A 57671-nucleotide genomic window follows, 5' to 3' on the forward strand; every position below is an offset into this window, starting at 1 on the left:
GTATGGCGTCCTGTTCATGCTAAGCCACTGGATCAATTGGAGACTGTTCGGGTATTTATGGCCACTGCTTCTCATTGGGATTGGCGTGGGCCTGTATGGATACTACGCATACGATCCATACCATCCGAGAGGCGCATGGCAAGGCGCGCTGTTGTTCGGTGGGGTCGGTGTATCCATGCTGATCTTGATGCTCGTATTTGCAATTGGTACGTATATGATTGCCGTTGCACTCATACTTGCCGGAGCAGGGCTTGCATTTGGCGGACTCAGAAATCGATTCCGTTAATGGAAGCACTAGCTGGCGAACATGTAAGCGTAAAGTTCTGAAGTGTCCGTGCTAACATGCTTCAGAATGACCTATCGTAGGAATAGATGCCGCCCTCTATGGCGGCTTTATTCGTGGTTAGCTTGATTTGGATTTTTGGTATGATTCCACACCCAGAAAGGAAAGATTTTACGATGCAAGACAGAAGCTTACTTCGCAATATCGCAATTATCGCACACGTTGACCACGGGAAAACGACTTTGGTTGACAAACTGCTTCAACAATCCGGTACATTCCGTGAGCATGAAGCTATTCAAGAACGCGCAATGGACTCCAATGATTTGGAGCGTGAACGCGGAATTACGATCCTGGCTAAAAATACAGCCATCACGTACAAAGATAATCTGATTAACATTGTAGATACACCAGGCCACGCTGACTTCGGCGGCGAGGTAGAACGCATAATGAAAATGGTTGACGGCGTATTGCTCGTCGTGGATGCATTTGAAGGCTGCATGCCGCAAACGAAGTTCGTACTTCGCAAAGCGCTTGAGAGCCAATTGACGCCAATTGTTGTTGTAAACAAAATTGACCGTCCAAATGCTCGTCCAGAAGAGGTCATCGACGAAGTGCTTGAGCTGTTCATCGAGCTTGATGCGAATGATGAGCAATTGGACTTCCCAGTTGTATATGCATCTGCGCTTAACGGTACATCGAGCATGGAATCCGATCCTGCGAAGCAGGAAGAGAACATGCAGGCGTTGTATGAGACGATCATCTCCCACATCCCTGCACCAACTGAAAATCCAGAAGAGCCATTGCAATTCCTCGTTACTTTGCTCGATTACAACGAGTACATGGGACGTATTGCGATTGGTCGTGTGAACCGTGGTACGATCCGTCAAGGTCAATCTGTAGCGGTTATTAACCGTGAAGGGAAGACGAAGCAGGCACGCATCGAGAAGCTGTTCGGTTTCCAAGGGTTGAAGCGTGTTGAGCAAGAAGAAGCTGGAGCGGGCGATATCATTGCCATTGCCGGCATTAAGGATATTAACATTGGTGAGACGATTGCAGATCCGGCGAATCCAGAAGCACTTCCGGTTCTTCATATTGATGAGCCTACTCTGCAAATGACGTTCCTCGTGAACAACAGCCCATTTGCAGGGCGTGAAGGTAAATGGGTTACATCGCGTAAGTTGCGCGAGCGCTTAATGAAGGAACTGGAAACAGACGTCAGCCTTCGTGTTGAAGAAACAGAGAGCCCGGATGCATTTATCGTATCAGGTCGTGGTGAATTGCATTTGAGTATTTTGATTGAGAACATGCGCCGTGAAGGATACGAGCTGCAAGTTTCGAAACCAGAAGTTATCATCAAAGTTGTGGATGGTAAGAAGACGGAGCCGATTGAGCGCTTGCTTATCGACATTCCAGAAGAAGCTACAGGTCCGGTAATGGAAAGCTTGGGAACGAGAAAAGCAGAAATGGTCAACATGATTAACCATGGCAATGGCCAAGTGCGTTTGGAGTTCTTGATCCCTGCACGTGGTCTTATCGGATACAGCACGTACTTCTTGACGCTGACACGCGGATACGGCATCATGAACCACGCGTTTGACAGCTATGGCCCATATGCTGGCGGTCAAGTTGGCGGACGTCACCAAGGCGTTCTCGTATCGACAGAAACAGGAAATTCAACACTGTACGGCATTATGTCCGTTGAAGATCGCGGTACGTTGTTCGTAAACCCAGGTACTGAAATTTATGAAGGTATGATCGTTGGTGAGCACAACCGCGACAACGATATCGTCGTAAATATTTGTAAAGAGAAGGCGTTGACGAACGTTCGCTCCGCAACCAAAGACGATACTGTCAAGATGAAAACTCCTGTTCTATTCTCTTTGGAACAAGCTTTAGAGTATTTGAATGATGATGAATATTGCGAGATTACACCGTCTTCTGTACGGTTGCGCAAAAAAATACTGAACAAAAGCGAGCGTGAACGCGCAGAAAAGACGCGCAAAGTATCCGAATCCCATGTATAATGGGATTTGGACAACTTTGGCAAAGGAGTGAGCGTCTACGATGCAGGAATGGTTGGCTTCCCATCCCTTTGTAAGTTATGCGCTTATTTATCTGTTAATCGTGTATGTGTTCAATAAAGTCTTCCGTGTGCAGAAACTCCCGATATTGAAGGAGGTACTGATCTATTTGCTGATGGGATTGGGCGCGTTTGTTCTGCTCATCTTCCAAATAGACAAGCTGCCAATCATTCAATGTTTGTTTGTCGCGGTCGCTTTGATGTTCATGGTACGCATTCGCTATTTTATGGAAGCTCGCCGCAAGAAGGCGACAGATTCAAAGAACTAATGGATTGTGCGTCATCGTTATCACCATCACCGACACGCAAAGGGGAGAGAAGGCCGGATGATGAAGCTGCAAGTTGCACTATTCAATTGGCTGCAAATTCATATTGTGTCTGAGCAGCGCCCGGATGATGGGGCAGCGAAGGAGACGGTACAATTTTTTGAGACAATCTTGAAGGAGGATCATCAACTGACCTCCTTCGAGGCTTGCTTGGATGGATCGGATGAGCGATATGTCATTACGTATTGGCGGGAAGAAGAAATGAGTACAGAAGTATTCGACCGCGAAGATGCAGAGCGATTATGGCAGGACATCGAAGCGAATCCGAAATACAATGAGTAAGTGAGGTAAGATATGAATTCATCGACACCATTGCCACCTAGAACGAAGCAGAAACGGCGGAAGTCGCCTGAGAGGAAGCCCTCCGAAGGGAAGTCTTCCACGAAGAAGCGAGGGATGCCGAAATGGTTGAAGGTGACCCTTATCACCGCGCTTATCGCAGCTGTTGTCGTTATATTCATTGTCGGATATTTTGCTTGGTATGCGAACAACAAGTTGAACGATATTTCTACAGTTGCTAAACAGGGCGGCGGCAGTTCAACGGTGCAAGATACGCTTTCACCGAACAAGGAGCCTTTTTCCTTCATCTTGCTCGGTATCGACTATCGGCCAGAGCTGCCTGGACGTCGTACTGATGTTGTCATGGTCGGCGCTATGCATCCGGAAACACAGGAAGCGGTGCTTGTTTCTTTGCCGCGTGATACGTATTTCGAACTGCCCGGCTATCATCCGGATAAGCTAAATCATTATTATCCGAAGTTCTTCACACTTAAGGAGCAAGGCAAGCTGGACAGCGCTACTCCAGAAGATGAGATGAAACTGATGCTTGGCAAGTATATGGGCATGCCGATCGACTATGCCGCAGTGATTAACTTCCAAGGCTTCTCTGATGTCGTGGATGCAGTCGGCGGCGTCAACGTGAACGTGGATCAGAATATGTGCTATAACGATAATGCGGATGGAACCCATATCAAGCTGAAGACAGGCCAGCAGACGCTCGACGGCAAGAACGCCCTTGACTTCGTTCGCTACCGCAAATCGAACTGCCGTCCAATGACGAAGGGCACGACAGATGCGGATCGCAACGTCCGCCAGAATGCAGTGCTGAAGGAAATCGTCGGCAACATGCAATCGCTTGGCGGTATAACAAAGGTAACAGGCGTTATTGATGCGATGGCTGATAACTTTAAAATTGATATGACACCGGACCAAATTCGCAGTTCCATTTCTACGTACTTAGGAATTAACCGCGATAACATTCACTACATTTCAGTAGATGGGAATTGGGTTAGCCCGTACATCTATCCGGACACGGTGAAGTTGGAAGAGGGCAAGCAGGCGATTAAGGATGTACTTGCCGGCAAATCATTGAAATCAACCTTATCCGGAGAAGGCGGAGCGGACTCGCAGCATGCGAATACAACCCAACCTGGCTCCTAAGTGGATAAGGGTATGCAATTTTTGAAGCATCATTAATATAATAGAGTAAAGCTGCAATTATGATGTGGAGGAGGTCTGAGTGATGTCCGAAGCTTTGATGATGGGTAATCCCTTATTGCAACATAAGATGTCCCAAGGGTCTCATCTGTTATCCGATCAAACAGGCATCGGGACGGCCTATTGCCCATCTGCAGCTGTTATGCTGGATCATGAATATGACGATGTCTTCATGCGAAAAGCCTAGTGGAACCCCACTAGGCTTTTCGTGCGTCAATATGCTTGTCCGGTCTTCACGCGGCCGTGCGGCAATCATGCAGCTACATCTGTTTTTTCAGTTTAGGCTGGTCTGTATTGCGGGATGGATCAGTATGTTGGACGTCGCTTGGCATCTGCGGCACGATGCGGCCCATAATATCTGCAAGTTCTTCTGTAAAGCCTGAAATAGGGTGGCCTTGCCGAATATCAACCGCCATCTCATGAAGACGCTGATTCAAATCGATATCTGCGGTAACAAGTGCATGGGCGCCATATTTGTCTTTGCTGAGAACCTCTGCAACGGAATATTTGACAGTTCCGACTCGAGAGCGTTCTAGGCTCGCATCGACGTCAATCCCGACAATTGCGGTATTGCCGAATACGACACAGTTAACGTTGCGAACCCCCGGCACCTTCCTAGCCAGCGCAGTTAAGTGTTCGCGAACGGCTTCCCGATCGTGAATGACCGGTTTTCCATTATTCGTCGATCTCGCCTTAACTTGATTGGAGGAGTTATTCGTAGCAGCGTGCTTATTCGCGTTGCCGCATCCGGCGATGAGTCCGATGACAAGCATGGCAATTAGCAACATACGCATGAATTCATCGTTCCTTTCTTTGTTCGTTGGTCAAATAAGTAGTGCGGCATGTGTACTGACTATAGTGTGAGCGGTGCCTGCATTTTTTATGTAACACCGAGCGCGGCTGTCCGCTGGTGTTGCAAGTACGGGCATGCGAACTGAAAGGGAGATCCTATGAGTAAAATTTTTGTACTGGATACGAATGTGTTGCTGCATGATCCGAACGCATTATTTGCATTTGGCGACAATGAAGTGATTATCCCGGCAGTTGTACTGGAAGAGATTGATTCGAAGAAACGAAATGCAGATGAAATCGGGCGCAATGCCCGTACTGTTTCCCGCTTGCTAGACGGGCTTCGCGATGTAGGCCATCTTCATTCGGGGGTTAAACTGCACAACGGTGGAACGTTGAAGGTGGAGTTGAATCATCGCAGCTTTGTCAAAGTACAGGAGATGTTCGGGGAAGTATCGAATGACAATCGGATCTTGGCCGTGGCATTGAATTATCATTTAGAGCAGGAGGAACGGCAATCCGAGCCAGCAACTGTCATTCTAGTAAGCAAGGACGTGCTTGTACGAATCAAGGCAGATGTATTGGGATTGCATACAGAGGACTATATGTCAGATCGTACCGTACAATCTGGCGATGAGTTGTATAATGGCTGCGTCACCTTATTCGTTCATCCTGGGGTGATCGATGAATTTTATTCCTTCCGGCATCTCCCCATCCGCAGCTTAAATGTCAATATGTCATTTCACCCGCATGAATTCGTCATCTTGAAAGATAACATGGGGACGAGTAAGTCTGCTTTGCTCAAGGTAAGCGCAGACGCCAAGAAGCTTGAGCCGCTATTTCTCAGTAATGATCCCGTGTGGGGCATTACTGCACGGAACGCTCAGCAGCGTATGGCGCTTGAGCTGCTGCTCAATGACGATATTCCCCTTGTCACTATGGCAGGGAAGGCAGGTACAGGCAAGACGTTGTTGGCGCTTGCAGCTGGCCTCATGAAGGTGGAAGATGAGCGCAAGTATAAGAAGCTTCTCATTGCAAGGCCAGTAGTGCCAATGGGGAAGGATATCGGGTACTTGCCAGGGGAGAAGGAAGAGAAGCTTCGGCCTTGGATGCAGCCGATTTATGATAATTTAGAATTTCTGTTCGACACGAAAAAAGCTGGGGACATTGAGAAAATATTGCTGGGTATGGGCAATATTCAAGTTGAGGCGCTCACTTATATTCGTGGCCGTTCCATACCAGGACAGTTCATCATCATTGATGAGGCTCAGAATTTGTCCAAACATGAAGTGAAGACAATCGTATCCCGAGTCGGGGAAGGAAGTAAAATTGTCCTCATGGGAGATCCAGCGCAGATTGATCATCCTTATCTGGATTCAGCAAGCAATGGTCTCACCTATCTGGTGGAACGGTTTAAGACAGAAAGTGTAAGCGGCCATGTCACCCTTGAGAAGGGAGAACGCTCCCGACTCGCTCAGCTTGCAGCTGATCTCCTATAGAGTCATTAGTGAGCGACAGCCCTCAGAGCCTCTGGATAGTCCCAGGGGCTTATTTTTTTGCTCTAATGACGCATTCAGATAGGGACAGCTAGTGCGTTCGGTGCTACAATAAGGATGTGGAAAAGTCAAAAATGGTAACGTGGGAGGAGAATGAGTGCCGAACTTAAAAAAGCTGCTAGTTGCGGTTATTATGATTTTCGTTTCGTTACTCTTGCTGTCCCAATTTCATATAGATGATCAATTATTCGTACCATCACAGCCCTCAACGAATGAGGTAGCCAATCGCCCGCCTAAGGCGAAGAAGAGTCCAGAAACGTGGAAGCAGCTAAGAGTGCAGGTGAACCTGTCACCTATATCATTTATCCAACTCAATCAAGCCAATCAGTCTTTTATTGACGAAACGGGCATCTATGTAGAGCTTGTCAATACGACAGATAAATTGACTGATGCTGATTGGTTCAATCAGCTGGTTCAGGAATATAGTGCGGACATTATGCTGTCAGACAGTGTTTCCGTAATGGGCTTTGCCAAAAAGGGGTGGCTGCTGCCGATTGAGCAGTCATCGAATGCTGGCTTCTCCTCTCCGGCATGGCTAATGAATCAACTGAAATGGAATGGGTATACGTGGGGAGTACCTGCTCAGATTGATCCTTATGTGCTGGTATGGAACAAGGAATTAATGGCCGGCAGAACCAAAGAATCCTTGCCTTCTAATTGGGAGGAGTGGAAGAGGTTCCTTGACCCTAGCAGTCAGGAGGAGGCTTCTGCTCTGCTTGAGCGTGGTACAGCTGCTGTAGAATTGCGTGCTATGCCTCAAACCTGGTTTGCCTGGCATGATGGAGATAAGGAAGCCTTCTTATCGTTAATTCGGCGGTTGGGCTTGCTATGGCCGGAAGTGAATCAAGCGCCATTGATGCGTGCCGATTGGTATGCGAAGGGAGTTTCCGACAATGCGCAAGGATCCGGTCTTAAGTGGAACCAACAGTTAGCCCAGCTGGAGTCTTATCGAGCTCATTTTATACCTTGGGGAGAGAAAGCGAGCAAATCAGATACGTGGGATTTGCTGCGTGCCGGTCGAGTAGCCTTTGGGATCGTTCCCTATTCGGAAGCAGTGGCCGAGGTTAGTGAACCGCTAGCGATTGAAGCGCCAGCCGATGTACATCTTCCTGCTGGGCAGTGGGCAACAAGCAGAAGCTATATGATTGCTTCCAGTTCACAGCATGAAGCGGAGGCAAGGCAATGGATTGATTATATGACGAGTCTTGCGGTTCAGCGAGAATGGTACGATACATTGTCTGTGCTGCCTGCTCACGAACAAGCATACATAGATCGCTGGAGAGATATCCGTCGCTGGCTGCCAGATATGTTCCTGCCTCAAGCCAATCAAGGAGCGGCGTTATTTCATGCAATGGAACCGATTTATGGATGGATTGGGACAGCTGAGCTTTGGCTGAAGGGGGCTGCAACAACAGAGCAGCTCCAGAAGGAATGGAATCATTCAAGCACGATCAGCAGATAGCGGGATTGAGTATCCATCCATGGTACAATGCACTGGATACGGCCATCTGCTGATTCTCTGAACGAGGAGAAGCCCTAGCCTTACCGCTTTACCAGCTGAGCGCCAGCTTGACGGTAAGGCTTTTGTCTTCAATTGTCACTTCTTTGGCTTCAATAAAAGATACGAGCTGCTTCGGGTAGAAGCCAAGATCGAATTTTTGCTCCAACTCTGTACGCGTCGACTCGGGCAGTTCAAGCCCATTGAACAACATTCGATCAACATGGAACAAGATTCGATTCTCAGGTTCCGATTCTATCGTATAATGCCCTTCGATACGTACGCTCATGCCAGAGCGCGAGCCTTCAGCGGCGATCATGCCTTCCTTGAATTGGAATGCAAAGGTTTCGAACATGGGATCCTGCTCACGGAGAAACTGATTGAGTTGTTCTTCCTTGACTGTGATCGTATAATTAGTACCCTCGATGCTAAGGCTTCCACTATTTTTGACAAAATCGGGGAGCTTGTTCATCGCATTCGCCAATGCTCGGAAATAATGACGAACTTCATAAAGTCCAACGTTCTGCCAGTAAGTTGTAAACTCTTGTATAAGTGCATTCATCGCTTTAGGATCACTGCTGGCCGATATGTCAGCGTCCAGCTTCTGCTGCAGCCGCTTGAGCCGATCGCGCTGATCAATCAGCTGAGTGCGTACCGTTGAAAGCTCCCTTTCCAGACGCATATGCTGATCTCTTGTCTGACGCAAGGCTTGCGTTTGTTCCTTATAGTCATTCATAATGTCCTGATCAGACTGGAAGAGGATCTGGAAATATTCGAATAACTGAAACATATCTTGCAGCTGATCCGCAGAGAGAACAGCCTGGAGCATCATGTCTCGTTCTCCAATATAATAAGCGCGAAGCACACGACCGGCTTGTTCTCGCTTATGTTCCAAGGCGGCTTCGCGGGTCTGAAGCTCAGCTTCCGTTCGTGAACGTTCTTTGGCTGTCGATGCTTCTTGAACGGAGATACGATCGATCTCCTTATCCAGTTCTGTGATAGAGAGACTCTGTTGAAGCAGCTGCAGCTCTTCAGCGGTAGGCTGAATGCTCCATTGTACAGGCGAAGCTGGCTCCGCACCTGTCGCACACGGAACGATCGCGATGAGCTGCATCGATAGTAGAAGTCCGATAAGCGAGCGCCATGCGCGTGTCGTTATGGTCATGAGGCGACCTCCTTAAATAGTTGCACAACATTATCGTATGTTCAGATCGGGTTGGACATGACCTGAACCCGTGGTTGTGTACATAGAGTTGTATACATGGATGATACTTGCATGACTTAGTAAGATACTTCTATTGAACCTGCATAGATAGAAAGGAAGGACTGTATGTCTCATTATCAGCCGAATCCCGTCCTCATTCAATACTTAATTAACCAAATTGAACAATCCGATAGCAGCTGCATCCCTTTCTCGCAGTTTATGGGCACCTGTCTGTATCACGCAACAGACGGATACTATATGTCAGAACGACCAAAGATCGGGCGTAACGGCGATTTCTATACAAGCTCGAATATCGGCTCAATCATGGCTGAGATGCTTGCTGTCTATGTAGAACGACGCACAAGGGAGCGTGGCTGGGATGCTGATTCCATCACGCTGGTAGAATGGGGAGCTGGTACAGGACGACTCGCACTGCAGATGAGCCAGCGGCTTAAGTATGATCGCTTCGAAGGCTATAAGCATGTCATTGTGGAAAGAAGCCCGCATCATCAGAGACTAGTATCCGAATTGCTCGGAGGAGAGCGGGTTCCAATGACATGGTGGGATGAACAGGTGTTTGAACAAGAGGCTCCTACACGGCGCCTGTTCGTTGTAGCCAATGAACTGCTTGATGCATTCCCAGTCGAGCGCATCCGGCATCATGATGGCCGGTATGAACAGTGCTATGTGAAGTGGGATGAGGAGAAGGAGCAATTCATGCCGCTATGGCTGCCCGCAACGGAAGATATTCTCCTATGGCTAGAGGAACATGAAATTCAACTTGTGGATCAGCAAATTTTCGATGCGGGGATTGCGATGACGGCTTGGATGACCTCAATTTTAAGTCAGGTGGGGGAAGCAGAGTTCATATTTATTGATTATGGGGATGGAACGAATGAGCTGACAGCAGCACATCGGATGGAGGGGACACTGATGTGTTACCATCGTCATCAGGCTCATGACAACCCTTGGATTCATATTGGCGAGCAAGATATCACGTCGATGGTGGATTTCGATATTTGCCAGCGTGTTGCGAAGCAAGTGAATGCTGCGATCATCGGTTATATGACACAAAAGTCATTTTTACTCGAACAGGGGTTGCTAAATGAATTGCAGCAGCATACCAACCCAGATCCGTTCAGTGCGGAAGCGCGTCGCAATCGTGCCATTCGACAATTGCTGCTGAGTGATCAGATGAGTGAACGGTTTCATGTACTCCTGCTGTCTTGCGGTTCGGAACCGGAAATTGGAATATTATAAGATTCAACACAAAAGAAGCGCCATGAGATCGCCGATCTCTTGACGCTTCTTTCTGTATCTATTCATTATTTCATTCATTATCCGTCCGCAACAAGTCAACAGACAGTGATGCTGCTTAGTAAGGGTTTTTCATAACGAAGACGCTCCAGTACGAAAAGCCGCTGAAGCATACGACCATGTACGCCCAAAACAGCATTGTATATGTACGTTCGGACAATTTCAAGTAACCCAGCAACACAAAAAAAGCAGTCTGCATGAAGAACAGGAGCGCCATCTCAATCATGTCTCCTGCGAACGCCATCAGACCGATTACTAATGTCCAGAAGCCGAGTACGCGATACATCCGTGCCACGATTCATCCCCCTCTCGTTACGTTCAACCCAACATTTACTATTGACATTATAGCGTTCTAGCCATCTGGTGTAAACTGCCAATCTTGATGGATTAACGAACTTTTTTGGAATCTCCCCTTCATTGTGATCTATTGTATGGACAGGCATACGTATGATTCATAGAAAAAATGGATATACATTTTAGTATCCGATAGATTCTATGAACTCTACCATGGGCATAGAGATGGAATAAGCGGTTGATTACCGACTGATCATCCTTCGTCACTTGCTTCAATGCATATGGCGTGGGTGCTGTATACAACCGAATTGAATGAGTGTCGTTAGGAGGGTATCGCATGACAGCAATTAGACAAGATGCGTGGACAGCGGACGATGATTTGATTTTGGCAGAAGTGACGTTAAGACATATTCGAGAAGGAAGTACTCAGCTAGCTGCTTTTGAAGAAGTAGGGGAAAAGATTGGCCGCACCTCTGCGGCTTGCGGATTCCGCTGGAATAGCTGTGTCCGTAAAAAATATGAAGCTGCAATTCAGCTTGCAAAAGCACAGCGTCAAAAGCGAAACTATATGAAAAAGCAGCCTATTGGTGCACAGGTGGCCTCTATTGCATTGGCGGACAGTGAAGAAGTCGGCCTTAAGCCAGAGCTCATTACCGAAGAATCACTTTCTATGGATATGGTGATCCGCTTCTTGCGTCAATGGCGCAACAGTTATCAAGAGCTGTCGCGTCAATTGAAGCATACGGAGAAAGAACTGCATGAGAAGGAAGAGCAGTATCATCGTCTGCGTGAAGAGAATGAGTATCTCTCCAAACAGGTGAATGCCGTTCAAACGGATTACCGTACGGTAAATGATGATTATAAGGCGCTCATTCAAATTATGGATCGTGCTCGCAGATTAGCGATTTTAAGTGAAGAAGAGGACGACTCCAAAACTCGCTTTCGGATGGACGCCAATGGCAACCTAGAGCGAATTGAATAGTTCCATCCGCTTACAGAAAGCGTGAAGGGAGAGCATTGCTCACTCTTTGCGCTTTTTTGTGTTTTTGCATTCGGTTTGATATAACAAATAGGATACTTGTACACAAGGGAAGGTGCCTGATATGGTTATCGATATTATTGGCGGGGGGTCATTGGGGCTGCTTCATGCGGCGATGCTGATGAGAACACGCAATTCAATAGATAGCAGCAATACGAAGGTGAGGATGTGGACGCGGACTCCGGAGCAGGCGGAGCTTATTCGTAGTCATGGGATTCATCTCGAGGATCTGGATGGGAGGCAGGCCCATATCTATCCAGTACATGCCTATCCGTTGGCAGAAGCAGGAGAAGTACTTGAACGGACAGGTATGAGAGCGAGCAGCATATGGTTGTTCGTGAAGCAGACACATATTGATTCTGAGCTTCTTAGTCAGTTAGAGAAGTTTCCTAGAGAGCAGACAGCTTCATTGGTGTGCTATCAGAATGGGGTTGGTCATATGGAAGCACTTAGTGCGATATGGCCGCACGAGCAATTAATATGGGCGGTTACAACGGAAGCGGCTAAACGAGTAAATTGCAATGAGGTTGTACATACGGGGCACGGGCATACGTCAATTGGCATCTGGGAGCCTGCTGGAAGCCGAACAGAACAGAAGGAATTAGTCAATCCTTTATGTTTGTCAACAAAGAAGTTGCTAGAAAATGCAGGATTTCAAACGTTTTTGTCGAACAACATCGAAGGTATGGTTTATCAGAAATTGCTTGTCAATGTCATTATTAATCCATTAACGGCTGTGCTGCGCATCAAGAACGGTCAACTGCTGCTGCAAGAGGACAGGCTGTCTTTAATGAAGGAATTGTTCGGCGAGGCTGCTGCGGTATACCGAGCGGCTCATATTTCTATCGATGAAGAGAAGGATTGGGAGCGGGTTGTTCAGGTGTGCCGGATGACTTCGTCCAATTCGTCGTCCATGCTTCAAGATGTAGAAGCGGGAAGAAGGACAGAAATAGAGGCTATAACGGGGGCACTTATCCGAATGGCTGATCGATATGAGGTTGCAGTACCGCTTCATCGTATGATGTACCGTCTTATTCTAGCAAGTTGCGAATAACATTTCCCGTGCTGATCCCTTGTTGAGAGGAGTGAGTCTACCCGAATATGTTTCAACTGATGTTTGACGGATTCGTTCTGCTTTCTTTACTGCCCTTCTTCCCATTTCTTATTACTTGGCTAATTGGTAGGGGGCTGCTTAAACCGAAGAAGAGGGCAATTAAGCTGGCAATGGATATAACGACGGTGTTTCTCATTGCCTCGGTAGGCGGTTTATATAATACGTTGTTTGACTCTAAGGCAGGATTTTATTGGATACTGTTCTTTCTGTTAATCGCAGCAGGGTTAATCGGTGGGTTGCAACAGCAGAAGTATGGCAGGTGGGAACCGAGAAAATTGATTCGTGTCATTTGGCGAATAACTTTCTTCTTGCTTGGCGTACTGTACGTTTTCTTGCTATTGATTGGAATAATTATTTATTCGGCAAGCATGTAGGATAAGCTATACTCATAAAGGTAGATTATTGATAGGACTCATGCGTCAATATCAATGGATGATGGCAGCTAGTTGTTGAATTGTGCATGAAGGAATGGAATACATAATCTTTGTTTTGACGGTCAGAAGCCGCATTGTGTACAATCGAGACGAGGCAAAAAGGGAGGCGGCTATCTTTGAAATGGCCAATATTATCTATTCCGGTTCAGCAACCGCTGACCATACAGTACATGGAACGCGAACCATCTGTTGTCGAGACGTTCTACGAATATCATCCGGACTTGGATTGGGAGAAGAGAGCAGATTGGGTGGAGCGTTCGGGACAGCTAAGAGTGAATCGCACACGCTTGGCCGATGTGCTTACCCGCTATAATGAGCGGTTCAATAACAGCCAAGCTGTACGAGATTCCATAGAACGACTGAAGGATGAGCGGTCGTTAGTCGTTGTAGGGGGACAGCAGGGCGGCTTGTTTACGGGTCCGCTGCTTGTTCTGTATAAAGCAATTTCCATTATTCGAATGGCGCAAGAAGCAGAAGTCAAATTAGCAAGACCAGTGGTTCCTGTCTTCTGGATTGCGGGAGAGGATCATGATTTTGATGAGGTTGATCATACGTATGTGGTAACCTCCGATCCTGCTGTACAGCGTATACGAATGGAGAAGCCAGGTGATCGACGTGCCCCTGTGAGCCATGTGAAGCTGGATGCTGCTGCATGGGAATCGGTTCTTACAGAGCTAGAGAGATCTTTGCCAAAGACGGAGTTTACACCAGGGCTGCTCGAGCACCTGCGCGAATCAGTGGCTACTTGTGCCACGCTGTCAGATTCCTTCGCAGCGACTATGGGCCGACTATTTGGTGAATATGGACTCGTGCTCATCGATTCGGCAGATGACGGACTGCGCGAGCTTGAAGCGCCTATGTTCGAGACGATTCTCCAGCACAATGACCGACTGGAGAAGGCTTACGACACCAGTGAGCAGCAGCTTGCTTCTTATGGCTATAGCCCTCAGGCGGTACGTTCCGAACACAGCGCGAATGTGTTCCTCGTGCGTGACGGGGAGCGACACTTGCTGCATAAGGAGAACGGGCAATTCGTCAATCATCGCCAAGGAATATCATGCACGATGGAGCAGATGTTGGACATCGCACGGAATTCACCGCAGGAGCTGAGCAATAATGTATTGACGAGACCGCTTATGCAGGACTATTTATTCCCAGTACTGGCTACCGTGCTTGGACCAGGAGAAATTGCTTACTGGGCGCAGACGAAGCAGGCATTCAGAGAGCTGGGCATGAGAATGCCAATCATATGGCCACGCATGGGATTTACTTGTATTGAGGGGACACTAAATAAGCTTCTGGATAAGTATGAGTTGTCGGTTGAAGATGTTGTGTATCATTACGAAGCAAGAAGAGCTTCGTGGCTGCAAGCGCAGGATGCACTTCACTTGGATGAACGCTTCGAGACGCTGCGTGCAGAAGTGGATACTAGATATACGGAGCTGCTGGAGGATCTTGTCGCATCGCTTCCTGCACTTGGGAAACTTGGTGCTACGAATCATAATAAAGTACTTGAACAGATTGATTTCCTTCATCACCGTGCTAAGGACGCGATGGCGAAGCAGCATGAATCAGGTTTGCGGCAGTGGGAACGGCTGCATGTCTCCCTTCATCCGCTTGGCAAACCACAGGAACGTGTATTGAATATGCTAGGTTATGCCTGCCGTTACGGTGAGAATTGGTTTGCGATGTTGATGGAGGCTCCTGTCGTATGGAGAGGGGAACATCGCATCGCCCTGTTGTCATAAGCTATGTTAAGAGCATGAGCTGGAAAGACCCGATTTCCTGAAATCAAGACGGATCATGAAATGGCTTCTTAATCCAAAATGGGAGAGGATGAACTGTCCATGAGTAATACACCAACTCGTAATACAAATGCGGCAAACAAGAGCATCATCCGAGATATTGCATTGGCACCAGAAGGTCATTTGAAAATTGAATGGGTTCAAGCGCATATGCCTGTGCTTAACCGCATTCGGGAACAATTTGAGGCGGAGCAGCCGTTCAAAGGACTCAAAGTAGCAATATCGCTTCATTTGGAGGCGAAGACCGCTTATTTGGCGAAGGTCGTTCAAGCTGGCGGCGCAGATGTAACGATAACAGGAAGCAATCCGTTGTCGACGCAGGATGATGTATGCGCTGCGCTAGTTGAAGACGGCATTACTGTATACGCCAAGTACAACCCAGATCCGGAAGAATATAAGCAGTTGCTTATTCACACATTGGAGACGAAGCCTGATTTGATTATCGACGATGGCGGAGATTTGGTCTCGATTCTGCACGCTGAGCGCCCTGACTTGCGTGATCAAGTGAGAGGCGGCGCGGAAGAAACGACTACAGGCATTCTCCGCTTGAAGGCGATGGAGAAGGATGGCATGCTTCAATTCCCGATGGTTGCCGTTAATGATGCGTATTGCAAGTATTTGTTCGACAACCGTTATGGTACTGGTCAGTCGGTATGGGATGGCATTAATCGTACAACGAATCTGGTTGTAGCCGGCAAGACGGTGGTCGTGGTCGGGTACGGATGGTGCGGCAAGGGTGTTGCCATGCGTGCCAAAGGTCTCGGCGCGAATGTCGTTGTTACCGAGGTGGACGCGATCAAAGGCGTAGAAGCCTACATGGATGGATTTACAGTGCTGCCGATGATCGAAGCCGCTCGTGTAGGAGATATCTTTGTGACCGTCACAGGCAACCGTGATTGCATCCGTGGTGAGCATTATGACGTGATGAAGGACGGTGCCATCTTGTCCAATGCTGGACATTTCGATGTTGAAGTGAATAAGCCTGAGCTTGAGGCTCGTTCCACATCTGTACGTACGGTACGCAAGAACATTGAAGAATACAAGCTGCAAGATGGCCGCAGCATCTACTTGCTGGCTGAAGGCCGTCTAGTCAATCTGGCTGCAGGTGATGGCCATCCAGCTGAAATTATGGATATGACATTTGCGCTTCAAGCAATGTCCTTGAAATATGTAAATGATCAATATCAATCCATTGGGAAAAAAGTTGTCAATGTGCCGTATGAGCTTGACGAGCAAGTTGCACGCTACAAGCTGGAGTCGCTCGGAATCTCCGTAGACACGCTTAGCAGCGAGCAAAAGTCTTACTTGGAGAGCTGGCAAGAGCACTGATGGAATGAAGCGATGAAGCCTGTATCAGACAAGAAGGAAGAACCGCCATTAGCGATATGCTAGTGGCGGTTTTATTTTGGGTATGAAGCTTACCTATGCAACATATTTCTTGGCAATTCGTCTATTGATTGAGTATGGAGAACAAAGCCATTACATCCAAGATATCCATGCCAAGATGATAGAGGGGGCATACGGGATGAAAAAGAGAAATTGGGGATGGCAAACAGTCGTGCTGGCGTCGCTTCTGCTGTTGCTGCTTCTTGGTGGCTGTAGTTCGGCATCAGACAGTCAAGGGTTAAAAATGGCGGGGAATACAGCGCCAGAAGCGGCTCAGATGGAAGCGACTAGTAATGATGCTGCTGTAAGCAGAGAGGAACCATTACAGGTGGGTGCGGGGCAGCAAGTGCAGGTAAAGACCGATCGCAAGCTCATTTATGAAGCGCAGCTTCGCATGGAAGTTGCCGACTACGGGGCTGTGAAAGAGAAGCTGAATCGATTCATTGCGCAATCACAAGGCTATGTGCTGCAATTTTCGGATCAGGAGACAGACAGCGAGCGAGGCGGATCCTATGTCATTAAGATTCCTGCTGTTGGATTTCAATCGTTCATTGATGAGCTAGGCAAGTGGGAGTCGATCTCCTATACTCGTCAATATTCGGCTAATGATGTGACCGAGGAGTATGTTGATTTACAGGCGCGGCTTAAGGCGCGCCGCACAGTAGAGTCAAGACTGCTGTCCTTCATGGAGAAGGCCACGAAATCGGAAGATTTATTAAACTTCTCGAATGAGCTGGGGAATGTACAATCGGAAATTGAACAAATTGTGGGGAAAATGAGGTATTATGATAACAATGTAGCGATGTCCACGATTACATTGGATATGGTTCAACGGCTTAAAGCGAAGCGTGGTCAAGCACTTGAGGATGCATTTGGAACTCAAGTGGCGGATACCCTAGTAGGCAGTTGGGACGCTCTTGTAAAATGTGTGAAGTCTATTGTTCTCGTGCTTGTTGCGCTGCTTCCTTTTCTTTGTGCGCTGCTCATTATCGGAACTCCGATCTGGCTTATCACCAGAAAGAAGAGAGGAAGGAATGGAAACTTGAGCGGGAATACCGGGGAGAATGTGTTGGGATCAATAACACCAGCAGATGCTGAGGCGGCAGAGGCAGCATTAGAAGACGCAAGTAAAGACAAGGCTGCCGATTCTTCTGAAGTGCAGAGTGACACAGGCAACTCGGCTGTAGACAATGGCGAAGATAGAAGGTAAGAGCATGATTAGGCATGCTGATGTCCTGTCTTTGTATGTGTTAATGGAAACATATCCAAAATTTATATAGGCCTAATTCGCAATAAAATCCTGCTTTCTAGCAGGATTTTTTTCTTTTATGGCGAAGTACATTCGTTGTGGAGGAAAGTGGGGCACTGTGGTGGATTTAGGGGGAGGAGTGGTGGCTGATGTTCATGGGCGAGTATCAACATAGCATCGATGACAAAGGCCGTCTCATCATACCTGCTAAGCTGCGTGACTCTTTAGGAACTACATTTATACTGACTCGAGGGTTGGATCAGTGTCTCTTCGTCTACCCTATGAATGAATGGGAAGCACTTGAGCAGAAGTTAAAGGCACTTCCCTTAATGAAGGCTGATGCTAGAGCCTTTACCCGCTTCTTCTTTTCCGGGGCAAGTGAATGTGAATGGGACAAGCAAGGTAGGGTTACAATCCCTTCCCATTTGCGAGGCTATGCACATTTGGAAAAAGAATGCATGGTTATCGGTGTCCAGAATCGGGTAGAGATTTGGAGCAAGGATGCTTGGGAACAATATGTAGAGCAGTCGGAATCCGCATTTAACGAGATTGCGGAGACGTTGGTTGATTTTAATTTTTAGGTGAACATCAGGACTATCATAACGCATCGCAGCTAGATGGGAACCGAAATTGGGAGGTATTGCGTTGTTTCATCATATTACCGTGTTGAAAGAAGAATCGGTAGAAGGCTTGCGAATACGTCCTGACGGCATTTATGTCGACTGTACGCTAGGAGGAGCTGGACACAGCGAGCGAATTGTTTCTCAGCTGTCATCTGCCGGAAGACTAATTGCGCTGGATCAGGACGATTGGGCGTTGGATAATGCGAAGGTTCGTCTTGCGTCTTATTTGGATCGGGTAACGCTTGTCAAAACCAACTTCCGCCATTTGGAGGAAGCATTGATTCAAGCGGGTGTGCCGCAGGTGGATGGAGTTCCACAAGTGGATGGGATCCTATTCGATCTTGGCGTATCATCGCCTCAGCTTGATGAAGGAGAGCGTGGATTCAGCTATAACCATGACGCGCCGCTGGATATGCGTATGGATCAGAATGGCGAATTGACAGCTTACGATATTGTCAATGGCTGGTCAGAAGCCGATATCGCGAAAATTTTATATCAATATGGGGAAGAGAAATTCTCGAAACGGATTGCCAGAGAGATTGGGGCAGCTCGCGCTAAGCAGCCCATTCAGACAACCGGAGAACTCGCAGAGCTGGTGAAGGCAGGTATTCCTGCTGCTGCAAGACGAACAGGCGGACATCCTGCGAAGCGAAGCTTTCAGGCGCTCCGAATTGCTGTTAATGACGAGCTTGGCGCTTTTGAAGATGCCTTACATCAAGCGGTACGCTGCTTGAAGCCGGAAGGAAGAGTGGCCGTAATTACGTTCCACTCGCTGGAGGATCGGATCTGTAAGCATATTATGAATGAGTATGTTGGAAGATGCACCTGTCCACCGGGTTTGCCAATGTGTGCATGTGGCCACAAAAGTGTGTTGTCGTTAGTGAATCGCAAACCAATTGCCCCGAATGATAACGAGTTGGCAGACAACCCGCGGTCGCGTTCGGCTAAGTTGAGAGTTGCTCAAAAATTGGGATGAGGGGGAGCAGATAAATGGCCTATGTGCGCGGCAACCTGGCGATGCGTCCAGAGAGACAGACACAACAGAAGCCTCGATATCGTCAAACGAAGAAGAAGGTAACCCGGAAATCTACTCTACCTACTCGAGAGAAGCTGCTTTATTTGGGCACAATCGGTTTCTGCGCGGGCGTAGCTCTGTTCATCATTAGTGGGTATGCCAATATTTACAACATGAATCTGAAGGTTCAAGAAACGAAGCGGGCAACGGTTGCACTGACGAATGAAGTGTCGGAGCTAACGGTGGAGAAGGAGAAGCTGTCCGATTGGAATCGGATTGAACGCGAAGCAAGAAAGAATGGTTTGCGCTTCCCTGAGACATTATCTGAAATTGAAGTATACAAACAACAAGTAGGAAACGATTAAACGAGGGATGAAGATGGTCAAACGAATTAAGTTGCGCACGTTGACGATCGGGGGCTTATTCACCCTCTTTTTTATTGTCATTATTGGGAGACTGTTTTGGTATCAAGTTATTAATCAGCCATTTTGGATGGCGGAAGCCAAGCAGTCTTGGGCTGTGAAGAAGGAGATTGCCCCAGTTCGAGGCACGATATATGACATGAATGGTGAAGTGCTTGCTATGGATGCACCTGCATACACAGTAGCGGTCGGCCCTAAGATCATTCAGGAACTGCGCACCTCGAAGAAGTTAGTTGAGAAGAATATTGATGTAGAGCGGCTTATCGTAGAAAAACTGAGCGTCATACTGAAGAAACCTGAGAACGAATTGTATGAGCTCGTCCGCAAGAAGAAAGACAAGGATGAGTTCTATGCGCAGGTAGAAGTTCGCAGTGAAGGCTGGAAGGTGAACGATGAGACTGCACAGAAGCTGAGAGACTTCACAGAAGAGTTGAAGAAGACGACAGAATTGAGAGATGTCGGACTCTACCTCTTGCCTGAGGTGAAGCGCTTCTACGCGAAAGAATCATTGGCGTCGCATGTGCTAGGTTATACAGATAAGCAGGGCAATCCGATCGGCGGAATTGAGAAGCTGTATGACGAGCAACTGCGCGGAGCGGCAGGGATGCTCCAATATGAGAAAGATCGGATGGGTAATAAGCTGCCGAAGGCTTCGGAAGTATACAAGCCATCTAAGGATGGAGACAACATATACCTCACTATCGATCGTAATATTCAGCAATATATTCAAGATGCAATGCGTGAGGTGTACAATAAATACTCTCCTCATAGTATGACGGTAATAGCAGCAGATCCGAAGACTGGCGATATATTGGGGCTTGCGAATATGCCGGATTTCAATCCGAATTCGTATTGGAATGCCAAGGACATTGCAGCTTTTTACAATCATGCGGTTCAGTCTCGATATGAGCCGGGCTCAACATTCAAAATTGTGACACTGGCTGCGGCTGTGCAGGAAGGCATTTTTGATCCGAATGCGACATTTGTATCTGGTAAGATCTATGCGGGAGGACGCCCCATCCACGACGTTAACCGTGATGGATGGGGAACAATCACGTACTTGGAAGGACTCAAGCGTTCCAGTAACGTTGCCTTCGTTAAGCTTGGATTTGAGCAATTGAAGGAAGAACGCTTGAAGGCGTACATTGAGAAATTTGGCTTTGGCAAACCGACAGGCATTGAACTTCCCGGAGAGAACAGTGGTCTTATCCGATTTGAATATCCGGCAGACGTGGCTGCGGCTTCGTATGGACACGGTAAGGTACTAGTGACGCCTATCCAGCAAATTATGGCGGTTGCATCTGTAGCCAATGGCGGGAAGCTTATGAAGCCGCATATTGTTCGGAAAATTCATGATCCCGTTACAGGTGAAGTGACCGAGCGCAAGCCGGAGGTAGTGCGTCAGGTAATCGAACCAGGCGTTGCTAAACAAGTAAGCGAATATTTGGAACAGGTTGTGGCGGATCAGCAGATTGGTACAGGTAAAAATGCATACATCGAAGGATATCGCGTTGCCGGCAAGACTGGTACAGCATTGAAGGTCATTAATGGTGATTATGCCTCCACTCGTGCGATGGTATCTTTCGTCGGCTATGCTCCTGTTGAGGATCCACGTATTGTACTTCTGGTTGTTGTGGATGATCCGCAGGATTATTGGGAAGGTGGAGGCTTTGTAGCGCCGCTTATGTTCAAGAAGATCGTATCGCAGTCGCTGCGTTACATGGGTGTTCCTTCTTCGATCTCCGGCCAAGACAAGGGCAATGAGAAGAAGACGGGGGCACCAATAACCGTTAAGGCACCTGATATTCAGGGCTTGAAGCCTTACGATGCCAAACAGCGATTAGCTGAGCAAGGAATCGTCTTCGAAACGGTTGGAGCAGGGGAGAAAGTGAAGCGTCAATATCCGGCGCCAGGCGAGCCATTGGCAATCGGCCAACGGATATACCTGCTTACTGACGAGCCTGATAAGCTGCCTTTGCCGAACTTTAAGGGCAAATCGCTGCGTGATGTCATGGAGATCACCTCCATGCTCGGTTGGGAAGTTCGTGTTGATGGAGAAGGCTACGTCACCGAACAAAAAGAAACCAATGAAAATGGGACACGTATCGTTCATATTAAATTGGAGCCAAAACATCCGTAAGGCGTGTGGAAGAGAAGGAAAAAAAGTGGTCTTGTGTAGGCTTACGGATCATCCTCTTGAAGCTTGTTCTATCCGCTGGTTGTCCCGAATAGGTTGTTTATGAACCGATGTCGGACGAGGGAGGGTATATATGAAGGTTACAGGGGTGACGATCCGTAAGAGGTTAATCGTTGGAATGGTGCTCATATCGATTGGATTTATCGCGCTCATTGTCCGCTTGGCGTATGTGCAGCTGTGGGAGGGCAAAGAACTGGCGAATCTGGCAGAAGATTCGTGGCGGAGGGAGATTCCCATTTCCCAGAAGCGCGGTGAGATACTGGATCGCAAAGGCGAAAGAATCGCCTACAATATCAGTTCTCCAACGATATGGGCTATTCCTGTGCAAATTGAAGACCAGAAAGCCACTGCAGCACAAATTGCACCTCTCCTTGGGATGAAAACGGAAGTTGTAGAGCGCATGATTGCGAAAGGGCAGTCTGTGAAGCAGATTAAGGGCGGCGGTCGTAAAATATCGCTTGAAACAGCGGAAAAAGTGCGGGAGTTGAACTTGCCGGGGATCGTCGTGGCAGAGGATAATAAAAGATATTATCCTTATGGCGATTTGGCGGCTCATATACTCGGCTTCACTGGTATAGACAATCAAGGGTTGACAGGTATTGAACAGAGGTATGATTCTGCATTAACCGGCTTGCGAGGGAACATCGCTTATTTGTCTGATGCAAGCGGCAATCAGATGCCGAATTCCTCAGAAAAGTACATCGTTCCCCGAGATGGATTAAATTTGCAATTGACGATTGACAAGCAGATACAGACAATTATGGAGCGGGAACTTGATCGTGCGATGGAGGAATTGAAGCCGAATCAGGCGCTGGCGATTGCCATGGATCCGAATACGGGTGAAATTTTGGCAATGGCAAGCAAGCCAAGCTACGATCCGGCTCATTATAAGGACTTCCCCTCTGATGTATATGATCGCAACCTGCCCATTTGGATGACTTATGAGCCGGGTTCTACGTTCAAGATCATAACGCTTGCTGCTGCGATACAGGAGGGCAAGGTTGATCTGTACAATGAACATTTTTTTGACCCTGGACGTGTAGAAGTCGGTGGAGCGAAGCTGCGCTGCTGGAAACGCGGGGGTCATGGCAGTCAGACCTTTTTGGAAGTCGTCCAAAATTCGTGCAATCCGGGCTTTGTTGCACTTGGCAATCGACTGGGTAAAGAGACATTGTTCGATTACATACGCAACTTTGGTTTCGGACAGAAGACAGGCATTGACCTTAGTGGAGAAGCAAGTGGGATTTTGTTCAAGCTGAGCCGGGTAGGCCCCGTTGAGCTTGCCACTACTGCGTTCGGACAAGGGGTATCTGTCACTCCTATTCAGCAAATTACGGCAGTGTCTGCGGCCATCAATGGAGGCAAGCTGTTCAAGCCGCATGTGGCGAAGTCATTCATTCAGCCGGAGACAGGGATGGTTGTTGAAGATATTAAGCCGGAATTGGTCAGACAAGTCATCAGTCCAGAGACCTCAAGCAAGGTGCGTGATGCTCTTGAACATGTGGTTGCTCAAGGCACGGGGAGAAATGCTTTCATCGATGGTTATCGCGTTGGTGGCAAAACAGGTACCGCACAGAAGGTTATCAATGGCAGATATTCGCCGAACGAGCATATTGTATCGTTCGTTGGCTTCGCACCTGCTGATGACCCGAAGGTTGTTATCTATACAGCAGTTGATAATCCGCAAGGCATACAATTCGGTGGTCTTGTAGCCGCACCGATTGTGAAGCGGATTATGGAAGATACGCTCCATTATATGGGCGTTGAACCGCGGAAGGAACAAGTTTCTCGCAAGTATCGTTTCGATGAGACGCCGGTTGTTGTCGTTCCTAACTTAGTAGGGAAGACCTTGACTGATATCTACGAAGATATGAATATGAATTTTCAATTAGCCAAATCCGGTACGGGCAACACCATTATTCATCAGGCGCCTAAGCCCGGAACCCGTGTAGATCGAGGATCTACGATACGAATCTATATGGGAGAAGAGAAAGAGACGGAGGAATAATTCATGCAACAGATGCAATTGGCTGAAGCTTGCTCACGAATGCTGACAGCGAAGTGCAAGGGAGACGAACATACAGTCGTAACAGGACTCGCGATGGATTCACGCCATGTGGCGCAGGGGGATCTGTTCTTCTGTATTTCTGGTACGGCCGAAGACGGTCATCGTTATGCAGAGCAGGCGGTTCAAGCTGGTGCAGCTGCACTTGTGGTAGAACGTGAATTGGAACTGCCAGTTCCTCAATTGATTGTGAAGAGTGCTAGACATGCACTTGCAGTACTGTCAGATGCGTTCTATGGTTCACCTAGCCGCAGTATGAATCTAATTGGCATTACGGGAACGAACGGTAAGACAACAACCACGTATTTGATTGAAAAAATCTTGAATGATGCGAAGCGAAATGCAGGTGTCATCGGAACGATTCAAATGCGTTATGCAGGCAAGGTATTCCCAATGTCGCGTACAACCCCGAATGCCTTCGAACTGCAAAAGTCGCTTCATGACATGGTGAACGAGGGTGTAGATGCCGTGGCTATGGAGGTATCTTCCCACGCACTCGTACAGGGACGTGTACAAGGCTGCCGTTTCCGTACGGCTGTCTTCACGAACTTAACACAAGATCATCTGGACTATCACGAGACGATGGAAGCATATCGTGAAGCCAAAGGCCTGTTGTTCTCACGGCTAGGCAATACATTCTCTGACGCTGAGGAAGATCGCTCCTATGCGGTGCTCAACGCAGATGATCCGGCTTCTGAATACTTCGCAAGCATGACAACCGCTGAGACGATCATGTATGGCATGACAGAGCAGGCGGATGTTCGTGCCGAGAATATTCGGATTACGGCAAAAGGAACGAGCTTCACAGTTCATTCATTCAGAGGCTCGGCAGACATTCAGCTGCGTATGGTTGGTAAGTTCAATGTGTACAATGCATTAGCAGCGATTGCTGTAGGACTCATTGAAGGCATCGAACTGGATGCGATTCGTGTGAGCCTTGAAAGTGTTGCTGGGGTTGACGGGCGTGTAGAAGCTGTTGAGGCAGGACAATCCTTTGCCGTGATCGTGGACTACGCGCATACACCGGATGGACTGGAGAATGTGCTGCAGACGGTGAAGGAGTTCGCTGAAGGACGTGTCATCAGTGTATTTGGCTGTGGTGGAGACCGAGATCGTACGAAGCGTCCGCTGATGGCCAAAATCTCGGCGAAATACGCGGATTATTCCATCGTAACTTCCGATAACCCTCGTACGGAAGACCCTGATTTGATTATTAAGGATATTGTAGCGGGCCTTCATGAAGTGAACTTGGATCCAAGCCGTTATGAATGCATCGTTGATCGCCGTGCTGCCATCACGAAAGCTATTGAAATGGCAAGCCCGCACGATGTAGTATTGATTGCGGGGAAAGGCCATGAAACTTACCAAATCATCGGCAAGGAAACATTTGACTTCGATGACCGCTTGGTGGCCAAAGAAGCGATAAGGGGCAAAGTTCAGTGATTGAAACGACGTTACGAGAAGTAGCGGACTTGTGTGGAGGGACACTCTCTGATCCCTCCTATGGAGACCGCACGGTAAAAGGGGTTAGCACGAACTCGCGCAAGATCGATTCTGGTGTATTGTTCGTGCCGCTTCAAGGGGAACGATTCGACGGACATCTGTATGTGGATCAAGCCTTGAAGGATGGGGCAGCGGCTGCGATGTGGCAGTCCAATCATGATGATATGCCGCAAGGCTATCCGCTCATTATGGTGGACAACACATTAGAGGCGCTTCAGCGGCTGGCACAAGCTTATTTAGCCCAGCAGCAGGTTAAGGTTGTAGCCATTACAGGCAGCAATGGCAAGACGACCACGAAGGATATGATTGCTTCTGTTATTGCGGAACGTTATCGTGTTCACAAGACGGATGGCAATTTCAATAATCATATTGGCCTTCCGTTAACGATATTGTCCATGCCGAAAGATACGGAAATTGCAGTTCTCGAAATGGGGATGAGTGGAAGAGGTGAAATTGAACTTCTGTCTTCCATCGCTCAGCCTGACGCAGCAGTCATTACAAACATCGGGGAAGCGCATCTGCTGCAGCTTGGTTCCCGGGAAGAGATTGCGCGTGCTAAGCTAGAAATTACTAGCGGACTACGAGAAAATGGAGTGCTCATCTGTCATGGAGACGAACCACTCGTTGACATGGCACTTTCAGAAGAAGCGACGAAGCGGCCTGAGCATATGTCAGTTATTCGCTTCGGTGCAGGTATGCAGTGTGATGTTCGACCAGAGCATATCGATCTTCATGAGGCGGGGACGACATTCACGGTTGCGGCATCAGGCAGTCAGAAGGCGTTGACTGTCGAGCTTCCGCTCTTAGGCAAGCACAATGTCATTAACGCGTTGGCTGCTATTGCAATAGGCCGCTTGTTCGGTCTGGCTGACGAGCAGATTGCGCATGGTCTTGGCAATGCACAAATAAGCGGGATGCGATTTGAACGGACGATTACGTCTGGCGGATGGGTGTTGTTAAATGATGCCTATAATGCAAGTCCGACTGCGACGAAGGCGGCGCTTGACGTGCTTGCTGGACTGCAGGGCGGCAAGCGGATTGCGATTCTTGGCGATATGCTAGAGCTAGGCCCTGATGAGGCGAGGCTCCACTATGAAGTAGGAGCATCCATAAGCCCGGGCAGCTTGGATCTATTGCTCACGTATGGCGAACTGGGCCGTGAAATTGGATCGGGTGCCCTGCAACATTTTGCAGAGAACGCCGTTTATTCATTTGATGATAAGGCAGCATTGAAGGCTTGCCTGCTGCAGCATGTTCAGGCGGGTGATACCGTGCTTGTGAAGGCATCCAGAGGAATGAAACTAGAAGAAGTTGTTAATGAATGGACTAGTGTCCATCATTAATGGGTTGTGTAACGGGAGGTGTAAGGATTGGACTTCAAGTTGATGTTAATGACAATCGGTGTATCTTTTCTCCTAGCCGTCATATTGGGCCCGTTAACGATACCGCTTCTTCGTAGGTTGAAGTTTGGTCAGCAGGTTCGTGACGATGGTCCGAAGGCTCATTTGAAAAAAGCAGGAACGCCAACGATGGGTGGCGCAATTATCTTACTTGCGTTTGCTCTCTCTTTCCTTAAATTTTCGGTGATGGATACCGATTTCTATGTGCTGCTTATCGCAACACTTGGATTTGGCTTAATTGGATTTTTAGATGACTATATTAAAATTATTTTTAAACGTTCGCTCGGTTTAACTGCAAAGCAGAAGCTGATTGGACAGCTCATATGTGCGGGACTCATTTGCTTCCTGTTGTGGCAGTCCGGTCACAGTACAGTTATTTCGATACCAGGGACGTCTCTAGGGCTTGATTTCGGATGGTTCTACTATCCGTTCATCGTCCTGATGATGCTTGCCGTGAGCAACGCGGTCAACTTCACAGATGGCTTGGATGGCTTGCTTGCCGGTACAAGTGCGATTGCCTTCTCGGCATTTGCAATCATCGCGATGCAGGCATCGGAAATATCGGCTGCGGTCAGCGCAGCAGCTATGGTTGGTGCAGTACTCGGGTTCCTCGTGTTCAATGCGCATCCAGCTAAGGTATTCATGGGCGACACAGGCTCGCTCGGGATTGGTGGAGCCATTGCAGCGGTAGCGATTCTAACGAAGACAGAACTGCTCATCATTATTATTGGCGGTATCTTCGTCATTGAAATGCTGTCGGTAATTATTCAGGTCGTATCCTTCAAGACACGCGGCAAGCGCGTGTTCAAGATGAGCCCGATCCATCATCACTTTGAACTGTGCGGATGGTCGGAATGGCGAGTAGTTATTACGTTCTGGCTTGCGGGAATCGTATTAGCCGGACTTGGATTATGGATCAACAAGGGGATGTAACGAATGAATCACCCAGAAACGTATCAAGGGAAGCGCGTCGTCGTACTTGGCTTAGCCAAGAGCGGCGTCAGCGCAGCGCAATTGTTCCACAAGTTCGGTGCGATTGTCACCGTCAATGATAAGAAGGATCGCGACAAGTGCCCCGAAGCCTCGGTATTAGAAGCTTTGGGCATTTGTGTTGTATGCGGGCATCATCCAGATAACTTGATCGATGAGCAGGTAGCGCTTGTAGTCAAAAATCCGGGAATCCCCTATACGGCTCCTCCAGTAGCCCGCGCTGTGGAACTCGGCATCGAGGTCGTAACGGAGGTGGAGGTTGCGTATCAGCTGAGTCTAGCTCCGATTATCGGGATTACGGGAAGCAATGGGAAGACGACAACGACAACATGGGTAGGCAAGACGTTGGAAGCTGCAGGAATGAAGCCGATTGTTGCAGGCAACATAGGCACTCCGCTTTGTCAGGCGGCTCAGGATGCGAACGAGGACAATACACTGGTTGTGGAACTCAGCAGCTTCCAGTTGAAGGGGACAAGCGCTTTTCGCCCTCGCATTGCATGCTTGCTTAACATTGCTGAGACACATCTTGACTATCATGGCTCGATGGAGGATTACGTCAATTCGAAGGCACGATTATTCGCCAATATGGGAAGCGAAGATATTGCGGTGCTGAACGCAGATGATGAGACTTGCTGTAGTCTTGCATCCGATATTCAAGCGACGAAGTGGTGGGTATCTTCGATGAAGCGCGTGGAGCGCGGCGTATTCGTAGAGCCATCCTATGAGGTTGAGGCGAAGGAAGAGGAGCGAATGATCGTCTATGCAGATGGCACAGGCCAAATGCATCGGATTCTTTCTGTCGTGGAACTTGGCATTCCAGGAAGATATAACGTGGACAACGCCTTGGCAGCGTGTGCCATTTCGATTGCAGCGGGTGTAGAGCCTTCAGCACTTGCAGAGCCTCTGCGTTCGTTCCAAGGGGTAGAGCATCGTCTTGAATTCGTATGCGAGCAGGACGGTGTGAAGTACTACAATAACTCCAAGGCTACGAATACGAAGGCTACCCTGATGGCATTGGGCGCATTCGAACGCAATATTATTCTTATTGCGGGTGGACTTGACCGAGGGCTGGACTTCCATGAGCTGATCCCCATTATGGGAGAGCGAGTAAAGGCAGTTGTTACGATGGGCCAAACACGTCACATTATGAAACAAGTTGCCGAGAAGGCAGGTTTAACGGATATATCTGTCGTCGACAATGTAGATCATGCAGCCGACGCAGTGAAGGAAGCTGTCGATATGGCGCACGCTTATGCGAAGCCAGGCGATATCATTCTCTTGTCACCAGCATGTGCAAGCTGGGACATGTTCCCGTCTTATGAAGATCGGGGACGCATGTTTAAAGCGGCGGTGCATAGTCTGTAGTAGGGGGGTGTTCAAGCCCCTACATTGTCCTAATAGAGGTGTACCGCATGGTCAAAGCACGCACTGCGCCCGATTTGTGGCTAATCGTCTCGGTACTGTCCCTGCTATCGATCGGTATGATTATGGTATACAGCGCCGGTGCTGTTCTCGCCTTCCGGGAATATGGAGATTCGTTCTACTTCGTTAAGCGTCAATTGCTGTTTGCTCTGCTGGGGATTGCTGCGATGTTCGTTACGATGAATACGGACTATCGCGTATGGAAGCGATATGCGAAGATTGGACTTCTTATTTGCTTCGTGCTCCTGATTGTTGTTCTCATTCCGGGAATCGGCAATGTTCGGGGTGGGGCGCGAAGCTGGCTAGGCATCGGTTCGTTTGGCATACAGCCGTCCGAGTTTATGAAGCTCGGGATGATTCTGTTCATGGCCAAAATGCTCTCCGAGGAGCAAACGAGCATTACGAGCTTTACAAAGGGGCTGCTGCCGCCGCTTGCGATTATGGGAACGGCGTTCGGACTTATCATGCTGCAGCCGGATCTCGGTACAGGAACGGTCATGGTTGGTGCGGTGCTGCTTGTTATTTTTGTGGCGGGAGCTCAGATGAAGCATTTGCTGTCGCTTGCTGCAGTTGGGGTAGCTGGGTTCGTTGGACTCGTGCTCGCTGCGCCCTATCGGCTTCTGCGGATTACCGCATTTCTTGATCCTTGGCAGGATCCGCTGGGGGCTGGATACCAATCGATCCAGTCGTTATTTGCTATAGGGCCAGGCGGTCTTATGGGACTTGGCCTCGGTGCAAGCCGCCAGAAATATAGCTATGTGCCTGAGCCGCAAACTGATTTTATCTTCTCGATTTTAGCAGAGGAACTAGGATTTTTAGGTGCAGTTACGGTTTTGATTTTATTTCTTATCTTAGTGTGGCGAGGTATGCGAACTGCTCTGACGGCGCCTGATAAATTCGGCAGCCTGCTGGCGGCAGGCATTGTTGGAATTGTGGCAGTTCAAGTGATCATCAATATTGGTGTCGTAATTGGACTCATGCCAGTTACGGGAATAACGCTGCCATTAATTAGTTATGGTGGCTCGTCGCTGACCTTAATGCTGACTGCACTAGGAATTTTACTGAATATATCACGTTATGCGAGGTGAAAGTCATGCGCGTCGTGCTCAGCGGTGGCGGGACAGGTGGACATATCTACCCGGCAGTCGCCATTGCAAGGGAATGCGAGAAGCAGTATCCCGGCAGCGCTTTTTTATATATCGGAACAGAGAAGGGATTGGAGAGCCGTCTCGTTCCTGAAGAGGGCTTGGATTTTCGGGCGATTGAAATTACAGGATTTCGCCGCAAGCTTTCAATGGAAAACTTCAAGACGATCATGCGTTTCATTCGCGGTGTAGGCAAGGCCAAAGAAATGCTGAGAGAATTCAAGCCTGATGTAGTCGTTGGAACGGGTGGATATGTGTGCGGTCCCGTTGTATACGCTGCAGCGAAGCTTGGAATTCCGACCGTCATTCATGAACAGAATGTGATTCCAGGCTTGACGAATACGTTTCTAAGCCGATATACGAGTACAGTTGCGGTTAGCTTCGAGCAATCGGCTCCGTATTTCAAGAAAGCAAAAAACGTAGTTTATTGTGGGAATCCGCGAGCAACGGCAGTGATGGAAGCGGAGAAAGCACGCGGCTTCGCGACTCTCGGATTGCCGAGCGACAGCCGAATTGTCCTCATCGTAGGCGGTAGCCGAGGTGCAAAGGCAGTGAACGAAGCGATGATCGGCATGGTGCCATTACTGAAGCAATTGCCGGATGTACACTTCGTGTATGTGACGGGGCAGAACTATTATGAAAATACACGGAAGGCTGTGCTGCAGACGAGTGATGCAGTTCGCAATCATCTGCATGTCCTGCCTTACATCAGCAACATGCCTGAAGTGCTTGCGGCAACAACGCTCGCTGTCAGTCGAGCGGGAGCTTCTTCACTTGCAGAGATGACTGCTCTCGGAATTCCTTCCATCTTGATCCCGTCGCCAAATGTGACGAACAATCACCAGGAAGCGAATGCGCGCTCCTTGCAGGATGAGGGAGCAGCCATTATGATTACCGAGAAAGAACTGTCGACAGAAGCTTTGTTCGGCCATATCAAGTCGTTGATGACTGATGAAGCGAAGCGAAAAAACATGTCTGACGCTGCCAAGTCTTTTGGACAGCCAGACGCAGCTGCAAGAGTAGTAGCTGAATTACAACGATTATCGGGCAAGTAAGCTTGCCCGATTTTTTTGTGCCTCATTTACGAGCTTAAGGGGTTTGATGCAGCTATTGTCCTGAAATTGTCAGGACGTCATATAGTAGAAGAATCGGGAATGGGCTCCTGTCACACAACGTTTCGCCCGAACATAATATACTCTATACATCGTGACAGATTCCCCCAGACCGCTGCCTCGTCGTACACTCTTCAAGATTGCACGGCTTGTGAATATGAACCTAAGTATAGCTGGCGGCAGCTCACAATCCTTGTGAGATGGTGTGGCGTGGCTTTGCCACGGAAGCGAGGAAGGCAAATTGGTATGCTGGAGCGACCCTCCATTCATGAAGATGGAGCTATCCACACACAGTGTAGAGCTGTCGAGGCTTGAATATGCTGAGCGCATTCATGAACGGTCTGAAGCGCCGTATCCATGAGTGCAGGAGCGAACGGGTCGGATGTGTCACGAATAATTGATACTGCTGAGATTGAACTGGGATAGGGAAATTGGTGAGTGAAATGACGGAAACTGTGCATTTTTCGCATACGGCCCTCTGCGCTGCTTAACAGGTTTGTCGGAAATGCGACGCTAAGCTCTTCAGCATAGGGGATGCCAATTTCATTGTTATCACCGGTCAAGCAACAGCGTCAGACGTGCTTGCCCTTATAGCGTGCATTCAACAGATGATTCAAGAGATACAATCATGCAGCGTTGGTGCCGAAAATCGAGTAGTGGGTGAGCGGTAATCTCGGAGGTGACACATTGGACAAATTGGTGATTGAGGGTGGAAGGCCTCTATCTGGTACGATTCGTATCCAAGGAGCTAAAAATGCCGCTTTACCAATTATGGCAGCCTCGATTCTAACCGATGGCATCGTTAGGCTAGAGAACGTTCCGCAATTGCTAGACATCGAAGTCATGCAGCACATTATGCGAAGTCTGGGCTGCAGGACGATCCAAGATGGAGGGACGGTCTCCATTGATACGTCAGGCGCTCATTCCACGCATGTGCCGGAGGATTTGATGCGCCAGATGCGTTCTTCTATTTTCTTGATGGGGCCGCTGCTTGCAAGGTTTAAGGAGGTTCACATCTATCAGCCAGGTGGCTGTGCAATCGGTGAGAGGAAGATTGATCTGCATCTGCGTGGACTGCAGTCATTAGGCGCAGAGCTGGAGCATTGCGGCAATCGAATCACATGCCGTGCAGAACGGCTCATTGGGACAGATATTCATCTTGATTTTCCAAGTGTTGGTGCCACGGAGAATGTGATGATGGCAGCCGTTCTCGCAGAAGGAACGAGTGTCATAACGAACGCAGCAAGAGAACCGGAAATTGTTGACTTGCAGCATTTTCTGAACAGCATGGGTGCACAGGTGTCAGGAGCCGGTACAGACACAATTGTCGTTGAAGGCGTTACGAAGCTAAGAGGAAGCCAATATGAAGTGATGCCTGATCGCATTGTAGCGGGTACGCTCATGATAGCCGCTGCGGCAACCCGAGGAGCAGTAACGCTGACCAATGCGCATGCGAGCCACTTGACTTCGCTAATCCATATCCTGCGCCGCGCCGGTGTTCAGATCGCAACGAGTGATGGTATAATCAACGTAACTAGCTTTGGTAGAGCGAAGGCTGTAGAGCGAATTGTAACGTCGCCATATCCTGCGTTCCCGACTGATTTGCAATCTCAGCTGATGGTGTTACTGTCACTTGCTGATGGGGTAAGTGTGATGAAGGAGACGGTATTTGAAGGCCGTTTCCGGCATGTCGAGGAACTCGCCAGAATGGGAGCAGATATTCGGGTTGATCTGAGTAATGCATTTATCAAAGGTGTGCCAGAATTGTATGGTTCGACAGTCGAGGCAACCGACCTGCGCGCAGGAGCGGCGCTCGTTATTGCTGGGCTTGCCGCAAGCGGTCGTACCGTCGTAGAGAATGTTCATCACATTGATCGCGGATACGACAGTATCGAGCATATGTTTACTAGGCTCGGCGCGAAGATTGAACGAATCACGTCTGTGCCTAAGCTTGATATTGCCAACGGATAATGCAATAATTTATACTCGGTCCCCTTCTTTGATACGGAAGGGGACTGTAGTAATTCTCATATTGATGTTTCTAGTTACTTTGAAATGTGTATTGATAGAAGGGGATGAATCCAGTGTCATTGAGAACGATACCCCCGCTGCCTGATAAGCCGGTGAGGAAGAAACGGATAGGTGTCAGAGTGAAATGGCTGCTCCTCTTCCTTCTAGTTGTGCTGCTTGTTGTCCTGTTCTTCAGGTCATCAATCAGTAAAATAAAAGAAGTTCGCTGGATTGGGAATCACCTCGTCAGTTATGAACAATTAAGCAGCAGCAGTGGTGTGAAGCCGGGTGAACCGTATTTCGGAACGAGTGAAAGTTCTGTTGCGGAACGAATCAAGGCGGAGTTCCCATTTGTCAAATCGGTTCAAGTGGACAAGCAGTTCCCAAGTGTCATTGAAATTTATATTCAAGAATATGCTCCAGTTGCTTATGAGTTGACGGAAGATGGGAGCATCCAAGCATGCTTGGAGAACGGTGCGGTGATCTCGCTGAAGGACAAGCAGAAGCTTGTACTGGAGAAGCCGGTTCTTACACAGTGGGAAGGTCAAGCCGAATTGAAGACCGAGCTAAGCAAAGCACTTGCGGCTACGCCAAGAGGGCTGCTGGCTGATATTTCGGAGATCCGCTACTACCCGTCCTCTTCTTATCCTGATCGGATTAAGATGTATACACGTTCTGGGTTCGAAGTGGTTACGACTGTGCCTCTACTTCCTGATAAGATAGCTTACTTGAGCGGTGTCGTGGAATCTCAGTCTCCTGGACGGATAACGATGCTGAAGGCAGACTCGTATATTCCGTATTCCAGCCTGCCAAATGACATCGAGGCTATCGAGGGAGCCAAAGAGGACAAGGGAGAAGCTGAAAGCTCAGAGCAGAATAAGGAAGGCACCGGCTCGGAGAATACAAATGAGAAAGTACGTGGATCTGAGCAGGAAAAAGGAGCTGACGCAGAGAATGATATAAAGGAACCTGAGAAAGGCCAAGAAACAAACAAGGAAACGGAATAAGACAATGGTTCATCCATGAATGAGCAAAATATGGAGAGATAAAAAAACTCTACTCAATAAACGGAAAAAATGCTAGAATAAAACTTATGGGTATTTCCGTTCTCTCCTTCTTTTTTCTTCACGTTTTTAAGAAAGAAGACGGTTACTGCTTATATGGAAGGAATTTGTCTTCAAAAAATTTGTAGAAAAAAGAGGGAATGACTAAACTTTGTTGAATACATACAAAGTGTCCGGGGATACAAACATACCAATTGATTGGGAACTAGGAGGTGCCACGGGTTGAGCAGCAATGACATCATTGTGAGTTTGGACATCGGTACATCCAAAGTGCGCGCTATCATCGGGGAAATTAACAACGGAACGCTGCAAATTATCGGCGTTGGATCTGCTGACTCAGAAGGTATTCGCAAAGGTGCGATTGTAGATATTGATCAGACTGTCCAGTCAATTCGTAATGCGGTGGAGCATGCGGAGCGAATGGTCGGCATTGAAATTACGGAAGTGTACGTAGGCATATCAGGCAATCATATCGGCTTGCAATCCAGCCATGGAGTTGTCGCGGTATCGAATGAAGACCGTGAGATTGGCGAAGAGGATATTGAGCGTGTGCTCAAAGCAGCAGAAGTTATTGCTTTGCCACCAGAACGTGAAATCATCGACGTGGTTGCAAAGCAATATGTTGTTGATGGACTGGAGGATATTCATGATCCTCGAGGCATGATAGGTGTTCGCTTGGAAGTCGATGCCACGATTATAACTGGGGCGAAGACAGCTGTACATAACTTGTTGCGTTGTGTGGAGAAGGCTGGCTTGCATGTCAAGGATCTAATATTAATGTCTCTTGCCGGAGGGCAGTTGGCATTGTCTAAAGATGAGAAGATGATGGGCTCCGTCCTTGTAGATGTCGGTGCAGGTGCTACAACTATTGCTGTGTTCCAAGATGGAACGCTTGCTGCTACGTCTACATTGCCTATTGGCGGGGACTTCGTTACGAACGATATCGCATATGGTCTTCGAACCATGTCTGACCATGCAGAGAAAGTAAAGCTGAAGTTCGGCTGTGCATGGATTGAGGACGCGCTAGAGGATCATGTGTTCAAAGTAACGCGTATCGGCAGCAATGTGGAGAAGGAATTCAATCAAGTATTCCTTGCCAACATCATCGAACCGCGTATGGAAGAAATATTCCAGCTTGTCAAAAATGAAGTGAAGCGACTAGGCTTCACGGAACTGCCAGGTGGGTATATTCTGTCTGGAGGCACAGTATCTATGCCTGGAGTTCTGAAGTCCGCCCAAGCTGCCATGCAGACTTCGGTACGAATCGCGGTACCTGACTTTATTGGTGTACGCGATCCAGGATTCGTAAGCGGTGTTGGGGTATTGCATCATGTGTTGCGCTCCGTTCGTCCACGCAGTGCAGGTGGCGCCAAGAAAGCGGCAACTCGGAAGCCAACTCCAATGGAATCATCAAACAAACCTAGCTTCATTGATCGGTTAAAAAATATGTTTAGTGAATTCATTTAATAAAAGTTGACTTCAGGCCATCGGTGCACAATGAAGAGGAGATGGAGGACTCATGTTGGAATTTGAATTTGAGATGGAACAGTTGGCCCAAATTAAAGTTATTGGTGTCGGTGGCGGCGGTAGCAACGCGGTTAACCGAATGATTGATAATGGCGTTCAGGGCGTTGAATTTATTACAGTAAATACGGATGCGCAGGCGCTTCACTTTGCGAAGTCCGAGCACAAGCTGCAGATCGGCGACAAATTGACGCGCGGTCTTGGTGCAGGTGCGAACCCAGAAGTAGGGAAGAAGGCTGCAGAAGAATCCCGCGAGTTGATCAGCAATACGCTGAAAGGTGCAGACATGGTATTCGTTACTGCCGGTATGGGAGGCGGAACAGGTACTGGTGCTGCTCCTGTAATTGCTGAGATCGCGAAGGAATGCGGCGCATTGACTGTTGGTGTCGTTACGCGTCCATTCACATTCGAAGGCCGCAAGCGTTTTTCGCAAGCAGAAATCGGTATCGAAGCATTGAAGGAAAAGGTAGATACGCTTATCGTAATCCCGAATGACCGTTTGCTAGAAATCGTAGACAAGAAGACACCAATGCTGGAAGCTTTCCGCGAGGTTGATAACGTACTCCGTCAAGCTGTGCAAGGTATTTCTGACTTGATCCAGGTACCAGGTCTTATCAACTTGGACTTCGCGGACGTGAAGACGATTATGACTGAGCGTGGTTCTGCCTTGATGGGGATTGGTGTTGCGAACGGTGAGAACCGTGCTGCTGAAGCTGCACGCAAGGCGATCATGAGTCCATTGCTCGAGACTTCCATTGATGGTGCTCGTGGTGTTATCATGAACATTACAGGTGGCGCAAATCTGTCCTTGTATGAAGTCAATGAAGCAGCAGAAATCGTTACGGAAGCTTCCGATGTGGAAGTAAATATGATCTTCGGTGCGATCATCGATGAGAATATGAAGGACGATATTAAAGTTACGGTTATTGCGACAGGATTCGAGAGCAAGCCGGCTGCGCCAATTCCAGGACGTCGTCCAGCTACTGGCTCGACTAGTTCAAGCTCTGGCGAATCTCAGGAATCTCGTTCCTCGTCTACCTTGCGCCCGTTCGGCAATCAACCAGCGTCTGATCAGCTGGATATTCCGACGTTTTTGCGTAACCGTCCACGCAGCACAAATAACGAATAATACGTACTACTTTACTATAAGCGTCTGCCCGTTAAGGGCAGACGCTTTTTGCATTTTCCACAACTACCTCCGACGGCGACTAGCGCTGTTATCTAATGGTCCTTCCCGATGAAGATTGGAATGATCGACAAAAAAAGTGCCATTCCACACCCATCATTAGACAGACTTCGAATACATCACTCTTTATACTAATTAATAACTTCCCAATAGTTGGCGGCAGAAAAAGGAGGGAAGCGCATTGACCGTCATCTATGCCGATCTTCTTTTCGGCCTAAACTTAGTATTGGATTGGACGCTGCTGCGAATGACTGCGAAGATCCGTGGAATCCAGTTTTCGCGCTGGCGGATCGTTGCCGCAGCAGGCTTGGGTACTGCGTATGCAGCAGTGCTCTTTATTCCTTCTTATCCGATCCTCTATACGTATGTTGGCAAATTACTCTTATCTATTCTTATGATCATCTTGGCGTTTGGATTTCAGAATGCCGGATATTTTCTTAAAAATGTTGCTGTCTTTTATTTTTCGGCCTTTGTCATTGCTGGCGGGGCATTTGGGCTGCAATATTTGCTGCAGGATGCGCGGGCTTGGACAATATCCGATCGTGCGACACAATGGATGGATGCTCATCGCACTACCTTTCAAGCTGGAATCGGCTTTCTCGTAGTAGCTCTTCCTGCCTCTTACGCATTATTCCGTCTCGTATGGCGACATAGTACAAGACAGCAGCAGGTAGTGAAGCAGCTGGTGCAATTGGATATCTATATAGGCGATACAGTTCGACATTGTACAGGACTCGTAGATACGGGAAATCATCTGCGAGACCCACTAGGAGGAGCGCCTGTAGTGGTAACGGAGTCGAGGCTGTGGGAGGGCGTTCTGCCTTCTGAATGGTTGAAGAGGCTTCGGTCAGAGCAGCCATTTGATATGCTTCAGTCTTGGAAGGGAACAAGTGAAGACGGAGGAATGCTGGACGAATCCCGGCTACGGCTCATCCCTTATCGTGGGGTGAATCGTGACATGCAGTGGATGATGGGACTGCGTCCGGATTCGGTTCGGATAAGCACAGAGAACGAGACTTATCTATGTACGAAAGTAATTATCGGGTTGGATGGCGGGACATTGTCACATGATGGTGCCTTCCAAGCTATCGTGCATCCAGATTTGCTGCAAACTTCAGAGAATGAGTCTGCCTATCATGCTATGCCGGATTCTACTCACCGCGCTTCGTAAGCGGCCTGCTAGGATGAACATTGCTATTATTCTATCGATTATACTGATGTACCTATACGAACGACCCTGTCATCACTAAGTTGTAGGAGGATTGGCGATGCGTTTGCAATGGAAACTGAGGATGCAGCTTCACTATTATCGGCTGTTATTCTGGCTAGGACTGAAGCGGGATGAGATTTATTATATTGGCGGAAGCGAGGCGCTGCCTCCACCCTTAACAAGGGAAGAAGAGGAATTTTTGCTGTCACGGCTGTCGACCGGGGAGTCAGCGGTACGAGCAATGTTGATTGAGCGTAATTTGCGTCTCGTTGTTTATATTGCGCGCAAATTTGAAAATACAGGCATCCATATTGAAGATTTGGTCTCGATCGGTGCTATTGGACTGATTAAGGCTGTTAACACCTTTGATCCAGAAAAGAAAATCAAGCTTGCTACGTACGCATCGCGCTGTATCGAAAATGAAATTTTGATGTATTTGCGACGTAACAGCAAGACAAGAACGGAAGTATCCTTCGACGAGCCGCTCAATATTGATTGGGATGGCAACGAATTGCTGTTATCGGATGTGCTCGGAACAGAGAACGATACAATTTATAAAAATATTGAAGAGCAGGTTGACCGCAAACTGCTGCACAAAGCCTTGGATAAGCTAAGTGATCGGGAACGAATGATCATGGAGCTGCGCTTCGGATTGACAGATGGAGAAGAGAAGACACAGAAGGATGTGGCCGATATGCTGGGCATATCCCAGTCGTATATTTCCCGGCTTGAGAAACGGATTATTAAGCGTTTGCGCAAAGAATTTAATAAGATGGTGTAAACGTTTCACTGCTTGAACGGGTGCGGAATACGGCTCAATCGGAACTAATCAGGCGCAGGAAACGCAGGAATAAAAAAGCACCCCGGGGAGATAATGTACATTAATGTTTCATCCCTGGGAGGTAATACGAATGACCCGAAACAAAGTCGAAATTTGCGGTGTCGATACATCGAAGTTGCCCGTCCTCACGAACGCCGAAATGAGGGAATTGTTCGTGTCATTACAGGAGCGAAATGAGCTATCGGCTCGGGAGAAGCTGGTAAACGGTAATTTGAGGCTCGTATTGAGTGTGATCCAGCGATTTAACAACCGAGGCGAATTCGTTGATGACTTATTCCAAGTTGGCTGTATTGGATTAATGAAAGCCATTGACAACTTCGACCTTGGTCAGAATGTTAAATTCTCTACATATGCGGTTCCGATGATTATCGGAGAAATTCGCAGATACTTGCGGGACAATAACCCAATCCGGGTGTCCAGAAGCTTGCGGGACATCGCGTATAAAGCATTGCAAGTGCGTGACTCCTTAACCAATCAGAATTCTCGTGAACCGACGATTCACGAAATCTCGGAGGCGTTGAATGTTCCGAAGGAAGATGTCGTGTTCGCACTTGATGCGATTCAAGATCCTGTGTCCTTGTTCGAGCCAATTTATCATGATGGCGGCGATCCGATTTATGTGATGGATCAAATTAGCGATGAGAAGAATAAGGACGTGTCATGGATCGAAGAGATCGTGCTGCGTGAGGCAATGCGGAAGTTGAACGAACGTGAGAAGATGATTTTATCGATGCGTTTTTTCGAAGGCAAAACCCAAATGGAAGTTGCAGACGAGATTGGCATTTCACAAGCGCAAGTATCTAGGCTAGAGAAATCCGCAATCAATCAGATGCAGAAGCATGTTCGCACGTAAATACCTAGTTTGAACAGATAAGCCGTCCGCGGTTAAGCGGCGGCTTTTTTTTATGTCTGTCAGGGCATTTTGCCCAATGCATTCATATACTAAGGTATGTACGCTGGCTACGGTCAAATTCCTAGTGGAATGGTGATTGCGATGAAAATTTCTGATTTTCAAACGAAGGATGTAATCAACATTATCGACGGCAAGAAATTAGGTCAAGTAAGCGATGTAGAGCTCGATATGAAACAGGGAAGAATTGAATCCATCGTTGTTCCCAATTACAGTAAGTTCATGGGGTTGTTCGGTGGCGGAAGCGAGTTGATCATTCCTTGGCGAAATATTGTTAAGATCGGCGCTGATGTCGTTCTGGTGAAAATGGAGGAAATGAAGCAGGCGCGAACTGAAGAATATGACAGCACTGCCTTTGTACAGAAACAATAGGCTTCACCGTTCGGTTTGTGGTAAACTGTACGGTGAGGTGATTATCGTCATGGAACCATTTCAATTACAGAAGCCTGAGGCAGCAGAAGGGCCTGTCCTATTGAATGTCAAGAAATGGACAGAGGCTTATCCAGAGTTGACGGCTGGTTTCACAACAAGAAATGGCGGCGTGAGCAGTGAGCATTTTAACTCATTGAATTGTGCGCTGCATGTACACGATAATGAGGCAGATGTCATCCATAATCGCGAGCTTGTCGCCAAAGCGTGCGGCATGCCATTTGAAGCATGGACATGTGGTGAGCAGGTGCATGGAAGTCATGTTCATGTCGTTACAGAGGAAGAACGAGGAAAAGGAAGGCTGAATCGTGAAGATGCGATTCAAAATACGGATTCTTTGGTTACTGATGTTACGGGAGTTCTATTGACTTCATTTTATGCCGACTGTGTTCCATTGATGTTCTTAGATCCGATCCAGCGCGTGGTCGGTCTTGCACATGCAGGGTGGAAAGGAACCGTCAGCAATATTGGCGCTGCAACGGTACATAAGATGCAGGATCAGTTTGGCTGCCGTATTGAGCATATTCAAGCAGCGATTGGACCATCGATTGGCTCCTGCTGCTATGAGGTGGACGAGCGCGTAATTGGCGAAGTGCGGCGTGTGCTCGCAGGCGATCCACAAGCGGAGCAAGTTCAGAATGATATCATCCGTCCGACAACATCTGGGCATGCTATGCTTGATTTGCGTGAATTGAATCGACATTTGTTGATCCAAGCAGGAATTTTGGCAACAAATATCGAATGTACTACACTGTGCACCGGCTGCAATATAGATATGTTCTATTCCCACCGAATGGAGGGCGGGACGACCGGTCGCATGATGAGTTGGATTGGCTGGAAGAAGGGATGACAGAATGACGCTGCAGCAACGAATCGAAGCTATAGGGCGGAACATTCGCTGCTTCATTCAGGTGAATATCTAGGGTGAGGAATCCAAGCATGGATTAGAACCGGAACAAGCCGCGGCATTTGTGGAGCAATTGCGCGCGTTTCCTCATATTGAGCCGATTGGACTAATGACGATGGCTCCATACGAAGCTGAACCGGAACAGACGAGACCCTTATTTCGCAGATTACGGCATATTACGTGAGTTGCGAGACGAATTTGGATCATCGTTGTCCATATCATTGCCGCACTTATCGATGGGGATGCCCAATGATTTTGAAGTCGCTGTGGAAGAGAGGGCGACATGGCTGAGATTTGGATCCGTCCTAGTTGGGAAGGAAGGGGAAACGTAATGGGTGTAATGAACCGATTTATGAATTTTCTAGGACTTCAAGAAGAAGAAGAAATCATTGAGCGTGAGAAGGTAGTAACGGATATGAACGAGCAAGAGGTAGAAGCGCCGAATTTTGACCAGCGCAAATCCTCTAAGGCTGCTAATGTAGTGAGCATACACTCACAGAAGTCCTCCAAGATGGTGCTATATGAGCCGCGTTCTTATGATGAGGCCCAAGAGATTGCGGATCACTTGCGTTCACGGCGCTCGGTTATCGTGAATTTGCAAAGAGTTCGGAAGGATCAAGCTTTTCGGATTATTGATTTCTTGAGTGGCACGGTCTATGCATTAAGCGGAAACATATCCAAGGTTGGTGGAAATATATTCGTGTGTACCCCCGAGCAGGTTGAAATTCAAGGTTCCATCACAGAAATCCTACACGACGATTACGAAAACATGCAAACGAGGTGACCTTGTTGGAGTATCAGATAGCTGAATACGTGTATTACCTGTTCAACATATACAGATGGTTAATTATTGTTTATATTTTGATGTCTTGGGTACCTAATGTACGCGAGAGCTTTATCGGCGAAATTCTAGGCAAGATTGTTGAGCCTTATTTGGCTCCGTTCCGCCGTATTATTCCGCCAATCGGCGGGATGCTGGACATTTCCCCAATCGTGGCATTGTTCACGCTTGAGTTCGTGTACAGAGGTGTAATTGCTGTACTTCAGTATTTTATTTAGCAATAGGTGAGTGCTAGTGATGACAGCAAATGAAAATATTTATACGCACTTTCACCCTGATGAGCGTGTGTTTGTCGATCGCGCTGCGGAGTGGGTGGAACGTGCGGCGCAAGTCCACGAGATCCGTCGTACTGATTTTTTGGATCCGAGACAAGCTTTTATTGTGGCTACATTGGTCAATCGGAATGCTGATGTTCAGCTGCGCTTGGATGGAGGGCATGAGCAGGCCGAACGCAAGCGTGCGCTCATTGCTCCCGATTATGTATACGCAGACGGAGAAGAAATGGGGATGCAAGTCCTTCAAATTACTTCTTCCGACCGCAATTGGGGGCAGCTTGAGCATGGCGATTTCTTGGGAGCTGTGCTCGGGCTTGGCATAAAGCGAGACAAAATTGGCGATATTCACGTTAACGATGATCGTTGCCATATTGTGATCACAGAAGAAATTGGGGCTTTTCTCGATACACATCTGCGTCAGGTACATCGCGTGAATGTAATGACCGAGATTGTCCCATTATCCGAGCTTCGGACTGCTCATGCAGAGCTGAATATGATGTCCATAAGTGTTGCATCCCTTCGATTGGATGGTATTTCCAGCGATGTATTCAGACTTAGCCGAACGAAGATCGTAACCCCGATCAAGGCGGGGAGATGCAAGGTGAACTGGAAGGTAGAAGAAAATCCGTCCACCCAGCTCCAAGCGGGGGATGTTGTCTCCTTGCAAGGGTTCGGACGATTCAAAGTAATAGAAATTGAAGGCGTATCGAAAAAAGGCCGCATGCGTATTTCGGTAGGTACTTATACACGTTGAGCTCGCTGTAGTTTGTACGTTTGCAGCTAAGAGGGTTCGAAAAGACATGATTTGCCGCATGCTTTTGTAATTTTGAGGAGGTGCACACGATGCCATTGACACCACTAGACATACATAACAAGGAATTTAGCCGCAAGCTGCGCGGTTATGATGAGGACGCTGTTAACGAGTTCCTCGATCAGATTATTAAAGATTATGAAGCGCTAATTCGCGAGAACAAGGAACTGCAAAACCATGCAAACTCCTTGCAGGACAAGCTTGACCATTTCGCGAATCTTGAGGAAACCTTGAGCAAAACGATCATCGTTGCACAAGAAGCTGCGGATGAAGTGAAGAGCAATGCGAAGAAGGAAGCACAGCTTATCGTCAAAGAAGCTGAGAAAAATGCAGATCGCATCGTGAACGATGCACTGGCGAAGTCGCGCAAAGTTGCGTTGGAAGTTGAGGAGCTTAAGAAGCAATCCTCGATCTATCGTGCACGCTTCCGCACATTGGTTGAGGCTCAGATGGAGCTGCTCAATCAAGACGGCTGGGATGCGCTTGAGCGTGAAGAAGTGAAGGAAGTTAAAGAATTGTATTAGTCGTAGGGGCGGCTGATTGACATTTGCCGCAAAACACGATATAAATATGTATTAATAACGTGATATTCAATGACGGGAACGCACTGACACGCCCATCCGTTCTTCAGAGAGTCGGAGCAGGTGAGAACCGACGAACGAATCGTGTTCAGACATCATCCCAGAGAAGATATGCCGAATGCAGTTGGTTGGATTAAGGCTGGCGTAGTAAGCATATCCGGATCCCCTCCGTTATTGGGGGCTTGTATGCTTGGAGAAGCATGCATGATGAAGGTGCCGTACGACAATGTTGTAAGTCATTGTTGGACGGAACAAGGGTGGTAACGCGAGCAGAACCTCGTCCCTTTTTGGGAGGAGGTTTTTTTGTTTCCTCAATTATGTATCGAAGAAAGGAAGTATCACTGTGAGAAAAGTTGATGTCAAAGAACGCGCCCGGGAACGGGAGCTACGTGTATTGGCGAAATGGAACGCGGAAGATACATTTGCCAAGTCCATCGAGCATCGCGCAGACAAACCTAATTTCGTATTTTATGAAGGACCGCCTACAGCAAACGGAAAGCCTCATATTGGGCACGTGCTTGGACGTGTAATTAAGGACTTTATTTGCCGCTACAAGACAATGTCCGGCTATCGTGTCGTGCGTAAAGCGGGCTGGGATACACATGGTCTACCTGTAGAGCTTGGTGTTGAGAAGCAGCTTGGCATTTCTGGCAAACAGGAAATTGAGAACTATGGGGTAGAAGCATTCGTTAAAAAATGTAAAGCGAGTGTATTCGAATATGAGAAGCAGTGGCGTGAGCTTACGGAAGCGATCGGGTACTGGACGAATCTCGATGATCCATACATCACGCTTGATAACAACTATATTGAAAGTGTGTGGCACATCCTGTCCACGATTCATAAAAAAGGATTGTTGTACCGTGGGCACCGTGTAAGTCCATATTGCCCATGCTGCCAAACGACACTCAGTTCGCATGAGGTAGCACAAGGCTATGAAACGGTTAAGGATTTATCTGCAACTGTGAAGTTCAAGCTGCATGACAATGGCGAATATGTGCTTGCTTGGACAACCACACCGTGGACATTGCCAGCACACGCTGCACTTGCGATGAATCCGAACATGGATTATGTTCGCGTTCAGCAAGAAGACGGTGTATATATCGTTGCGAAAAATCTGGTTGAAGATGTGATGCAGGGCGAGTACAAGATCTTGTCTGAGCATAAAGGCTCTGAGTTCATTGGCAAGACGTATGCTGCTCCATTCCCATATGTTGTGCCCGAGAAGGGACATCTTATCGTCGCTGCTGATTTCGTAACAGATTCCAGCGGTACGGGTATCGTTCATATGGCCCCGGCTCACGGTGAAGACGACTACAAGAGTTGCCGTGAGAACGGAATTAGCTTCATCAGTGTTGTGAATGCCCAAGGCCGCTATAACGATGAGATTACTGATTTTGCAGGCCGCTTCGTGAAGGATTGCGATATCGACATCGTGAAGAAGTTGTCTGAGAACGGAACCTTGTACTCCAAAGAAAAATACGAGCACAGCTATCCATTCTGCTGGCGCTGCAAAACGCCGCTTCTCTACTATGCGACAGAATCGTGGTTCATTGAGACGACAGCGGTTAAAGATCAATTAATAGCAAATAACAGCAAGGTCGACTGGTACCCTGGTCATATTCGCGAAGGCCGCTTCGGCAACTTCTTGGAAGACTTGGTGGACTGGAATATTAGCCGTAACCGTTACTGGGGCACACCGCTAAACGTATGGGTATGCGGATCCTGTAAAGGTGAATACTCGCCAGACAGCCATCAAGACTTGCGCGATCGTGCGACGATGCCGGTAGATGAGAACCTGGAGCTGCATAAGCCATATGTGGATGAAGTTAAGCTGCACTGTCCGCATTGCGAACACGGTGTGATGGAACGTACGTCAGAAGTTATTGACGTATGGTTCGATAGTGGTTCGATGCCATTCGCTCAGCACCATCATCCGTTCGGAGATGAGAAGAAGTTCGAAGAACAGTTCCCTGCAGACATCATCTGTGAAGGAATTGACCAGACTCGCGGCTGGTTCTTCAGCTTGCTCGCTGTTGCAACACTGTATAAAGGCATAGCGCCATACAAGGCCGTTATCTCAACGGGTCACGTGCTCGATGAAAATGGACAGAAAATGTCCAAATCGAAGGGTAATGTTATCGACCCATGGGATATTATCAATGAGTACGGTACAGATGCATTCCGCTGGGCATTGCTGTCGGATAGTGCACCTTGGAACTCGAAGCGCTTCTCGAAGCAAATCGTAGCAGAAGCGAAATCCAAAGTAATTGATACGCTTGTGAACACGCATGCCTTCTATGCGTTGTATGCTTCCATTGATCAATATGATGCTAGTGCATATGAAGAGCGTCCGTCGAACAACAAGCTGGATCGTTGGATCTTGTCTCGCTTGCATACGCTGATCGCAAGTGTAAGTAAAGGACTGCAAGCGAATGACTTCTTGAATCCGGCAAAAGCTATCGAGTCTTACATCGATGAGTTGAGCAACTGGTACATCCGCCGTTCCCGTGACCGCTTCTGGGGCAGCGAGATGACAGAGGACAAATTGTCCGCCTACCAAACGCTTCGCCGTGTTCTGCTCACGTTGTCCAAACTTATCGCGCCATATGCACCGATGATTGCAGAAGACATCTACATGAATCTTGGCGGCACAAGCGAGAGTGTGCATTTAGCTGACTATCCTGTTGCAGATCAAGCCTTGATAGATGCCGAATTGGAACGCGATATGGAAACAGCTCGTGAAATCGTTGAGCTGGCACGCAACGTACGTAATGAAACAGGCATCAAAACGCGTCAACCGCTGTCTGAGCTTATCGTGTCCATGGATCGAGAGTTCCATCTGGAGGCTTATGAAGAAGTCATCAAGGAAGAGATCAATGTGAAGGAGATTCGCCTCGAGACAAGCGACTCCGGCTTTGTTGATTTCACATTGAAGCTTAACCTCAAAGTAGCCGGCAAGAAATACGGCAAAAATGTCGGTGTCCTGCAGGGCGCTCTGAAGTCGATGGCTGCTGAGGACACTCGTCGTATCGTCGAATCCGGTTTATGGAACTTCACGAACCAAGACGGTGAGAGCTTCGAGGTGACACGTGAGGAGCTTCTGATTGAGAAGCAAGCGAAATCTGGCTTCGCATCAGCATCAGGTTATCAAATTACAGTCGCATTGAATACGGAGATTACGCCGGAACTCGAGCAAGAGGGCTGGGTTCGCGAAGTTGTTCGCGGTATCCAAGACTTGCGCAAGAAGCTTGATCTGCCAATTGAGAAACGGGTCGATATCGTTCTGGATGCCGATGCGCAATTGCAAGCGGCGATTCAAGCGTTCGAGTCCACACTGCGTGATAACGTACTCGTTGCGAACTTGTCGTTTGGTTCTCAAGAGGGTATGGAATCCGTTGATTTGGGACAGAAGACGATCCGTGTCGCAATTGCGTAGCAGTTCCTGCGTATAGATGTTTCCAATTCAGGGGAATCTATAGTGGTCGTTAATCGCGGACGAGTATAAGAGGGGAGAGCGTTGACCTTGCAGATGGATAATCCATCTGTTCGGTCACGCTCTTTTTGCGATATAAGGGGATGCAGTACATCGGCTTTCACAGAGGAGGAAATGTCTGTCATGACAGAGCATGATTCGAACAATTCTACAAATCCGCATAACCCAAGTGCCGAGCGTGAACAAACAATAATTCAACAAGAGGATGATACTCGCATAACCAAGGGTAAGGAGCAATTGACGGATTCGAGTTCATTGGATACCCAAGGAGAATCAAAAGCAGGCGTATCCATCACCACTACGCAAGATGAAGATGATGCTAAAAAAATGATGAAGAGCATTCATGATTATACGCTGCAAATTGCACAAGCGATGGAGAAGTCTAGAATTTCAGAATACAATGAATTGCTGTTCAATCCGCGCAAGCTGATCTGGGTGAACCTCATGGGTGGAGCGGCCCGCGGTGTTGGGATTGCGATTGGATTTACGCTATTTACGGCTATCATTGTCTACATTTTGCAATATTTAGGGGCGCTCAATCTGCCTATCATCGGTGATTTTATCGCTGACATTGTACGAATTGTTCAGCATCAGCTTGATACGAAGTTCTATTGATTCCCATCGTAATCGGCATCATATTCTTGATCAGGCTCGAATAACCCGACGCCCTCTTTGTTATCCATATATTGACGATATTGACGATTGCGAACGATAGTTACATGGCGTCCTGTCATATCCGTAGCGACAAAGCTCTCATAGGCTTCAACACAGCCATCGAGTTCTTCGGATGCTTCGATATAGAGATTGCCGTAATCATCGACGTCGCGTTCTTCATGCATGGCAGGTGTATTGGATGTCCCCCAGGACTCGACTATTTGCCAAGCATCTTCACCGTCGAAGCCATTTTGCGTATCTTCGTCAAGGCTAGTCCTCCCGAATGGAGGCATAAGAAACTGTTCTTCGACCGGCCGACGTTGGGACACTATCTGCTCAGGGGAATGCTCGACGCAATACATCGTGGAAGGGACGGCTTCAAGACGTTCATAAGGGATGTCCTTGCCGCATACAACACACTTGCCGTATTGTCCCTTATCCATGCGGGATAGGGCAGTATCAATGCGTTCAAGCAATATTTCATCGTGCTCATTTAGTGCGATGTCCTTACCGCGCTCGAACATCTCAGTGCCAACGTCCGCGGGGTGATTGTCCAGTGTGGACAGCTCTCCTGTGTTTTCACGTAAGGAATTGGACAGACCATAATGATCTCCGTGATGAAGACGGCGCTCGATCTGGGCCTTGGATTGCAGCAATTGTTGTTGCAAGCTGTTTAATTGTTCAGAGGATAGTCGATTCATTCGTGCAGAACGCTCCTTTCGCGTTGGCGTAACTTATGTCTAGCATGTGCAAGTTGAAGGACGTTCCTGCGTGGTAAATGGCGTAGGCGTTGGATTGGTTTGGGTTCGGCTCCTGTGATACAATGAGCACAGCTTCAAGTTCTTTCACACTTAATAAAAATTAAATGAGGTGACTGTGGCACGTGTGGTACTATATTATCGCCTTTATCGTTTTGCTGATTGATCAAGTAAGCAAATGGATGATCGCTACGAATTTGCAACTGAGAGAAAAAATTTCGGTAATCGGTAACTTCTTCTTGATTACGTCGCATCGGAATACGGGGGCGGCCTTCAGCATTTTGGAAAATCAGCGCTGGTTCTTCATTGTCGTTACGACAGTGGTAGTAATCGGACTTGTATGGTATATGCAGAAGATTAAACATCAGAGTGGGGTCATATTGCCACTGGGACTCAGCTTGATCTTAGGTGGGGCGATCGGCAATTTTATCGACCGTCTGCTTACAGGGGAAGTTGTTGATTTCCTGCAGTTCAATTTCGGGTCGTACACGTTCCCAATATTCAATGTAGCGGATATGGGAATCTGTATCGGTGTAGGACTGGTACTGCTTGATGCGCTCGTAACCGTGAAGCGGGAGAATCAATCCGGCACGGGTACACCTGCAGAACAACAAGATCATTCATCGAACCAAGCATAGGATTAGCATAGAGGGGATTGTAAGCAATGACAGAAGAACATCAAATGCAAGAACAAGCAGGGGACGAAGGTCGAGAGCCATACATATGGACGGTCGAGTCGGCTAATGCGAAAGATCGGATCGACAAATTTATTACAGAGTCAATTGAAGAAGAGGTTTCTCGGTCACAAGTACAACTATGGATACGTGATCAGCATGTGCTCGTGAATGGTAATCCAGTGAAGCCGAACTATAAAGTAGCAGCCGAAGATGTCATCACACTGACAATGCCTGAGCCGGAGTCTGCTGATATTGTAGCTGAGGATATTCCGCTGGATGTATATTTTGAAGACAAGGACGTTATTGTAATCAATAAGCCGCGCGGTATGGTTGTCCATCCAGCACCAGGACATACGTCGGGGACGGTTGTTAATGCATTGATGTTCCATTGCCATGATTTGTCTGGTATTAACGGCGAACTTCGGCCTGGAATTGTTCACCGCATTGATAAGGATACATCAGGCTTGCTGATGGCGGCCAAGCATGATCGCGCACATGTTCACCTTGCAGCACAGCTGAAAGAGCACTCGGTTACTCGGAAATATGTGGCGCTTGTGCATGGGAATGTGCCTCATGATCAAGGAACAATCGACGCCCCAATTGGGCGTGATACCCATGATCGGAAGATGTACACCGTAACCGAGAATAACAGCAAGCATGCGGTAACACATTTTAAGGTGATGGAGCGGTTCGGGGACGCGACCCTTGTTGAATTGCAATTGGAGACAGGCCGTACACATCAGATCCGTGTGCATATGAAATTCATTGGTCATCCTCTTGTCGGGGATCCAATGTATAGTCGAGGGACACGCGGTCTGACTATGAATGGACAGGCATTGCATGCCATGACGCTAGGATTCGTACATCCTACAAGCGGGGAGACGGTGGAACTTCATGCTCCGCTTCCTGAAGACATGGAAAACTTGCTTCATTCCATTCGCAATAGATAGTTGTTTTACAGTCGTAATTATGCAAATCAACCCATGATATTTAGTTGTAAAACAGTATATAATCTAATATTCGTGTAAAAAAAGTGCAAATTGTATTGAAGATCGTTCATTCCTTTCGTCGTCATTATCAAGCATAGTTAATACATTGGCATCATAACCGATATAAGACTGGTGCAGGAGAAGGGGCTGGATAAGATGACGACAGAATTTTATCAAAACACATATATTCAACATACATTTGCAGAGCGAATTGGCGGAGCCAATTACGGAAAAGACACGAATATCTACAAATTTGAAAAGATTAAACGAGCTAAGGCTGCTGCCAAATTACAGTTCCCTGATGTGGAATTGATCGATATGGGTGTCGGTGAACCGGATGAAATGGCTGACGCAGGTATCGTGGCTGCATTGGCAGAAGAAGCGTCCAAGCCCGAAAACCGCGGTTACGCTGATAATGGCATTGCAGAGTTTAAGCATGCTGCGGCAACCTATTTGAAAGAAGTATTTCAGGTCGAAGGGATTGATCCAGATACTGAGGTGCTTCATTCCATTGGTACGAAGCCAGCGCTTGCGATGCTGCCTTCCTGCTTCATCAATCCAGGGGACATTACGATTATGACGGTTCCTGGCTATCCGGTAATGGGTACGCACACGAAATATTTAGGCGGAGAAGTGTATAACATTCCACTTACGGCGGACAATAACTTTTTGCCTGATTTGGATGCTATCCCTGAAGAGGTGTGCCAACGGGCCAAGCTGCTCTATTTGAACTATCCGAACAATCCAACTGGAGCAGTAGCGAGTGTTGAGTTCTTTACCAATGCCATTGCTTGGGCGAAGCAGCACAAGGTCATCATTGTACATGATGCCCCTTACGCAGCGTTGACCTATGACGGCAACAAGCCGCTAAGCTTCTTGAGCGTACCTGGAGCGAAGGACGTTGGGGTTGAGCTCCATTCCTTGTCCAAGTCGTACAACATGACGGGATGGCGCATTGGCTTTATTGCCGGCAATCCACTTATTGTGAAGGCATTCGGTGACGTCAAGGACAATAACGATTCCGGCCAGTTCATCGCGATCCAGAAGGCAGCGGCATACGGCCTGGCTCATCCAGAGATTACGGAAGCGATCGCTGACAAATACTCTCGCCGTCATGACCTGCTGGTTGCAGCACTTAATGAAGCGGGATTCCGTGCCGTTAAGCCGCAAGGTTCCTTCTTCCTCTATGTTGAAGCGCCAAAGGCGGTGCAGGGCGGGCCAGAATTCAGATCGGCTGAGGACTTCTCCCAATATTTAATTCGAGAGAAGTTAATCTCGACAGTGCCTTGGGATGATGCAGGAAGCTTTATTCGGTTTTCGGTTACGTTCCAAGCCCGGGGCGAGGCGGAAGAGAAGCGTGTAATGAGTGAGCTCAAGCGCAGACTTACCGATGTTGAATATATTTTCTAAAATTTATGTGAGTACTATTGCTTGACATGGATCGTGAGAAGTGGGATAATCCAGTTAATCAAATAAGACCTTTAAATCAGTCCCGTGAGACTGGCAAGGTAACGCTCGTTTACGAGAAAGAACACGTGAAGAGCGGAAGGAAGAAGCATGTCCGTTAGATGCCGAGAGCTATGATGGATTGCGAAGAGCTTCTACTTCTGCGCTGTAGCTTCATGCAGCTTCTTTCGGCGCATATCGTGAATGCACACAACTCCTTGCCTACGGGCAAGGAGTTTTTTTGTATCTGCGCACACTATCGATATACAGCCTAGTCCTTACTCGAGTAAGGGCGGGAATACGGAAGGAGACAAAATCTAAATGAGCAAGACCGAATTCAATATCATTATGGATGAAGCAGCGATTCGACGAGCACTTACACGGATTGCACACGAAATTCTCGAACGAAATAAAGGCATTGAAAACTGTGTACTTGTCGGAATCCGGACAAGAGGGATCTTCTTCGCAAGGCGCATTGCTGAACGAATCCAACTGATTGAGAATGTGAACATTCAAGTCGGAGAGCTGGACATTACGAGATATCGCGATGATAAGAAGCGGGAAGAACGGGAGGCGGCAGACATTAGCGAGCCATTCCCAATACAGGATAAGAAAATTATCTTGTGCGACGATGTGCTCTATACGGGACGGACGATTCGCGCAGCAATGGATGCACTAATGGATCAAGGCCGACCGCAAATGATTCAGCTGGCGGTCCTGGCAGACCGAGGGCATCGGGAATTGCCGATTCGACCTGATTATGTTGGTAAAAATGTACCGACTTCACGCACCGAAGAGATTGAAGTTGCCTTGAAGGAATTAGACGGCATCGATGAAGTGAAAATCGTACACCACAGGGGGTAGCAGCAATGACAATACAGTTGGAACGTACGGTAAAAGACCGCAGCTTACTGGGCTTAAAGTCACTAAGCAGATTCGAAATCGAATCCATATTGAATCGAGCCGCACATTGGGATGGGCAGGATGCTAAAGTACAAGATGCATTAAAAAATAAATTTGTAGCCAACATGTTTTTCGAGAACAGCACGCGCACCCGCTGTTCGTTCGAAGTAGCCGAGAAGCGTCTGGGTGCAGAGGTTATCAACTTCTCTGCATCCTCCTCGAGTGTAGAGAAGGGCGAATCAATCTACGATACGGTTCGAACACTCGAATCTATGGGCATGGATGCAGGGGTTATCCGCTTGAAGCCGATTGGGCTCTTGGAACAAATTGCGGAACGCGTCAAGATGCCGCTGATCAACGCAGGCGACGGGAATAATGAGCATCCCACACAGGCACTCCTAGACCTGTACACAATGCGCAAGCATTTTGGACAGCTAGATGGACTGAATGTCACGATAGTCGGAGATATTGAGCACAGCCGAGTGGCACGCTCTAATTTATACGCGCTTCGCAAGTTCGGAGCGAACGTAAGCTTCTGTGCACCGGATAATATGCGTGCTCATGATTTGGATGCACCGTATGTGACGATGGATGAAGCGCTGCAGTCAGATGTGGTCATGATGCTTCGCGTACAGCTTGAGCGTCATGAATCAGAAGTGATGCACTCGACAGCGGCGTACCGGTCAGAGTATGGCATGACGCTTGAACGCGTCGCATTGATGAAGAAACATGCGATTGTTATGCATCCAGCCCCTGTCAATCGCAATGTAGAAATTGATGACGAGGTCGTTGAAACAGAACAGTCGCGAATCTTCGAGCAAATGGCAAACGGGGTTCCCGTACGGATGGCAGTACTGGAGCGAGCACTCTCATAGGAATCACTTCTTATATAGAAGAAATCGATAGATTGAAATTGAATGAAATTGAAAAATACCAACCAGACGGACGAACACTTCACAATGGCACTGTAAGGAGAGAGAAACCGATGATCGTATTAACAAATGCAAAGATATTAAATACCGAAGGCGAATTGGTTGACGCTAACATTTGGATGGAAGAAGGCGTCATCCGTCGGATTACGAATCGCGAAGAAGCTGCTCCAGCGGGAGCAGAAGTTCATGACATCGAAGGAAAATTCGTATCGGCAGGCTTCATCGACATGCACGTTCATTTGAGAGAGCCTGGCTTTGAACATAAAGAAACGATTGCAACAGGTACTCACTCCGCGGCAAAGGGTGGATTTACAACAATCGCATGTATGCCGAACACGCGTCCAGTCACAGACACACCAGAAACGGTACAACTTATTCTCGATAAAGCAGAGCAAGAAGGCTATGTGAAGGTCTTGCCTTATGGCTCGATTACGAAGAGTGAGCTGGGAAGAGAGCTTACAGACTTTGTAGCCTTGAAAAATGCAGGTGTTGTCGGCTTCACTGACGATGGGGTTGGTGTACAGAATGCCCAAATGATGAAGGATGCGATGAACTGGGCCAAGGAACTGGGCATGCCGGTTATCGCACACTGTGAAGATGATTCGCTAGTTAAAGGTGCGGCAGTAACAGATGGAGAGTTCGCCCGCAAGCATGGATTGAAGGGGATTCCGAATGAATCGGAAGCGATTCATGTAGGCCGGGATGTGCTGCTGGCAGAAGCGACAGGCGTACATTATCATGTGTGCCACGTTAGCACAGAACAGTCCGTTCGGCTTATCCGTCAAGCGAAGCAGTTCGGTGTGAAGGTGACTGCAGAGATATGTCCACATCACCTGCTTCTCTCAGATGAAGATATCCCGGGATTGGATTCAAACTGGAAGATGAATCCACCGCTTCGCTCGCCTCGCGATGTAGAAGCCTGCATTGAGGCGCTGGTTGATGGCACAATCGACATTGTCGTAACAGACCATGCACCACATAGTGAAGAAGAGAAAGCCAAAGGGATGGAGCTTGCACCGTTCGGTATTGTCGGATTGGAAACAGCATTCCCTCTCCTTTATACGAAATTCGTAGCGACAGGCAAATGGCCGCTATCTCTGCTCATCAATCGCATGACAAGCGACCCGGCAAGAACGTTCGGCTTGAATACAGGACGTCTTGAAGAAGGAGCGCCGGCAGACATTACGGTTATTGACTTGGAGACCGAGCATAAAGTGAATCCGGACGAATTCTTGACTAAGGGACGGAATACGCCGTTCACAGATTGGAGCTTGAAGGGATGGCCAGTGAAGACATTCGTAGACGGCCGTCTTGTATGGAGCAAGTAACAAGATTGATAGATAGTCCATTATAGATAGATAAAAATAGCAACGTGAAGTGCACAAGATAGAGAGCGAGGAGTGACGGACATGCAAGCAAGATTGTTGTTGGAAGATGGTACCCTCTTTACAGGAACGGGGTTCGGTGCAGACGGTGAGTCTGTAGGTGAGGTTGTATTTAATACAGGGATTACAGGATATCAAGAGGTATTGTCCGACCCATCTTACTGTGGACAAATTGTAACGATGACGTACCCGCTGATTGGCAATTACGGCATTACGCGCGATGACTTCGAATCCATTCGTCCTTACGTAAACGGGTTCGTCGTGCGCAGACATGAAGAAGTTCCTAGCAACTGGCGCGCTGAGTATTCGGTAGACCGTCTCCTGAAAGAATACGGCATCGTAGGCATCAGTGGCATCGATACGCGCATGCTGACTCGCAAGCTTCGTCACTTCGGTACGATGAAGGGATTGCTGACAACAGGCAAGCAATCAATAGAAGAATTGAAGGAAATGCTAGGTGTTGCGGAATTGATGCGGGATCAAGTAGCACGCACTTCAACGAAGCAGCTCTTCTCCAGCCCTGGTGACAAAGAACGCATCGTTCTTGTCGACTTCGGCGCGAAGAGCGGTATCGTGCGCGAGCTGACAAAGCGCGGCTGTGATGTGGTAGTAGTTCCACATGACACAACAGCAGACGAAATTCGACGCTTGCGCCCTGATGGAATTCAATTGTCCAACGGCCCTGGGGATCCGAAGGATGTGCCGCATGCTGTGAAGATGCTGCAAGAGCTTCTTGAAGAGTACCCAATCTTCGGTATCTGCTTGGGACACCAATTGTTCGCACTCGCTTGCGGAGCTGACACTGGGAAATTGAAGTTCGGCCATCGCGGTGGAAACCATCCGGTTAAAGAGCTCGCAACGAATCGCTGCTATATTACTTCTCAGAACCATGGATATACAGTTCTGGAGGATTCGGTGCAAGGTACGGAATTGAAAGTAACTCATATCAACAATAACGATAAAACAATTGAAGGACTTGCACATGCGAAGTACCCAGCCTTCTCGGTACAATATCACCCAGAAGCGGCTCCTGGTCCTCATGACAGCAGCTACTTGTTCGACCAATTCATTGATATGATTCGAGAGCATAAACGCAATCAACCTAAGACTCCGCGCCAAGCGGAGCTCGTAGCACAGCTGAAAGGGGAACTATAAAATGCCGAAAAATAACGACCTCAAGAAAATCCTTGTTATCGGATCAGGCCCGATCGTAATCGGTCAGGCAGCCGAGTTCGACTATGCAGGAACACAAGCATGTGAAGCACTGAAAGAAGAAGGCATGGAAGTCGTTCTCATCAACAGCAACCCAGCTACGATTATGACAGATACAAATATGGCCGATAAGGTGTATATCGAGCCGATTACTCTGGAGTTTGTAACACAGATTATCCGCCAAGAGCGCCCAGATGGATTGCTTCCGACACTGGGTGGCCAGACTGGCTTGAATATGGCTATGGAACTTGCTCGTGCAGGTGTGCTTGAGCAAGAGAACGTGAAGCTTCTCGGGACGCAGCTGGATTCCATTGAGCGCGCAGAAGACCGTGACTTGTTCCGCGACCTGATGCGTGAACTGGAGCAGCCGGTACCGGAAAGTGTTATTGTCAACTCGGTACAGGAAGCAGTTGACTTCGCAAATACGATTGGGTACCCAATTATCGTCCGCCCTGCTTATACGCTTGGGGGTACAGGTGGCGGTATTTGCGCGAACGAAGAAGAATTACGCGATACGGTTGCATCAGGTATCCGCTACAGTCCAATCGGACAGTGCTTGATTGAGAAGAGCATCGCGGGCATGAAGGAAGTCGAGTATGAAGTTATGCGTGACGCGAACGACAACTGTATCGTAGTCTGCAACATGGAGAACTTCGACCCGGTAGGTGTCCATACAGGCGACAGTATCGTCGTAGCACCGAGCCAAACGCTGTCGGATCGCGAGTATCAAATGCTGCGCTCCGCATCACTTAAAATCATCCGCGCACTCAACATTGAAGGTGGATGTAACGTTCAGTTCGCGCTGGATCCACACAGCTATCAATACTACGTCATCGAGGTTAACCCTCGTGTCAGCCGCTCTTCTGCA

General features: G+C 48.0%; 55 protein-coding genes (2 of these 55 cut by a window edge). 51 read left to right on the top strand and 4 right to left on the bottom strand.

The window, feature by feature from the left end; translation table 11 throughout:
* The 6 genes from M3661_RS04180 to M3661_RS04205 all read left to right on the top strand — a co-directional run.
* Positions 1-286, top strand: partial view of a LiaF transmembrane domain-containing protein gene (locus M3661_RS04180; RefSeq protein WP_021256780.1) — the 3' portion only. 203 nt of this gene lie to the left of the window's left edge; 286 of the gene's 489 nt are visible here — the last part of the coding sequence; its start codon lies beyond the left edge, outside the window; its stop codon occupies positions 284-286.
* Positions 287-459: 173 nt separating this feature from the next.
* Entirely contained in the window at positions 460-2307 is a 1848-nt protein-coding gene (typA, locus tag M3661_RS04185; RefSeq protein WP_065290521.1) for a translational GTPase TypA, read from the top strand.
* Between the two features lie 40 nt (positions 2308-2347).
* Complete coding sequence (locus tag M3661_RS04190; RefSeq protein WP_021256778.1) at positions 2348-2632, top strand: YlaH-like family protein; 285 nt, start codon at positions 2348-2350, stop codon at positions 2630-2632.
* A 60-nt stretch (positions 2633-2692) separates the two neighbouring features.
* Positions 2693-2971, top strand: coding sequence for a hypothetical protein (locus M3661_RS04195; RefSeq protein WP_028531282.1), 279 nt, complete (start codon positions 2693-2695; stop codon positions 2969-2971).
* Positions 2972-2983: 12 nt separating this feature from the next.
* Entirely contained in the window at positions 2984-4129 is a 1146-nt protein-coding gene (locus M3661_RS04200; protein WP_251482600.1) for an LCP family protein, read from the top strand.
* Positions 4130-4211: 82 nt separating this feature from the next.
* Positions 4212-4373: a hypothetical protein gene (locus M3661_RS04205; RefSeq protein ID WP_155987174.1), complete on the top strand. Its 162-nt coding sequence runs from the start codon at positions 4212-4214 to the stop codon at positions 4371-4373.
* 73 nt (positions 4374-4446) lie between these two features.
* Here the strand turns inward: M3661_RS04205 and M3661_RS04210 are convergent, their stop codons facing one another.
* On the bottom strand, positions 4447-4980 hold the full coding sequence (locus M3661_RS04210) for a YhcN/YlaJ family sporulation lipoprotein (protein WP_251482601.1): 534 nt from the start codon (positions 4978-4980) through the stop codon (positions 4447-4449).
* Positions 4981-5136: 156 nt separating this feature from the next.
* Here M3661_RS04210 and M3661_RS04215 point away from each other — a divergent pair, with 156 nt between their 5' ends.
* On the top strand, positions 5137-6474 hold the full coding sequence (locus tag M3661_RS04215; RefSeq protein WP_021256774.1) for a PhoH family protein: 1338 nt from the start codon (positions 5137-5139) through the stop codon (positions 6472-6474).
* A gap of 154 nt (positions 6475-6628) precedes the next feature.
* Positions 6629-7993: an extracellular solute-binding protein gene (locus M3661_RS04220; protein ID WP_251482602.1), complete on the top strand. Its 1365-nt coding sequence runs from the start codon at positions 6629-6631 to the stop codon at positions 7991-7993.
* Positions 7994-8081: 88 nt separating this feature from the next.
* On the opposite strand, the gene M3661_RS04225 is transcribed toward M3661_RS04220, so the two are convergent.
* Positions 8082-9194, bottom strand: coding sequence for a coiled-coil domain-containing protein (locus M3661_RS04225; RefSeq protein ID WP_065290507.1), 1113 nt, complete (start codon positions 9192-9194; stop codon positions 8082-8084).
* 165 nt (positions 9195-9359) lie between these two features.
* Between M3661_RS04225 and M3661_RS04230 the strand changes: the two genes are divergently transcribed.
* Positions 9360-10493 (top strand): class I SAM-dependent methyltransferase, encoded by a 1134-nt coding sequence (locus M3661_RS04230; RefSeq protein ID WP_251482603.1) that lies wholly within the window; start codon positions 9360-9362, stop codon positions 10491-10493.
* Between the two features lie 115 nt (positions 10494-10608).
* Here M3661_RS04230 and M3661_RS04235 read toward each other — a convergent pair whose 3' ends face one another.
* Positions 10609-10845, bottom strand: a complete 237-nt coding sequence (locus tag M3661_RS04235) for a DUF2626 domain-containing protein (protein ID WP_021256770.1) — start codon at positions 10843-10845, stop codon at positions 10609-10611.
* Positions 10846-11181: 336 nt separating this feature from the next.
* Between M3661_RS04235 and M3661_RS04240 the strand changes: the two genes are divergently transcribed.
* The 34 genes from M3661_RS04240 to M3661_RS04410 all read left to right on the top strand — a co-directional run bounded on the left by M3661_RS04240 (position 11182) and on the right by M3661_RS04410 (position 48462).
* On the top strand, positions 11182-11826 hold the full coding sequence (locus M3661_RS04240) for an RsfA family transcriptional regulator (protein ID WP_021256769.1): 645 nt from the start codon (positions 11182-11184) through the stop codon (positions 11824-11826).
* 121 nt (positions 11827-11947) lie between these two features.
* On the top strand, positions 11948-12937 hold the full coding sequence (locus M3661_RS04245; protein WP_251482604.1) for a ketopantoate reductase family protein: 990 nt from the start codon (positions 11948-11950) through the stop codon (positions 12935-12937).
* 47 nt (positions 12938-12984) lie between these two features.
* Complete coding sequence (locus M3661_RS04250) at positions 12985-13371, top strand: DUF3397 domain-containing protein (RefSeq protein ID WP_065290510.1); 387 nt, start codon at positions 12985-12987, stop codon at positions 13369-13371.
* 176 nt (positions 13372-13547) lie between these two features.
* Entirely contained in the window at positions 13548-15179 is a 1632-nt protein-coding gene (bshC, locus tag M3661_RS04255; RefSeq protein WP_251482605.1) for a bacillithiol biosynthesis cysteine-adding enzyme BshC, read from the top strand.
* Between the two features lie 99 nt (positions 15180-15278).
* Entirely contained in the window at positions 15279-16565 is a 1287-nt protein-coding gene (locus M3661_RS04260) for an adenosylhomocysteinase (protein WP_251482606.1), read from the top strand.
* 196 nt (positions 16566-16761) lie between these two features.
* Positions 16762-17832 (top strand): DUF4349 domain-containing protein, encoded by a 1071-nt coding sequence (locus M3661_RS04265; protein ID WP_081819801.1) that lies wholly within the window; start codon positions 16762-16764, stop codon positions 17830-17832.
* A 188-nt stretch (positions 17833-18020) separates the two neighbouring features.
* Positions 18021-18452 (top strand): division/cell wall cluster transcriptional repressor MraZ, encoded by a 432-nt coding sequence (gene mraZ, locus M3661_RS04270; RefSeq protein ID WP_044356991.1) that lies wholly within the window; start codon positions 18021-18023, stop codon positions 18450-18452.
* A gap of 64 nt (positions 18453-18516) precedes the next feature.
* On the top strand, positions 18517-19470 hold the full coding sequence (gene rsmH / locus M3661_RS04275) for a 16S rRNA (cytosine(1402)-N(4))-methyltransferase RsmH (protein WP_065290513.1): 954 nt from the start codon (positions 18517-18519) through the stop codon (positions 19468-19470).
* A 14-nt stretch (positions 19471-19484) separates the two neighbouring features.
* Complete coding sequence (gene ftsL2 / locus M3661_RS04280) at positions 19485-19874, top strand: cell division protein FtsL (RefSeq protein ID WP_065290514.1); 390 nt, start codon at positions 19485-19487, stop codon at positions 19872-19874.
* Positions 19875-19887: 13 nt separating this feature from the next.
* Entirely contained in the window at positions 19888-22071 is a 2184-nt protein-coding gene (locus M3661_RS04285; protein ID WP_065290515.1) for a penicillin-binding transpeptidase domain-containing protein, read from the top strand.
* Between the two features lie 130 nt (positions 22072-22201).
* Positions 22202-24136, top strand: a complete 1935-nt coding sequence (locus M3661_RS04290; RefSeq protein WP_065290516.1) for a stage V sporulation protein D — start codon at positions 22202-22204, stop codon at positions 24134-24136.
* Between the two features lie 12 nt (positions 24137-24148).
* The gene (locus M3661_RS04295) at positions 24149-25636 is read left to right on the top strand and encodes a UDP-N-acetylmuramoyl-L-alanyl-D-glutamate--2,6-diaminopimelate ligase (RefSeq protein ID WP_175400559.1); all 1488 of its coding nucleotides are present in this window, start codon (positions 24149-24151) and stop codon (positions 25634-25636) included.
* On the top strand, positions 25633-27039 hold the full coding sequence (locus M3661_RS04300) for a UDP-N-acetylmuramoyl-tripeptide--D-alanyl-D-alanine ligase (RefSeq protein ID WP_251482607.1): 1407 nt from the start codon (positions 25633-25635) through the stop codon (positions 27037-27039). The genes M3661_RS04295 and M3661_RS04300 overlap by 4 nt, the downstream gene beginning before the upstream one ends.
* A 27-nt stretch (positions 27040-27066) precedes the next feature.
* Positions 27067-28029, top strand: a complete 963-nt coding sequence (gene mraY, locus M3661_RS04305; protein ID WP_065292692.1) for a phospho-N-acetylmuramoyl-pentapeptide-transferase — start codon at positions 27067-27069, stop codon at positions 28027-28029.
* Between the two features lie 3 nt (positions 28030-28032).
* Positions 28033-29451, top strand: coding sequence for a UDP-N-acetylmuramoyl-L-alanine--D-glutamate ligase (gene murD, locus M3661_RS04310; RefSeq protein WP_065292691.1), 1419 nt, complete (start codon positions 28033-28035; stop codon positions 29449-29451).
* Between the two features lie 47 nt (positions 29452-29498).
* Positions 29499-30596, top strand: coding sequence for a stage V sporulation protein E (gene spoVE, locus M3661_RS04315; RefSeq protein ID WP_021256754.1), 1098 nt, complete (start codon positions 29499-29501; stop codon positions 30594-30596).
* 5 nt (positions 30597-30601) lie between these two features.
* Complete coding sequence (gene murG, locus M3661_RS04320; RefSeq protein ID WP_065292690.1) at positions 30602-31708, top strand: undecaprenyldiphospho-muramoylpentapeptide beta-N-acetylglucosaminyltransferase; 1107 nt, start codon at positions 30602-30604, stop codon at positions 31706-31708.
* 744 nt (positions 31709-32452) lie between these two features.
* Positions 32453-33736 (top strand): UDP-N-acetylglucosamine 1-carboxyvinyltransferase, encoded by a 1284-nt coding sequence (gene murA / locus M3661_RS04330; RefSeq protein ID WP_065292689.1) that lies wholly within the window; start codon positions 32453-32455, stop codon positions 33734-33736.
* Positions 33737-33849: 113 nt separating this feature from the next.
* On the top strand, positions 33850-34782 hold the full coding sequence (locus tag M3661_RS04335; RefSeq protein WP_065292688.1) for a cell division protein FtsQ/DivIB: 933 nt from the start codon (positions 33850-33852) through the stop codon (positions 34780-34782).
* Between the two features lie 279 nt (positions 34783-35061).
* Entirely contained in the window at positions 35062-36306 is a 1245-nt protein-coding gene (gene ftsA, locus M3661_RS04340; protein ID WP_021256750.1) for a cell division protein FtsA, read from the top strand.
* A gap of 52 nt (positions 36307-36358) precedes the next feature.
* On the top strand, positions 36359-37492 hold the full coding sequence (ftsZ, locus tag M3661_RS04345; RefSeq protein WP_065292687.1) for a cell division protein FtsZ: 1134 nt from the start codon (positions 36359-36361) through the stop codon (positions 37490-37492).
* A 238-nt stretch (positions 37493-37730) separates the two neighbouring features.
* Entirely contained in the window at positions 37731-38720 is a 990-nt protein-coding gene (gene spoIIGA, locus M3661_RS04350; protein ID WP_065292686.1) for a sigma-E processing peptidase SpoIIGA, read from the top strand.
* A gap of 97 nt (positions 38721-38817) precedes the next feature.
* Positions 38818-39540 (top strand): RNA polymerase sporulation sigma factor SigE, encoded by a 723-nt coding sequence (sigE, locus tag M3661_RS04355; protein WP_028531271.1) that lies wholly within the window; start codon positions 38818-38820, stop codon positions 39538-39540.
* 130 nt (positions 39541-39670) lie between these two features.
* On the top strand, positions 39671-40453 hold the full coding sequence (sigG, locus tag M3661_RS04360) for an RNA polymerase sporulation sigma factor SigG (RefSeq protein ID WP_005548072.1): 783 nt from the start codon (positions 39671-39673) through the stop codon (positions 40451-40453).
* A 141-nt stretch (positions 40454-40594) separates the two neighbouring features.
* Entirely contained in the window at positions 40595-40882 is a 288-nt protein-coding gene (locus M3661_RS04365) for a YlmC/YmxH family sporulation protein (protein WP_036592529.1), read from the top strand.
* 49 nt (positions 40883-40931) lie between these two features.
* Positions 40932-41789, top strand: coding sequence for a peptidoglycan editing factor PgeF (pgeF, locus tag M3661_RS04370; RefSeq protein ID WP_065292685.1), 858 nt, complete (start codon positions 40932-40934; stop codon positions 41787-41789).
* Between the two features lie 121 nt (positions 41790-41910).
* Positions 41911-42030, top strand: coding sequence for a hypothetical protein (locus tag M3661_RS30665; protein WP_397376487.1), 120 nt, complete (start codon positions 41911-41913; stop codon positions 42028-42030).
* A gap of 147 nt (positions 42031-42177) precedes the next feature.
* Complete coding sequence (locus tag M3661_RS04380; RefSeq protein WP_021256744.1) at positions 42178-42630, top strand: cell division protein SepF; 453 nt, start codon at positions 42178-42180, stop codon at positions 42628-42630.
* Between the two features lie 2 nt (positions 42631-42632).
* On the top strand, positions 42633-42905 hold the full coding sequence (locus tag M3661_RS04385; RefSeq protein ID WP_036592436.1) for a YggT family protein: 273 nt from the start codon (positions 42633-42635) through the stop codon (positions 42903-42905).
* Positions 42906-42924: 19 nt separating this feature from the next.
* Entirely contained in the window at positions 42925-43716 is a 792-nt protein-coding gene (locus M3661_RS04390) for a YlmH family RNA-binding protein (protein ID WP_065292684.1), read from the top strand.
* Between the two features lie 89 nt (positions 43717-43805).
* Positions 43806-44297 carry a DivIVA domain-containing protein gene (locus M3661_RS04395; protein WP_021256741.1) on the top strand — a complete coding sequence of 164 codons (492 nt, stop codon included), beginning with the start codon at positions 43806-43808 and terminating at the stop codon, positions 44295-44297.
* A 120-nt stretch (positions 44298-44417) separates the two neighbouring features.
* Positions 44418-44618 (top strand): hypothetical protein, encoded by a 201-nt coding sequence (locus M3661_RS04400; RefSeq protein WP_139070715.1) that lies wholly within the window; start codon positions 44418-44420, stop codon positions 44616-44618.
* Positions 44619-44697: 79 nt separating this feature from the next.
* Positions 44698-47790: an isoleucine--tRNA ligase gene (gene ileS / locus M3661_RS04405; RefSeq protein WP_251482608.1), complete on the top strand. Its 3093-nt coding sequence runs from the start codon at positions 44698-44700 to the stop codon at positions 47788-47790.
* 348 nt (positions 47791-48138) lie between these two features.
* Entirely contained in the window at positions 48139-48462 is a 324-nt protein-coding gene (locus M3661_RS04410; RefSeq protein WP_397376491.1) for a DUF5665 domain-containing protein, read from the top strand.
* Here M3661_RS04410 and M3661_RS04415 read toward each other — a convergent pair.
* Complete coding sequence (locus M3661_RS04415; RefSeq protein ID WP_251482609.1) at positions 48456-49202, bottom strand: TraR/DksA C4-type zinc finger protein; 747 nt, start codon at positions 49200-49202, stop codon at positions 48456-48458. The genes M3661_RS04410 and M3661_RS04415 overlap by 7 nt on opposite strands.
* Positions 49203-49384: 182 nt before the next feature.
* Here M3661_RS04415 and lspA point away from each other — a divergent pair, with 182 nt between their 5' ends.
* The 8 genes from lspA to carB all read left to right on the top strand — a co-directional run.
* Positions 49385-49897, top strand: a complete 513-nt coding sequence (gene lspA / locus M3661_RS04420; protein ID WP_065292681.1) for a signal peptidase II — start codon at positions 49385-49387, stop codon at positions 49895-49897.
* A gap of 26 nt (positions 49898-49923) precedes the next feature.
* Positions 49924-50886 (top strand): RluA family pseudouridine synthase, encoded by a 963-nt coding sequence (locus tag M3661_RS04425; protein WP_065292680.1) that lies wholly within the window; start codon positions 49924-49926, stop codon positions 50884-50886.
* 195 nt (positions 50887-51081) lie between these two features.
* On the top strand, positions 51082-52335 hold the full coding sequence (locus M3661_RS04430; RefSeq protein ID WP_251482610.1) for an LL-diaminopimelate aminotransferase: 1254 nt from the start codon (positions 51082-51084) through the stop codon (positions 52333-52335).
* Positions 52336-52692: 357 nt separating this feature from the next.
* Positions 52693-53235 (top strand): bifunctional pyr operon transcriptional regulator/uracil phosphoribosyltransferase PyrR, encoded by a 543-nt coding sequence (gene pyrR / locus M3661_RS04435; RefSeq protein WP_065292678.1) that lies wholly within the window; start codon positions 52693-52695, stop codon positions 53233-53235.
* A gap of 5 nt (positions 53236-53240) precedes the next feature.
* Positions 53241-54149, top strand: a complete 909-nt coding sequence (locus tag M3661_RS04440; RefSeq protein WP_251482611.1) for an aspartate carbamoyltransferase catalytic subunit — start codon at positions 53241-53243, stop codon at positions 54147-54149.
* 110 nt (positions 54150-54259) lie between these two features.
* Entirely contained in the window at positions 54260-55534 is a 1275-nt protein-coding gene (locus M3661_RS04445) for a dihydroorotase (RefSeq protein ID WP_251482612.1), read from the top strand.
* Between the two features lie 81 nt (positions 55535-55615).
* Positions 55616-56746 carry a glutamine-hydrolyzing carbamoyl-phosphate synthase small subunit gene (gene carA / locus M3661_RS04450; protein WP_065292676.1) on the top strand — a complete coding sequence of 377 codons (1131 nt, stop codon included), beginning with the start codon at positions 55616-55618 and terminating at the stop codon, positions 56744-56746.
* A 1-nt stretch (position 56747) separates the two neighbouring features.
* A protein-coding gene (gene carB, locus M3661_RS04455) for a carbamoyl-phosphate synthase large subunit (protein ID WP_251482620.1) crosses the window boundary here: on the top strand, positions 56748-57671 show its start. The gene runs 2295 nt beyond the window's last position; 924 of the gene's 3219 nt are visible here — the first part of the coding sequence; the start codon lies at positions 56748-56750; the stop codon falls past the right edge of the window.

The organism is Paenibacillus sp. MER 180 (genome assembly GCF_023713665.1).
Lineage (GTDB): Bacteria > Bacillota > Bacilli > Paenibacillales > Paenibacillaceae > Paenibacillus_B > Paenibacillus_B suaedae.

Bases quoted from the DNA above. Each gene is read 5' to 3' on its own strand.
- carA (WP_065292676.1), top strand. From the start codon at position 55,616: ATGCAAGCAAGATTGTTGTTGGAAGATGGTACCCTCTTTACAGGAACG.
- M3661_RS04295 (WP_175400559.1), top strand. From the start codon at position 24,149: ATGCAATTGGCTGAAGCTTGCTCACGAATGCTGACAGCGAAGTGCAAG.
- M3661_RS04225 (WP_065290507.1), bottom strand. From the start codon at position 9,194: ATGACCATAACGACACGCGCATGGCGCTCGCTTATCGGACTTCTACTA.
- M3661_RS04365 (WP_036592529.1), top strand. From the start codon at position 40,595: ATGAAAATTTCTGATTTTCAAACGAAGGATGTAATCAACATTATCGAC.
- M3661_RS04265 (WP_081819801.1), top strand. From the start codon at position 16,762: ATGAAAAAGAGAAATTGGGGATGGCAAACAGTCGTGCTGGCGTCGCTT.
- pgeF (WP_065292685.1), top strand. From the start codon at position 40,932: ATGGAACCATTTCAATTACAGAAGCCTGAGGCAGCAGAAGGGCCTGTC.
- pyrR (WP_065292678.1), top strand. From the start codon at position 52,693: ATGAGCAAGACCGAATTCAATATCATTATGGATGAAGCAGCGATTCGA.
- sigE (WP_028531271.1), top strand. From the start codon at position 38,818: ATGCGTTTGCAATGGAAACTGAGGATGCAGCTTCACTATTATCGGCTG.
- M3661_RS04380 (WP_021256744.1), top strand. From the start codon at position 42,178: ATGGGTGTAATGAACCGATTTATGAATTTTCTAGGACTTCAAGAAGAA.
- murD (WP_065292691.1), top strand. From the start codon at position 28,033: ATGAATCACCCAGAAACGTATCAAGGGAAGCGCGTCGTCGTACTTGGC.
- M3661_RS04395 (WP_021256741.1), top strand. From the start codon at position 43,806: ATGCCATTGACACCACTAGACATACATAACAAGGAATTTAGCCGCAAG.
- M3661_RS04210 (WP_251482601.1), bottom strand. From the start codon at position 4,980: ATGCGTATGTTGCTAATTGCCATGCTTGTCATCGGACTCATCGCCGGA.
- M3661_RS04200 (WP_251482600.1), top strand. From the start codon at position 2,984: ATGAATTCATCGACACCATTGCCACCTAGAACGAAGCAGAAACGGCGG.
- M3661_RS04190 (WP_021256778.1), top strand. From the start codon at position 2,348: ATGCAGGAATGGTTGGCTTCCCATCCCTTTGTAAGTTATGCGCTTATT.
- M3661_RS04415 (WP_251482609.1), bottom strand. From the start codon at position 49,202: ATGAATCGACTATCCTCTGAACAATTAAACAGCTTGCAACAACAATTG.
- M3661_RS04440 (WP_251482611.1), top strand. From the start codon at position 53,241: ATGACAATACAGTTGGAACGTACGGTAAAAGACCGCAGCTTACTGGGC.
- M3661_RS04260 (WP_251482606.1), top strand. From the start codon at position 15,279: ATGAGTAATACACCAACTCGTAATACAAATGCGGCAAACAAGAGCATC.
- M3661_RS04205 (WP_155987174.1), top strand. From the start codon at position 4,212: ATGTCCGAAGCTTTGATGATGGGTAATCCCTTATTGCAACATAAGATG.
- ftsZ (WP_065292687.1), top strand. From the start codon at position 36,359: ATGTTGGAATTTGAATTTGAGATGGAACAGTTGGCCCAAATTAAAGTT.
- sigG (WP_005548072.1), top strand. From the start codon at position 39,671: ATGACCCGAAACAAAGTCGAAATTTGCGGTGTCGATACATCGAAGTTG.
- spoVE (WP_021256754.1), top strand. From the start codon at position 29,499: ATGGTCAAAGCACGCACTGCGCCCGATTTGTGGCTAATCGTCTCGGTA.
- M3661_RS04445 (WP_251482612.1), top strand. From the start codon at position 54,260: ATGATCGTATTAACAAATGCAAAGATATTAAATACCGAAGGCGAATTG.
- M3661_RS04245 (WP_251482604.1), top strand. From the start codon at position 11,948: ATGGTTATCGATATTATTGGCGGGGGGTCATTGGGGCTGCTTCATGCG.
- M3661_RS04390 (WP_065292684.1), top strand. From the start codon at position 42,925: ATGACAGCAAATGAAAATATTTATACGCACTTTCACCCTGATGAGCGT.
- M3661_RS04215 (WP_021256774.1), top strand. From the start codon at position 5,137: ATGAGTAAAATTTTTGTACTGGATACGAATGTGTTGCTGCATGATCCG.
- M3661_RS04285 (WP_065290515.1), top strand. From the start codon at position 19,888: ATGGTCAAACGAATTAAGTTGCGCACGTTGACGATCGGGGGCTTATTC.
- M3661_RS04240 (WP_021256769.1), top strand. From the start codon at position 11,182: ATGACAGCAATTAGACAAGATGCGTGGACAGCGGACGATGATTTGATT.
- murG (WP_065292690.1), top strand. From the start codon at position 30,602: ATGCGCGTCGTGCTCAGCGGTGGCGGGACAGGTGGACATATCTACCCG.
- M3661_RS04230 (WP_251482603.1), top strand. From the start codon at position 9,360: ATGTCTCATTATCAGCCGAATCCCGTCCTCATTCAATACTTAATTAAC.
- M3661_RS04290 (WP_065290516.1), top strand. From the start codon at position 22,202: ATGAAGGTTACAGGGGTGACGATCCGTAAGAGGTTAATCGTTGGAATG.
- mraZ (WP_044356991.1), top strand. From the start codon at position 18,021: ATGTTCATGGGCGAGTATCAACATAGCATCGATGACAAAGGCCGTCTC.
- M3661_RS04430 (WP_251482610.1), top strand. From the start codon at position 51,082: ATGACGACAGAATTTTATCAAAACACATATATTCAACATACATTTGCA.
- typA (WP_065290521.1), top strand. From the start codon at position 460: ATGCAAGACAGAAGCTTACTTCGCAATATCGCAATTATCGCACACGTT.
- ftsL2 (WP_065290514.1), top strand. From the start codon at position 19,485: ATGGCCTATGTGCGCGGCAACCTGGCGATGCGTCCAGAGAGACAGACA.
- M3661_RS04425 (WP_065292680.1), top strand. From the start codon at position 49,924: ATGACAGAAGAACATCAAATGCAAGAACAAGCAGGGGACGAAGGTCGA.
- M3661_RS04195 (WP_028531282.1), top strand. From the start codon at position 2,693: ATGAAGCTGCAAGTTGCACTATTCAATTGGCTGCAAATTCATATTGTG.
- M3661_RS04250 (WP_065290510.1), top strand. From the start codon at position 12,985: ATGTTTCAACTGATGTTTGACGGATTCGTTCTGCTTTCTTTACTGCCC.